This window comes from Rhizobium grahamii CCGE 502, assembly GCF_000298315.2.
Lineage (GTDB): Bacteria > Pseudomonadota > Alphaproteobacteria > Rhizobiales > Rhizobiaceae > Rhizobium > Rhizobium grahamii.
The window spans coordinates 1-55,868 of record NZ_AEYE02000028.1 but is presented as its reverse complement, the minus strand read 5'-3'; the positions used below and the strand labels follow the sequence as shown (position 1 = coordinate 55,868).

Here is a 55,868-nt window from a genome sequence, read left to right as displayed (position 1 = left end):
CCGATCCTCGCCGAATGCATACCCAAAAGCGTTTACGGAGGATCTGCAAAACGGTTCATCGAACTTCAGCGTTTCATGAAATTTGTTTGGAGCGAGCCCGGGAAGCCGAGGGCGGCGCAGAATCGGCACGAAGACCATTGGCTCCAGGCCGAGCGCGAGAAACTGCACGAATTCGACATCCTCCAGGGTGACGACATCGCTAGCCTGGCGGCGCTACGAGAAGTCGCTCGCGAGCACACGGACGCGTTCTTGGTGGCGGCCGACCTCATCGACGCCGATCAGCGCGAGGCGATGCCAGGTATGCGCGAGCAACCATAGCGGCGAGTGCTTCGGCAAGTGGGTCTCTTGGAGGAAACCGACGCGCGCGATAGGGTGCCGACAAACTCGGCAGGGGAACCTCATGGACGCGCTCAATATAGCTGCGATCACCTTTTTCATACTGGTCTGGATTGCGATCGAGCCGTTGATGGCACTGGGCTGGCCTCGGCCGAACGACAGCCTTTCAGTCGATATGGTTCGCGTGCGATCTGCGTGGATGCGGGAGACCTTAACCCGCGACAACAACTTCATTGGCGACGCCGCCATCCTGGGGCACACGATCAACTCGGCGTCCTTCTTCGGATCCGCGAACCTGATCGTCATCGTTGGTCTCAGTGGTGCACTGTTCATGGAACCGAACTACGGCAACGGCAACGGCCTCATCGCGATGTTCGCGGCCAAGGATCCAGCGTGGCTGTTCCAGACAAAAGTCCTGCTGATAATCGCCACCCTTCTACGGGGGCTGTCCGATTTCATTTGGGCCGTGCGGCAGCTGAACTATTGCCTGGCCGCAATCGGCGCCAGTCCGTCTCGACAGGAGGAGCGAGATATCACTGCGTGGACAGAAGCGCTCACGATGGTCTTGAACCCGGCACTCCGATCGTTCAGCGTCGGTGTCCGCTCCTATTACTTCACCGTGGCGGCAGCCTTTTGGTTCCTTGGCCCAATCCCATTGACCCTGGCGACGGTGCTCGGCGTCGGCTTGCTGATTTGGCGCCAGTCCTGGTCAGACACCGCCAAAGGCATCTTGGCGATACGGAGGTTGTTGGACTGACCGCGGGACGACATCTCTGGAGCCGAGCGAACATATGCCATGATTTCACGTCACGGTTTTGAAATTGGGGGCGGGGCCGGGCGTGGCTTTCGCGACGACTGGCGACTTGCCGCAAACCCCTTCCATTTAGGCGACCAAAACGGGATCAGGCCTGGAGTCAAAGCCGCTCCAATTGGGGCGACTTCTTGGTTTTTGGACTTCGAATTTTCCTTCTCGGAATCCATGGGGATCTCCTCCTGCGCCTCAACGTGCAGGAGGGTCGAAGGTTCGGATGCCTTAGAGATTCTGATCCCTGAGCGCAGGCGGCAGAATTCCGGCTGGAAAATCCTGGTAGCAGACAGGTCGCAGGAAGCGGTAGATGGCGAGCGTGCCCACCGAAGTGGATCTGCCATCTGCGGTGGCCGGGTAGGGGCCGCCGTGGACCATTGCCGGAGAAACTTCGACCCCGGTTCCGAAGCCGTTTACCAGGAGGCGGCCAGCGAGCATCTCCAGTTTTGGAATGAAACGGCGAGCATCGGCTTCGTCGTCGTTGTCGATGATAAGCGCGACTGTCAGCTGTCCTTCGAGTTCATTGATGACCGCCTCGAGTTCGGCAAGATCGCGGCAGCGAACTATAATGCCCGCGGCGCCAAACACCTCGTTCTGAAGCTCCTCGTGAGCGAGTAAGGCTTCCGCTGTCGTCTCGAACAGCGCGGCCGTTCCTTCGAATTCGGAACCCGGCTTTCCCGACGCGATGGCGCGCACTTCCGGATGGACACGAAGCCGCGCTACTCCCTCGCAGAAGTTCCTTGCGATCGACGGGGTCAGCATCGCCTGGGGCGCCACGTCGGGGAGAAGCTCCGTGGTTCTTGCGATGAAGGCATCGAGAGCTTCCCCATCGACGGCAAGGAGAAGGCCTGGGTTCGTACAGAACTGCCCGGCGCCGAGGATCAGCGACGAAACGAACGCCGAGGCTATGCCATCGACGTTTCGGGTGAGCGCGTTCGGGAACAGGATAACGGGATTGATGCTGCTCATCTCGGCGTACACGGGGATCGGCTGCCGCCGCTTAGATGCGATGTCCATCAGGGCCGTCCCGCCGCGGCGCGACCCGGTGAAGCCGACGGCACGAATTCGATGATCGGCGACGAGCTGCTGGCCGACCTCGAAGCCTGTGTCGAAAAGTAGGGAGAAGGTGCCGGGATGAAGTCGGCAGGCCGCGACAGCCCGCTGCACGGCCCGTCCCACCAGCTCTGAGGTGCCCGGATGCGCCGAATGCGCCTTCACGACGACGGGGCAGCCAGCAGCGAGGGCCGATGCCGTGTCTCCTCCAGCGACCGAGAAGGCGAGCGGGAAATTCGACGCACCGAATACAGCGACGGGGCCAACCGAGATATTGCGAAGCCGCAGATCAAGCTTGGGAGCAGGCTTGCGCGAAGGATCGCCCTCATCGAAGCGCAGCTCCTGGAAGCGACCCGCGCGGACTTCCTTTGCAAAGAGGCGGAGCTGGCCCGTCGTGCGATTTCGCTCGCCTTCCAGTCTTCCGCGGGGAAGGCCCGTCTCCGACATGGCGCGTACGATCAACTCGTCGCCAATCGCCTCGATCTCCGCAGCAATTGTCTCAAGGAAGGACGCTCGGCTCCCAAGATCGGTTTCGCGGTACGATGCAAGGGCTTCCCAGGCTTGTGCCGCAGCGGCGTCGACATCCTCGCGTGACGCACCACCAAACGAGACGGGAAGGACCTTTCCGGTCGCTGCCTCGATCCCATGGAACTCACCGTTCGTCCCGCGTTTCTCCGTACCTGCAACAAGCAGGCTTCCGTTCAGTGTCATGACCACGTCCTTTCAGATTGCTGGTTCCGATATAGGGATTGGGCTGCTCGTTTCAGCCTAGGCGGCCTTCGCTATCGGCAACAGTCGCCCTCGCGACCAAGCTCCTCAAGCAAAGTCAGCACGGCGATATTGTCAGTCGAATACCAGAGCGTCTGCGCTTCGCGCCGAACCGTAACAAGCTTTAGATGCCGAACCTTCGCCAGGTGCTGCGACGTCGCCGATTGGCTAAGACCCACCACGGTAGCAAGGTTGCCAGCCGTGACCTCGTCGTCCAGGAGCACCGAGAGGATTTTCAGCCGACTCTCGTTGCAGATCGCGGTCAGCAAGGCTGATTGGCGTGCTGTGTTTCGATTGTCGATCATTGAGGGCCCCGCGATATGAGACCGCCCGCCTACGTGCCACCCCTGGTCCGGACAATACGCCAAAGTTGGGGTATCAGGGTCTCACTGCAGCCGCGCGCAGCATCGAAACGGCAACTCCGCAACCAGTTTCCCCTCGCAATCCGTAATCTCGAAAGTCATATCCCCGACGGACGTGTCCAGCATGATTGCCTCCGCGACGATGCGCCGGGCAACAGCGATTGCCTCGGCGACGCAGTCTTTCGCCTGAATTTCGATGCCCTCATAGTCCGGATCGACGACTTCCGCGACGCGAATATGAAAGTGAAACCCAGTCATCGAGGACGTCGCCTCCCCATGGGTTGTTGACGACGGCGACCCAGCGGCCATCGGCCTGAAGAGTGAGCATGTCCGCGGTCGTTCCACTCACTTCTTCCGTGGAGGGCGCGCCATCTATGATGTAGCGGGCAGTCCATCGCGCGTGGTGAAGGGCGATATTGCCTGGCTGGATCACGACGCGGTCGTCGACCACCAGGAAGCGAAGGCGCCGCGCGAGTTCAACGAAGCCGTCGCCTATCGCGGCCCGACCGACTGCCTGCCTGTCTGGCTCGACCAGCAGCACGCCGTTCTCTGCGAAGTGAGCGGCAGCCGACGCGACCGCACTTCCACATGTCGCGGATCGCCGACATCGTCTCCGCAGGGGTCATCACGCACTTCGTTCTCAGGGCAACCTCCTTAGCTCGGCATGATGGCCTCACGGCGAATAGTGGCTGAACACGAAGTCTTTCGATGCGTCGAGCTTCACGTGGCAGGCAAAGCAGCTCTTGATCAGCGGCTCGCTTGGGTTAGCGACGCCATTCTCGAACTGACCGTAGCCCCAGCCACCCGTGTCGGCGTATTTCTTCGAATCCTTCACCAAGAACTGCACATTGGTCGGGTCGCCCGCGACGAAGGATTGCGGCGCCGGGAAGACCTTGTCGTTCTCCGGAGACGATTGGTAGACGTAGGCGAGCCTCGCGATGATGGCGCCATCCGGAAACGGCCTCGTTCCTTCTCGAAATGCCTTGATCGCGATGTCGTTGCCGAGGACCGCTCGGATGTCGTTGTTCTTGCCAGCTTCGTGCGCGACTGTGATCAGCCGCCATTCCCTATATTCTTCGGGAATCTTCACTCCGTAGATCGGCGAGGCGTCGCCTGTCAGGCCGCTGGTCGCAGCAGCAGAGGTGCCGAGGATGACAAGTGCTGAGACCGCTAGCTTTGTTTTCGACATCATATTCTCCTTCGAGATCTTGCTTAGCGCCGATCAGTGTCCGCCGGACGGATAGAGGAAGTCGACACATTGCAACGCCAATGCGCCGCCAGCAAACTGCACCGCAATGAAGAGGGCTACTGCCGTCACCGAAGCGCTCGACGGCGACATGAGCAGGCTGATGGCGACGGCGGGGTTGGCGATGGATCCGGTCGGTGTGGCGATGATCGCGCCCAGTAGCCAGAGGCCGACTGCGAAAGGCCCGGTCATCTTGCTGGTGCTACGGCTACTGCAGAACACGACCATCATCAGCCCGAATGTCGACAGTGCCTCGCTTACGACAGCGGCGGCATTCGGAAGCTCCCCAGTCGGTGGGCTTGGTGGAACCGCGAACATGAGATCGACCAAGACGGCGCCTGCTGTCCCTCCAAGGATCTGTGCGGCCACGTACCAGGTCGTGCACTCGAGACCGCGCTGTCCCGCGCGCCACTGAAGAACGGTGATGACCGGGTTGAAGTGGCCGCCCGACACCGAGCCAAGAGCCAGGATCAGTCCGATCAACGTTTCGGATATAGCCATGGCCGACGAAATCGGCGTAGCTTTTCCGCCGATCCCGGCGCCCAGCACGGCGACCATCAGCAACATCGTGCCAACGGCTTCGGCGAGCGACCGTCTGACCAGCGGCGCGCTGACGTCGTCCTCGACGAAGCAGCGGGACGCGCGCGGGGGCACGAGCTTCAGGAGTGAGCTCTCCATCGGTCCTCCACGTCCGACATCTGTCTGGCCAGCTCCTCTGGTGTGATCAGACGCTTCTGAAACGCGATGTTCGCGAAGGCTGCGATCCAGCGCTCATAGTAGGTGAGCTTGCCGACCATCTCCGACCCCAGGGCTTCGACGCCGCGGCGCTTCTCCTCGGTGTTGATGATCTTGTGGAAGTCGAGCACGTCGGCGAGCGCGTGGCACCGTTTCTCCCAGGGGAGGAGTTCGTGATCGGTCTGTTCGATTTTAGGTGCTTCGAGGCCTCCGATGTCGTTAGGCAGTCGCTTGAGAAGTTGTTCGCTTCCGGTCATGCCGCTATTCCTTCGGTCGGACAATTGACGGGTATCACGCCGATCATCGCATCACGGGTGACGAGCGCGGCGAGTTGCTCCTCGCTATATCCTTTAGTTCCAGGAGGGCGCATCGGAAGCACGAGGTAGCGTTGGATCGCCGTAGAGTCGCTGACTCTGACCTCCACGTCGTCGGGGATGATCGTCCCAAACTCCGCCAGTACCTTTCTCGGCTCGTAGACCGCGCGGGCACGGTAGGGCTTCGCTTTGTACCAGTCGGGTGGCAGCCCGAGGACTGGGCGCGGGTAGCAGGAACAGAGGGTGCAGACGATGAGATTGTGGACCTTCGGGGTGTTCTCGAGAACGATGAGTTCCGTCAGATCATAGAAGGTGATGCCGAGTTCCTCGCAAGCGGTGCGGCCGTTCTCGAGCAGGCGTGATTTGAACTCCGGGTCCGTCCACGCGCGGGCGACGACCTTGGCGCCCAGAGCAGGGTTCCGGGAGTCCAGAACCTCGATCTGGTGTCTAATCTCGTCGGCGCCGATGTAGCCCTTCTCGATCATCAGTTCTTGGAATGCTTGCTCCATGATATCGTAGTAGCCCGGCTTCTCGGTCGTTTCGATCGGCGCGTGCGGGTGCCCGTGCTCGGTGCCATGATCGTGGTCGTGGTCAGGTTCTTCATGGACGGTCATCGTCGACCTCCTCCAGCCAGTTTTCGAATACTTCGATGCGGAGATTGTCGCCGGGCGATCCGGCGTAGTCCTTCCAGATTTCGGTCATCGGGACGGCGATCCTGTAGTAGACGCCAAGCGATCCGGCGTTCCGTCCGAACCCTTCCGCTTCGTTGTTGACGGCCCTCGGAGACATGATCGCCTCGAGCACCGCTTCCTTGCCACGAAGGTAAGTGGGGACGCGGTAGTGACCGACTGGAGTCAGGTTACCGACCCGAACACGCTGTCCAACGCGGAGCCGGGGCAAGTCGGCGGCGGCGGGCACAACGCCTTCTATCTTCCTTTGTATGGGAATGGGGTTCATCGCTACCTCCTGCGTTATCGAAGAGGGTACGAACCAGACAGGCATCGATCTTTCGTATTCGTGCGATGGCGGAGTTTCGAACTTGCGGCGGGCATCGAACGAATACGAAAGATCGCGTTCGGGATCCTGCTCATGATGTGACCGTCACAATCCTTCAGGAGACTTGCCATGACGCACATCATCACTCACCCGGCGCCTGCCGTGCCGCTAACCGCAGGCGAATTGCTTCCATGGGTCCTCTTCGTCGGGCTTCTCTCGCTCATGACCCTTTATTTCGTCGGGGCCGAGCAGGGCGCAACTTCACTCGTCCAGGGGAACGCCGTCCACGAGTTCGTGCACGACGGCCGTCACCTCCTCGGCTTTCCCTGCCACTGAGGATGCCGCTATGCTTCAGCGACTTCTCCGTGCCGGGATGCTGTCCGGTTTGATCGTGGCACTCCTATCCTTCGGCTTTGCGCGGGCGTTTTCCGAACCGACCGTCGAACGGGCCATCGTTCTCGAAGAACGGAGCGCTGCCGATCACAGCCATGCGGAAGAGGAAACCATCGGCCGGGCCACTCAGCGCAATCTCGGTCTGCTGACGGGGATCGCAAGCTACAGCGTCGCGCTCGGCGGCATTCTGGCAATCGGCCTCGGATGCCTGCACGGGCGGCTCGGCCTCGGGCCACGATCGACTGTGTGGACGCTGGCATCATTGGCATATGTCTCGCTTGTTCTCGTCCCGCAGCTGAAATATCCCGCCAATCCTCCTGGAATCGGAAGCGCAGAGACGATCGGCAGTCGCACAGAACTCTACATCCTGCTGATCCTGCTATCCCTTGTTTCGATGGCCCTTTCCTTCTGGATCGGCGTCCGCATCCGGCGCAGTCACGGCGGGATGTTCTCAGTGCCAGTCGCAGCCCTGGCCTTCGCATCGATGGCGATGATCCTCGTGTCTGCCCTTCCGGATACTTCGGAAGTGCCGAGCGACTTCCCGGAAAGCCATCTATTTACATTCCGAGCGCAGTCGGCAATTCTCCAGCTGATCGTCTGGGGAAGCCTTGGCGCAATCTTCGGACAGCTCGCAAAACGTATCCTCGACCCGCGGGTATCGAGGATCTCCGCAAACGCCGAGATTCCGAATGCCTGATTCAGGTGCCCCACGTTACAGCATATTGGCGGACTGGCCCGGCGGAAGAGACATGGAGCTTTGTCGCTGATGGACGAGGGCTCGGGAGCGGTGGAGGCACGCAGGTCGGACGCCCACGACGTCGGCCCATTCATGCGCGCTGCCGTCACGATGTCCGGCGCAAGGCGCGGGTTCCTCATCGTAGGGCGGGGCAATGAGCTCACGGTGGCTGCAATGGGAGACACGTCTTCAGTGGCGTTGTCGTCCGGGAGGCTTGGAACATTCGACATAGACGAAGCGACGGTGCGCGAGGTTGTATCGACGGGGCGGGGCAGGACCAGGCACTCGATCGTCTGCCTCCCGATCGCTCTGCCGGATTCGAATGACGGTGCGATCTATCTCGAAATGCCCGACGGCGCGGCCCCTGCACGGGTCGAAGACCTCGAGTGGCTTGCGACGGCATTCTCGGCCGCGGCAATCGCCAACAATTTCCATGGCCAGATTGGCACCGCCCATGCGGCGGCCAGGGCGGCAGACGACTCCAGACTAGGGTGGGACATGATACCAGCCCTTGCCTGGATCGGGGCGCCGGACGGAGGATTTGAAGACGGCAACAAGCAGTGGTTCGAATACACCGGGCTCACCCGCGAGACTGCCGTCGGTTTCGGCTTCGTATCCGCATTTCACCCTGACGATGTCGACAAGGTCATCAAGGTCTGGACGGATCTGTGCACCTCGGCCAAGCCTGGAGGCGTCGAGGCTCGAATGCTCCGGCATGACGGCGAGGCACGCTGGTTCGTTCTGCGTGCTGTTCCTCTGCTGGATGACGATGGCAACGTCATTAGATGGTACGGGGTCAATACCGATATTGACGAGCTCAAGCGCATAGAGTTCGAGCTTGCACAGAGCCAGCTGGTGATGGCCGTCGCCCAGCGTATCATCGAGACGGGCACCTGGTCCTGGGACATGGCGACGGACGTGTTCACATGTTCGCCCGAATGCGCCAGCATCGTCGGTCTCGATGCGAACGAGATCACGTTCGAGACGCTCAGCGCCCGCGTCCATCCGGACGATAGGGAAATGGTCGCCGAAGCCCATCAGCGGGCCTTGCAGGGCGAGGAGTTGAATGTCGAACATCGGTTCCTGCTTCCGGATGGCACCGTGAAGTTCATACACGCACGTGGGCGGCTCATCCTCGACGAGGTACAGTCTCCTCGCGCCTATATCGGAACGATCGCGGACGTGACCGAGACGCGCCTCGCCGAGGAGAAGATACAGAGCTCCTTGGAAGACGCGCAGCGCGCACAGGCATCGCTCGCAGAAGCCCAAAAGCTTAGCCACGTCGGCAGCTACCGGATCAAGCCGTCGAAGCGTGAGGTCGTCTGGTCTGAGGAGACATACAACATCTACGGTTTCGATACCTCGATCGCGCTGAGTTTCGAGATGATCAGCGAGCGAGTGCATCCGAGTGACCGGGAGATGGTCGCCGCGGTGTCCGACAGGGGCCTTCGCGAGCGCCAGCCCTGGGAGATCGAGCATCGGCTCCTGTTGCCCGACGGGTCGATCCGGTACGTCCACTGCGTTACGCGCGTGGAGACGAACCCGGAGGAGGAACCGGAAGTGTTCGGCGCCATCATCGACATCACGGAACGGGTGAAGAGTGAGGAGGCGCTCCAAAAGGCGCAGGCAGACATCGTGCGCATGAACAGGCTGACGGCGATGGGCGCGGTTACCGTCTCCATCGCTCACGAGATGAACCAACCTCTTATGGCCATTGTCACGAACGCCGCGACCTGTCTGAGCTGGCTCGACCGCGACGTTCCCGACGTTGCGGAAGCCAAGCTTGCGGCCGAGCGCCTTGTCGAGGAAGGAAAGAGAGCGGGCGACGTGCTGCTGAACGTCAGAAGCATGGCCCGGAACTCAGGGCCATCGATGGACATGGTCGATATCGGGGAAGTGATCTCCCATGTGCTGAGGATGCTCCGCACCGAATTCAGGATCCGCCAGATCGATGTTTTCGTCTCCGTTTCTACTGGTATTCCGGCAATCCGAGGCGACAAGGTTCAGCTCCAGCAGGTGCTTCTTAACCTCATGCTGAATGCGGCCGAGGCTATCGGAGCCAACGACGGCGCGCGAAGGATCGACCTCACCGCCGAAGCGGACGGTTCGCGATCTGTCGTGGTGAGGGTCGAGGACACAGGAGAGGGGATCGACCCCATTGCGTCGGAACGGATCTTCGAAGCATTCTTCTCCACCAAGCAGCAGGGTACTGGGATGGGTCTGGCCATTTCCAAGTCGATCATCAGTGCCCACAGCGGCACGCTGTCTGCCCGGCCTAGAGCAGGAGGCGGCGCCGTGTTCGAATTCTCGATACCGTTTGCAGGGGAAAGCAGATGAACCAGAAGCCAAGCGACGACGGCGCCTGCCATATCGTGGTGATCGAGGACGACATCGGTGTACGGGAGTCTCTGGTCGGCCTGCTACGCTCTATGAAGTTCAACGTGACGGCCTTCTCCTCGGCCGCCGACTTCATGGCCAAGGCAAAGTTGACGAGCGTGGGATGCATGATCCTCGACGTCCGGCTTCCCGGCCAGAGCGGTATCGAGTTCTTCGAGGAGGTCAGGGCAGGCGGCTTCCAACGGCCCGTTATCTTCATGAGCGGCCATGCCGACGTTCCGATCGCGGTGCGGGCGATGAAGGCAGGAGCGGCTGAGTTCCTGACGAAGCCCGTCCGCGAGCAGGACCTTCTCGACGCCGTGAACAAGGCGGTGAAGCTGGACAACCGCACCACATTGAAGCAGCAAGCTGCTAGCAATGCACGAGCCGACTTCGCATCCCTGACGAAGCGGGAACAGGAAGTGCTGGCCCGCGTTGTCGAAGGTCAGAAGAACAAGCAGATCTCGGCCGCCCTCGGCATCACCGAGGCTACCGTGAAGCTCCATCGGGGGAACGTGATGCAGAAGATGCACGTGCTGACGCTGCCGGAGCTGGTGCGGCACTACGACTTGCTGGAATTGAACGAGACTTCCGGGCACGCCAAGGATTGAGACTATGATTGCGATGACAAAGCCTTCGCTGGTGGTCTGTGTCGAGGACGACGAACCCGTGCGGGACGCCTTGAGAGGACTGCTGCGGGCATCGGGCATAAACGCGGCATCGTTTGCTTCGGCCGAGGAGTTTCTTGACTCCGACGAATTGCAGACGGCGACTTGCCTCGTGACGGATATACAGCTTGGAGGCATTTCGGGCCTCGATCTCCTGGATCGGCTTGCCGGGATGTCCGTCGTCATTCCCTCCATCCTCATAACCGCGCATACCGACGTTGCGGCGGGCGACCGCGCACGAAGCTCGGGTGCCATGAAGGTCTTCCTGAAGCCTGTCAGCCCGAGCGAACTGCTGCAGGCGGTTCGGACTGCGCTGGCAAACGCCTCCTAACGGCACCTCACCGCATCTTGCTCGACTCTGGGCAATCACAGACGCAATCTCGTAGCCACTTAAGGGCCGCAGCACGAACAAGTCGCAATCACAGGTCCGGAGATTTCGGAGACCGCCATGGCCGACGCCAGTCTGAAGCTTTGCGTGCCCGAGACGTCAAAGGCCCGTCGCCCTTGATCGCGATTGAGAATGAAGCGGCACCGCGGCACACGGGCGCGTGTTCATCCAGTACCGGACGAAGAACATTCGCGTCGTTCCCGGTATTTGGCGTGGGTGCCCTCGATGTCTCGCCGAGGATAGGCCATTTTCACATCACGGTCGACCATCTGCCATGGCACTTCGTCGACGCCAGCGGCCAGACGCTCATCGTGGTCGGGCTGAAGCCCGGCCGACATCGGATTCTCATCGCGCTTGCGGATCCAATGAATCGGTCATTACCTCGGAGACGATCGAGTTCGTCGTCCCGAACGCAGATTGAAGAACTTCATAACTCCCAAGGCGATCGCAGCGTTCAACTCAGCCCCTACCGCAAGGCCGTCTCCTCGCTAAGGCCGCGATCACCTCATGAGAGGCCCTCGCTCTTTCCCCGGCGGGGGCCTCTTTCCGCAAATCGAACCGTCGGGAGATCGCCATACCGCAGCAGGACGTTCAGTTGCGAGACCCCGTCGCCGCCGGCGCTCTTCAATCAACGGAAAGCGTGCTCCTGTCGCCCGAGCCGACCGCCGCGGAACTCCACATTAGGAGTGCCAAGCTGGCCGTTGACATCGAGGCTGCGCTGAGGCGCCAGGCTCCTCCGCCGCGCCGCTTCTCAGACGACTAGCATTCCCCGAGACGATCAAGTCACGCAGGTCTCCGTTGTCATCTTGGCATGGATCGCGGCCTTGCGGGTCTCTTCCTCGATCGCCAACTGTGACGACGACGGACGAATACGTCCAAGACTGTTCCCAAAGAACCGATTAGATCGCCAGCAGCGCCCGCGCGCGCCTGCTCGCGCACGAATGGATGGCTATCATGACAGGAAGAACATTGATTGAGATGTCGCCCAGTGAAAGAGCAGACATGATGACGCTCGTGGTGAGCGCCCTGGAAAGCGTCGCCGAGGATGCTGGCGAACGAGGTGACCTGAAATCCGCCCGAAATGCGACCTATCTCGCATGCTCGATCCGAGGATGCGGCATCGAAGCTTCGACGGACATGCTTCGGGCCGCGCAGATCCTGCTAGAGCAGGGCATCAGCTACGTCGCGAGCCTTTCCGAAAGGTTCGAGGGCGTTTCGGACGAATCCGACGAACCTGAGGTGTCTTCAGAGCACCAGTCTCGTATCCTTCATTGAGGCAGCCTAAGGAAACAAATTGGCCTACGAACCAAAGCTCGGCGAGATCTGCATTTTCGAAAACGAGAAGGCTGGACACGAGAACGCACCGGATCACCGCGGCTACTTCGTGGCACATCGCGACATAAAGGCGGGTGAAAAAATTCGAGGCAATAGCGGCACCCGTTTTTCTGGGCGATAGCAAGCGCGATCCGCTCGCGGATCTTCTTGTCCAGCTTGCCCCTGCCGAGCGCGCCGTTAAGTGACGAATAGGCTTAGAGGACTGCCGGACTGTTTGCCATCATTCTGAAGACGTTCGGGACGCCGCCCATTTGCTTCTTGATCGCCTCGAGTGTCGGGCGAGCAGCCTCGGGCGCCGCTTCGATCGAAGGATGCAGGGTTACGCGTGTCATCTCAGGACTGCTCAAGAAAGGGTTGGGTGCCGCTAGTGCAGCTCGTGGGATGGACGATCCGGGTCGATGACCGGAAGATCGATGGTCGTGGCATTGCGTCGACGAAGCCCCGGGACCGAAGGCGTGGGAAGGCCGCGGCGAGCGTTGCGCCATCTGCGCGGGGTGGCGGAGGTCATCTTCTTGAAGACCGTCGTGAAATGGGGTTGGTTCTGGAACCCGCATTGCAGGGCGATGTCCACGAGTGGGAGATCCGTTCCCAGCAGCAGCTTGGCGGCTTCCTGGATGCGGAGCCGCAGTAGGAATTCATGTGCGCTCATCGAGGTGGCCGCCTTGAAGGTGGCGGCGAAGTGCGCGCGCGAGAAGCCCGCTACGTCCGCCAGCTGTTCGAGGGTCAGGCGCTGGTCGAGCCTCGCTTCTGCATGCCGCCGCACTCGGTTCAGCCGCCAGGTGGACAGGGGATGCACGCGGGGCAGGGACTGATAGCGCTCGAATGCCCGTGTCGAGAATTCGCGCGCAAGGTCGCTTCTTCGCGCCGCTGAGCTTTCCGACACGTCATCGATCAGTTCCGAGAGACGCTCGTCACGAATGTTGAAGCGGCCGCCGATGACCGGGCAAGGCCAGGAGTGCCGTTCGCGCAGGAACGTGAGGACGTACAGGCAAGCATCTGACTGGAGCTCCACGGAAATGGGATCGGAGCCTTCGATGAAGGCGATGCTGTCCTCGACCAGAACGCCCTGGTAGAGGACGCAGCCTTTCTGCTCGAGGCGAAGCTCGGAATCCCGGTCCGCAAGAATGAATGTGCCAGCTCCAGCGCTGAGCGAAGTGTTGATCGCGCGGCTTCCATTCTCGCGGGTGAGTTTCGCCAGGAAGATGTTGGGGTCAGCGACTTGGTAGTGCTCGACATGCAGGCAGTCGTCGAACGTTTCGAAGACGTCGCCTGTCATGCCCAGGCTCACCTTGATGGCGATATCGGGGTGCATGTCATGCTCCTGTTTGTAGTTGCTCTGCGGGGACGATGCGTCTAGTCGGCGGCGGCTCGCTCGATCATCGCTGCGACCTTGTCGGGGTGCGAGATCATCACGACGTGGGACGATCCCTTGACCTCGACCGCTTCCTTCGCGTTGGCGCGCTTGGCCATGAAGGCATGCAGTGCGGGAGGAAGGTTCTTGTCCTCGGAGCCGTAGATGAAGTGCGAGGGCAGGGACTTCCATGCGGGTTCTGTCGAGGGCTCTTCGAAGGCTTCTGCCGCGATCGGGCGCTGCTCGGCTCCCATCAGCGCTGCCTTGTCCTTCGGGACGTCGGCGGCGAACTGTTTCCAGAACTTGCTCTGATCGATGTAGAGGTCGTGCTTGCCATCCGGCTGAAGGACGGGCGGTGCAAGCGTGCCGCCCAGAGTGCCGCCGGGGAACTTCTTGCCCAGCTCGCTGACGCTCTCGCCCTTCTCAGGAGCAAGGCCGGACACGAAGACCAGCGACTTGATCCCGGTATCCTTGATCGCGACGTCGCTGATAACCGACCCACCATACGAGTGACCGACGAGGACGATCGGGCCCTTGATCGACTTCACCACCTCGCTGACGTAATCGGAGTCGTATTTCAGGCCACGCAGAGGATTGGCGACAGCCACGACCGGATAGCCCTCCTTAAGTAGTTTTGCAGCCACGCCGTCCCAGCTCGCGGACTCGGCGAAGGCGCCGTGCACAAGGACCACTGTCGGTTTGGAGGCGGCGAGCGCTGATCCGCCTAGCAGGAGTGCTGCCAACATTGCAGAGCCTGAAAGGAACTTCTTCATGGATGTCACCTCTTTGAGCGCCGGGATCCGAACGTCCCTAGGCACTTTCATTGAGGTGACGCTACATCTTGCGGCGCAGAGATAGTGTGAGATGTCGGGAATGGGCGTGAGACGATGTTGGGTTGCGGGAGGATCTCGCTCTGCCGAGCATCACTTCGTCCAAACGCAAGAGAAGGCACTGCAGGTCATCCCCTGCAATGCCGCCGGTATCGTGGCTTCTTTCGAAAATTCGATCAGCGTAACCAACGCGCTCCGGCGCCGTCGACACTTCCGATCATGCGATCCTGAGTTGGGTCTCACCCAATGGCCTGACCAAGCGGATGTCGATCTCCCGTTCCATGAAGCTCCATTCCTTGGTCGATCTGAGCTGGCCCAACATGTCATCGAATGCAGGCTCGTCGGCAGGTGCAAAGTCAAGAAATCCTTGGAAATCAAACGGCGCCGCAGCTTCCAGGTCGCGGCAGTGAAGCAGTCGACGGGCGACAGCAGGAAGGTAGCGTAGGCCGATCGCTATGTGATGTGCTCTTCGAGAACAGCGCGGCGCTCGTCTTGCGTCATGGCCCACCAGTCGGGGGTCTTTTTCAGGAGGATAAGAGCAGCTCGTGTTGCTTCCGGGCGGCCGATCGGAGCCTGCCTTTCGAGTAGTGAAGTCTTTTCGTCACTCATCGTGTATCGATCGTTGGTGGCGACGCCGCGCAGGATCCAGGCGGCGTCGGGTGCTGCGGGGCTATTTCCCGATACCATGGCCACCCGCGAGACCGCAGCAATTGGCGGCCCAAGGAGCATGCGCTGCGAAGTGACAGCCCATTCGCCCTCGCTGCCACCGATGAACGTGGTTGTCCTCGGATTTGGTGCGCCGATCTCCGTCATGGCTGGCTACGTGAAAGCGGTGGGAGAAACTGGGTCAGGCGTTGATCGCCAGATCCACCGCAGACAGCAGATCCTGATGCCGAACCGGCTTCGTCAGGAATTCTACTGCGCCAGCCTTCATGGCGCGAACTGACATCGGAATGTCCGCGTTGCCGCTGATGAAGACGATCCGCTGACGAAGGCCAGACTTCATGAGTTCGGCCTGGAAATCCAGACCGTTTTGTCCCGGAAGCCCCACGTCGAGTATCAGGCAGTCCGCGCGATGCACACTATCGCTCTCTTCATACGCCTTGACCGAGGGGAACGATCCCACGGAGTGGCCGACCGATCTGAGAAGCCCGGTGATAGCGCGTCGGACGCCATCATCGTCGTCGATCAGGACTATGTACGGCTTGTCCTTGTCGACCTTCTCTACGATGTCGATTTTCGACTGCGGTGCGATGCCAAGGGAAGGGGCGACGCCGCCTTCCGGCACTGTATCATCCCGAACGAGCATGTATCCGCGGCGAACGATAGTCTTGATTATATCCCCGTGGTCGTCCAGCGCCCTACGAAGCGAGCCGATCTGGAAACGGAGGTTGCACTCCTCTACGACCATCGACGGCCAGACCTCGTCAAAGATCTCTTCCTTGCTCACGATGCCACCGTTAGAGCGGAGGAGAACCATGAGTAGATCGAACGCGCGTCCACCGATCTCGCGGGGTCTGCCGTCCATGAGGAGCTGTCTCGAGTGGGGGACGGCGCAGAAGCGGCCGAAGTGGATGGTGTCGTCGCCTGCTTCGCGCGGGGTCTCATGGTGCGGTGGTTGTACGTCCCGAGACGTCGGACGGTTCGTCGAATTCGCGAACGGACCTTGCATGGCTGACTCCCCAGTCGGCTGCGGATGTCGCCGCATGACGGGGATGCGAAGTTCGCATCGTCCTTTCCCCGGCGGAGGCATCGACATGAATATGATCGCGTGGGGACCGTAGCTCCGCCGGCAGTCACGAACAATCCGACTCTTGTCGGTGGAACACGGCCAAGGTCGATCTGGACTCGACCATAGTCTAGGTTTTCGGGAGGTCTTTCGGGCATCTCACGGGATCTCACCGGGCTTCACGACAACTACCTCGTGATCGTCGGCGGGTGGGAGTATTGGTCAACCGATCAGCTTCCCTCGATCAAAGCTCGGCCGGATTTGGATCGAGGTCGCCACCACGCTTCCTCCCAGCGTGGTGGCACTTCTTCAGGCACGCAGTCGACCAATGGAGCGGGTGATGACCAAGCACGACTACGCATTATCAAGACGCGGTTTCTGCCTTTGCTGCCTTGGCGGCGCGACGATTGCTGCCACAGGTGCTTGGCTGACGCCTCGCGAAGCCTTTGCCGCCGCCAAGAGCCAGGTCCTGATCATCCGCGAGGCTGCGGCCAAGGCCGAAATCGCGACCACCAAGCTGCGCGGTGGCGTGAACGTCCTCGGGGGATCGGGCGGCAACGTGGCCGTCGTAACTGGCAAGGACGGCAAGCTCCTGGTTGATGCCGGGATAACCGCCACGCGGCCACGTCTGGAAAAGGCTCTGGCCGATATCGGGCCGGAACCGATCACGCATCTGATAGATACCCATTGGCACTTCGACCATACCGACGGCAACGAGTGGCTCAACTCGGAAGGCGCCGCCATCATGGCGCATCCGAACACCCTTAAGCGTCTCGAAGCAGCCACCCGCGTCGAAGACTGGAACTTCGACTTCCCGCCGTCCCCGAAGGGCGCGCTGCCGACCCGTCTCATGAAGGGCGACGAGGAAACGCTGAAGCTGGATGGCAAGACCATCAGGCTCAGATACTACGGCCCCGCCCACACCGACAGCGACATCTCGGTCTTCTTCGAGGAGGACAACGTAATCCACGTCGGCGACACGCTCTGGACCGGGCTGTACCCCTTCATCGACTCTTCGACGGGCGGCAGCATCGACGGCCAGATTGCCGCGGCCGAAGCGAACATCAAGATGATCGACAAAAAGACCATCGTCATCCCCGGTCACGGCGACATCGCGAACCGCGAAGACATCAAGGTCTGGCTCGACATGCTCGTCGGCGCCAGGGAGAATGTGGCCAAGATGAAAAAGGCTGGCCGCTCCGTCGAGGAAACCATCGCTGCCAACCCGACCAAGCAATGGGACGCCAAATTCGGCCAGTGGGTGATCCCTCCGGCGCTCTTCACGCGTGTTGTGTACGAAGGCGTCTGAAGGCATTCTCGCCAAAAGGCTGCCGGAGGAGGGCGACGATGGACACCGCGCACCAGGTTTCGAGCGACATCGCCTTCACGACAAGCGTGAAGGCGATCCAGGAGCGAAAGGGATCTCGACGCTCGTATTCGAGGATGGAAGAGCGCGGTGGATGGGCGACAACCATCACCCCGGAACTCAAGGGCTACATCGAGAAGCAGATCAGCATCTTCCTCGCCACCGTGAATTCCCAGGGCCAGCCGTACGTCCAGCACCGCGGCGGCCCGCCGGGCTTTCTGCGTGTCATCGACGAGACGACGGTCGGCTTCGTCGACTTTGTGGGAAATCGGCAGTTCATCTCGCAAGGCAATCTGGTCGAAAACGACAAGGCGCACCTGTTCCTCATCGACTACGGCAGCCGATCGCGGGTGAAGATCTGGGGCACCGCGAAAGTCGTCGAATGCGATGACGAGCTGATCAAGCGACTGATGCCCGAAGGCTACGCCGCTAGACCGGAGCAGGTCATGCTCTTCAAGGTGACGGCATGGGATGCGAACTGCCCGCAGCATATTCCGCTGCGGTTCGAGGCCGACGAGGTGCTCAAGGCAATCGAGACCAGAGACGCTCGCATCAGGGAACTGGAAGCCGAAGTCGCCGCACTCAAAGCGGCTGCCAACAATCATGGATAGGGACGACAAATGACCCGCCCACCACTGCCACCATTCACCCTTCAGTCCGCGACCGAGAAGGTCCGGCTTGCCGAGGACGGCTGGAACACGCGCGATCCTGCGAAGGTCGCGCTCGCCTATACGGTAGACAGCCGCTGGCGAAACCGCGCGGAGTTCGTGGTCGGTCGTCCGGCTATCGAGGCATTCCTGGCTCGCAAATGGGCGAGGGAACTCGACTATCGGCTGATCAAGGAGCTTTGGGCGTTTTCCGGAAACCGCATCGCCGTCCGCTTCGCCTACGAGCACCACGACGACAGCGGAACCTGGTTCAGAGCCTACGGCAACGAGAATTGGGAATTCGATGCCGATGGACTGATGAAATACCGTCACGCCAGCATCAATGAACATCCGATCAAGGACGAGGACCGCACCTTCAAGTGGCCGCTCGGTCGCCGCCCGGACGGCCATTGGGGGCTGAGCCACTACGGGTTCTAGCGCCCGCAAGCCGAGATATGGAGGGAACGATGTCCAAGCGTCTGCATGACGACACACTCACGAACGACAACTACCCTCCGCTCTCGCCTATACAGACAGGCGTTCGCGGCCTTTGTCCCCGATGCGGCAAGGGGCATCTATTCAAGGGGTTCCTGACGCTCCGCCCAAGCTGCGAAATCTGCGGCCTCGACTATTCCTTCGCCGATCCGGCCGATGGCCCGGCCTTCTTCGTCATTTGCTTCGCCTGCATTCCGACTGTCCTCCTGTCGGTATGGCTCGAAGTCGCGCACCACGCGTCGATCTGGACCCAGATCTTTGTAACCGGACCATTCCTGCTCGCGACCTGTATCCCGCCGCTTCGGCCGCTGAAGGGATGGCTGGTCGCCTCCCAGTATTTCTACAAGGCCCAGGAAGGCGTGCTGTCCAAGGGTGACGACATCAACGCCGACTAGAGGAGGTCTTTCATGAAGCCGATCGAACACCGTTCGACGCATACTTTCGACGAGGCGCTGGAGGCGATCAAGATTGCCATCGGAAAAGCCGGATTGACCATCTTCGCGGAAATCGATCATGCGGATGCGGCTCGCGAAAACGGGCTGTCGATGCCGGAGACGCGCGTTCTGATCTACGGCAGCCCGAAGGTCGGCACACCAGTGATGACGGACGCGCCCTTGACGGCTCTTGACCTACCACTGCGCCTTCTCATCAGGGAGCTTCCCGGAGACCGTGCCGCGATTGCATACCACCCCCTGGCGGAGATGTTCGAAGCCCTCGGCGTGAAAGGCCCGGACGCGGCACGCTTCGACAGCGCCCAACGGACGATAGCCGAGGCGGGCTGCATTTCGAGCTGCCGCTGATCTGACGATTAGGAAAGACCGCGACGTACCAAAGCGGAATACTCCAAATCAAGAGGCAACATTGGCTTCTTCAATATTGGAGACCGGAATGCAGCTCTTCTACCATCCGCTATCCGGCCACTCGCATCGGGTCAGGCTCTTCCTTACGCTCGTGAACGAGACGTTCGAACTCGTCGAGGTGGACATCCTCCGAGGCGAGCAAAAGACGAACGAGTTCCTGAAGATGAACAGGTTCGGCCAGGTGCCAGTTCTCAAGGACGGCGACACCGTTCTCGCGGACTCGAACGCGATCCTGATCTATCTCGCCAAGAAACTCGCACGCGACGACTGGCTTCCTGAAGATCCCTTGGGAGCCGCGGCCGTTCAGCGCTGGCTCTCGGTCGCAGCAGGCGAGGTGGCATACGGCGTCGCCACAGCGCGAAGGATTCGGATTTCTGGGCCGAAGGCTGTTCCCGAGGAAGTGCTGTCGAGATCCTATGCGCTCCTGAAGGTTCTGGACGATGAGCTGGAGACCAGGAACTGGCTCGCAGCGTCCTCTCCATCGCTCGCGGATCTGGCCGTGTACGGTTACGTGGCGCGGGCGCCCGAAGGAGGGATCGATCTGACCATCTATCCGAATGTCCAGTCATGGCTGTGCCGGGTCGAGTCTCTCCCTGGCTTCGTGCCTTTCGCCAAGACCGCAGTCGGCGTAGCTGCGCCCGCTTGAGGAAATAGACACCCGCAATTCGGAGGTTCAGCGCATGACATTCAAGCCGGATGTTTCGATTACCAGACGGGACGCGATGATCGCCGGATCGGCAGTTGTGCTCGCCCTTGCACTGCCAACGACGGCCGTCGAAGCAGCCACGAAACAGAAACCATCACCCGCAACGGAGCACAAGTTCATGGGTACTGTGAAAGTGAAGGACGGAACCGAAATCTTCTACAAGGACTGGGGCCCGAAGGATGCGCAGGTCATCGTGTTCCACCATGGTTGGCCACTCAGCAGCGACGACTGGGACAATCAAATGTTGTTCTTCATCGCCCAAGGTTACCGGGTCATCGCACACGACCGACGCGGTCACGGGCGGTCCTCCCACAGCCGCAGCGGTCACGAGATGGACACCTACGCCGCGGACGTCGCCGAGGTGGTCGAAGCGCTCGATCTGAAGAACGCGATCCACGTCGGTCATTCGACCGGGGGCGGGGAGGTCGTGCACTACGTTGCCCGCGCCAAACCCGGCCGCGTCAAGAAGGCGGTGATCGTCGCTGCCGTGCCTCCGGTCATGGTCAAATCGGACAAGAACCCCGGAGGTCTCCCGATCGAGGTTTTCGACGGCCTCCGGAAGGCGCTCGCCGACAACAGGGCGCAGTTCTATATCGACGTGCCGACCGGGCCGTTCTACGGCTTCAACAGACCCAATGCGAAAGTCTCGCAGGGTTTGATCAACAACTGGTGGCACCAGGGCATGATGGGCGCCGCAAACGCGCACTACGAATGCATCAAGGCCTGGTCGGAGACCGACTTCACCGAAGACCTGAAGAAAATCGAGATTCCGTTCCTCGTTATGCACGGCACCGATGACCAGGTCGTGCCCTACGCCGACGCCGGGCCGCTGTCGGCAAAGCTTCTGAAGAACGCGACGCTGAAGACGTACGAGGGCTATCCGCACGGGATGCTTTCGACGAACCCGGACGTCCTGAACCCCGACATCCTTGCCTTCATCAAGGCGTAGCCGGAAGCAAGTTGCGAGGCCGGATGTCAGGCCGGCCTTCTCGATGACCGTCGAACCGACCACGATGGCGCCCCTGTAAAAATAGTTTAGGATCACGAGCGGCCTCAGCCGTTGGCATACGGAGCTTCGTGATGGACCTGTCCCGTTACCAGATGCATTTGCTTCGCGAGGACGCTGTCAGCGCGCTTTATCGGGGCACGTCCAGCGACGGCGGCGCTCCGCTCCTACTGGTCACGGCCGCTTCTCCGGACACTGTCAGCGAATGCCATCCACGCTTCGAATACATGCTGTCTCTCGCCGGCCGCCTCGATGAAAAGTGGGCGGCAACTCCTCTGTCACTCGAACGTCACGATGGCCGGGAGTTCCTGGTGCTGCAGGATCAGGGCGGGCTGCCGCTGACTGCCGAACTGGGACGTCCATTCGAGCTGGGCCGATTTCTCGCCGTTGCCACGAACGCGGCCGCAGCGGTGAGACAGGTTCACGAACGGGGCCTGATCCACAAGGATCTTCGCCCAGACCGCTTTCTTGCAGACGACTTGGGAGCGGTTCGGCTGCTCGGCTTCGGAAAGGCGGGCTCCCAGACGAGAGTGCCCGAGCTGCCCGCCACAGCGCGTGGCATGGCGGACTCGCTGCCATATGTGTCCCCCGAACAGACAGGGCGAATGAAGGAGCCCGTCGACGAGCGGAGCGATCTCTATTCCCTTGGCATCGTCTTCTATCAGATGCTCACGGGCGAACTTCCGTTCATGGCGGTGGACGCAATGGAATGGATCCATTCCCACGTCGCCCGCCGACCAATACCTCCGAGGGAGCGGCACGATGCCATTCCGCCTGTCGTCCAGTCGATCGTACTCAAGCTCCTCAGCAAGAACCCCGACGACCGCTATCAGACGGCTGCGGGCCTCGAAAGCGATCTCAGGCGGTGTCTCGGCAGTTTTGCCTCGACGGGACGCGTCGAGGAGTTCGACGTGGCAACAGCAGACGCCCTGCGGCACCTCCAGGTTCCGGACAAGCTCTATGGGCGCTCTCTGGAAATACGCACTCTTCTCGAGTCGTTCGAGGTCGCCAGATCGCCGGGTGGAAAGGCTGTAGCTCTCGTCTCCGGTCCCGCAGGCGTCGGGAAGTCGTCGCTTATTCGAGAACTGCGCAAGTCGATCCCGTTCAGCGGATGCTTGTTTGCAGCCGGGAAGTTCGACCAGTACACGCGCGACATCCCCTACGCCACGATAGCGCAGGCATTCCGCGGACTTGTACGTCAGATCCTCGGTGCGGGCGAGGCGGAACTGGGGCGCTGGCGGTTGGCGCTGAGCGAGGCCCTCGGTCCGAACGCGCAATTGACGATCAACCTCATTCCGGAACTTGCGCTGGTGATCGGCGAGCAGCCTCCGGCTCCCGACATGCCGCCCCACGAAGCGAAGTCCCGCTTCAATCTCGTCTTCAGCCGTTTTATTCAGGTATTTGCGCGGCCGGACAATCCGCTCGTCCTGTTCATAGATGACGTGCAATGGCTGGACATCCCCACGCTTGATCTGCTCGCAAGGATCACCGTGGACGAGGACGTCGCAAATCTCATGCTCATTTGCGCCTACCGCGACGACGAGGTGCCTCGTGGGCATCCGCTGAACAATGCGCGCGATGCCTTCAAGGCCGGAAGCTGCCGTTATGACGAACTGCGGCTTGGCCCGCTGGACGAGGGCGAAATCAGACACCTTCTGGCCGACATGCTTGGGAACGACGTCCCGTCGGTCGCGCGGCTGGCGAAGCTCGTGCAACAGAAGACGGGCGGAAACCCGTTCTTTGTTCTTCATTTCATAGAAGCCCTCGATCTCGAAGGAGCGCTCTCCTACGACCACGAGACCACGAAATGGAGATGGGACGAGAACAGGATCCGCGCGACGAAGATCACTGACAACGTCGCAGATCTCGTGGTCTCCAAGCTGGGCAGGCTTCCGCTCCGTGCTCTCGAGATGGTCAAGCTGATGGCATGTCTCGGGAACGGCACTTCCGCGACTATCCTTTCGCTGATCACAGCCAAGCCGAGGCAGGAGGTCGTCGGCATTCTGTGGGAGGCCGTCGAAGGGGGACTGCTGCTGCGCTCCGACGACGACTTCGTGCTTGTGCACGACCGGGTCCAGGAAGCCGCGTACCGCATGGTGCCGGAGGCCGAGAGGCCGGAGATTCATTTTCGGATCGGCTCCGCGCTGATGGAAAAGCTGCCGCCGGGCGCGCTGAAGAAGCATATCTTCGAGGTGGCTGACCAGCTCGGGCGGGGCCTCGACCAGGCGGTCGATCCCCACAGACTCGAGAGGATCGCCGAACTTTTCCTCGAAGCAGGCAGGCGCGCCAAGGCATCTGTCGCATACCGTTCCGCCCTCAAATATCTCAAGACGGGCCTGAGCCTGATCGAGAAGGCTGGATGGGAGCGTTACTCAATCAGATTTCCACTCGAGCTCGAGAGCGCCGAGTGCGAGTATCTGTCAGGCGAGAACGAGGTTGCGGAAGCCCATTTAGTCCACCTTGCCGCCAAGGCGGAGAATGCAGTCGACCGCGGTGCGGTGGTTGGCCTCCGGTCGTCCCTCTATCTGACGCTCGGAGACCAGGACAAGGCGGTGGAGGTGGCGCTCGAGTACCTGCGCGACTTCGGGATCGAGTGGTCCGCGCATCCAAGCGACGCCGAGGTCCGCGCGGGCATCGACCATCTCTACGAACGGCTGGCGGGGCGATCCATTGATCAGCTAGTCCACCTTCCGCGGATGGAGGACCGCGACTGGCTCGCCGCGATGGAAGTGCTCGCGTACACTATCCTCCCTGCCATCGTCACGGACGGAAACCTGGAGGAGCTGATCTACCTGCAGATGGTGTCGCTCAGCCTCCGCCACGGCAACTGCGACGCTTCCTGCTATGCCTACGTCTCGGTCATCATTCCGCTTGGTCTGAGATCGGGCGACTACGCGTCCGGCGGACAGTTCGGCAGGCTGGGGCTGGAGCTGGTGGAGCGCCATGCAATGGATCGCTTCAAGGCTCGCGTCTACGCTTGCTACGGTTGCTTTTGCGTGCCCTGGACCCGGCATCTATCGATCTCGGAGAAGTATTCCCGTCAGGCAATGGCGACAGCGGTCGCCGGGGCAGATCTGGTCTTCAGCGTTGCGCCAGGAGAAGCGCTAGTTGCGCATCTTCTTATCCGCGGTGTCGATCTGGAAGCCGCCCAACGGGACGCGCAGCAGTTCCTGGAAGCTGCCAGCAAGACGGGATTTTCGCTGGCGGCCGACGCGGCTGCAGGACAGCTCCTTCATATCCGGGAACTCCGTGGCATCGAACAGCCTGATCCCGCCCTTCCGGTCCCCGCGGCGTTCGAGGCCTATCTGGTCGAAGCAGGGGAGCGCCTGAAACTGGTCCATGCGTGGTACTGGATCCAGCGGATCGTGGCGCGCTATCTGGCGGGAGACTACGTCGGAGCACTGGCGGCATCGCGGGAAGCCGCTTCCAACAGAAGTGCGAAGTCGTTCGTCGAAATCGCAGAGTTCCACTTCTACAGCGCTCTCGCACACGCGGCGGCCGCTTCTCGATCCGACGACAGGGGTCGTGACGCGCACGTCGAGGCATTGCGGCTTCACCAGCTCCATGTCGACATCTGGGCCAAGAGCAGTCCCGAGAACTTCGGCAATCGGGCCTTCCTGCTTTCGGCGGAGATGGCACGGCTGGAAAACAGGTCGATCGACGCCCTCGAACTCTACGAGAAGGCGATCGCTTCCGCCCGGCAGCACGGCTTTGTCCAGAACGAGGGGATCGCAAGCGAACTGGCGGGTCGCTTCTCAAGCTCGCTCGGGCTGAAATCGACTGCCGAAAGCTTCCTGAAGAACGCCAGATCATGCTTCTCGGCATGGGGTGCGACTGCGATCGTCAGGAGGCTGGACGACGAGAATCCGGGCATAGGGAGCGAGTCCAACGGGATAGCTAAGCCCGAAGATCATCCTCTGGAAATGGCGGCGGTCGTTGCGATGTCTCAGGCGGTGTCCGGAGAGATCGTTCTGGATCGCCTAATAGAACGCCTGATGGTGACCGTCGTGGAGCATTCCGGCGCAGTCAGGGGATTGCTGCTGCTGCCGAAGGACGGCGAAATGCAGATCGTCTCCGAGGCCGTGACCTATGACGACGGCATATCGGTAAAGCTCAACACGTTTGAGCGAAGGCTGCCGGAGACGGTTCTGGCCTACGTGACCAGGACGCAGGATGTCGTGATCCTGGATGGCGTCGGCAACGAGCATCCGTTCGCCGAAGACCCTTACGTGCATGATGTACCATCGACATCCATCCTCTGCCTTCCGATTGTCAAGCAGAAGCAGCTTGTCGGCGTCCTCTATCTCGAGAACGGCTTGTCCACCAACCTGTTCAAGCAGGCTCAGGTTGCGGTCCTCCAGTTGCTGGCCTCACAGGCGGCGATCTCCCTGGAGAACGCCGCCCTCTATCAGGCCGCCAAGGACACCCAGGAAAAGGCCCGGCGAGCCGCCGAGGAGCTTCGGCTCGCCTATGACATGATCCCGGCGCTGGCCTGGAACAGCGACATCGACGGCACGCTTCTGAGCTTCAACAAGCGTTGGCACGACTTCACCGGGCTTACGCTTGAAGAATCCCTCGGTAACGGATGGATGCGTGCAATTCATCCAGACGACCTCGACAAGGTCGTTGCGAAATGGATCGAGGTACTCGGTGTGGGCGAGGCGGGCGAGGTCGAGGCGCGGATGATCCGCATGGATGGCGTCGCCCGTTCGTTCCTGATACGCGCGACACCAATGCGTGACCAGCAGGGAGCGATCATCAAATGGTACGGCACCAACATCGATATCGACGACCTGAAACGGATGGAGGAAGCACAGCAGCATCTCTCGCGTGCCGCAAGGCTGACCGCGCTCGGCGAGTTGACGGCTTCCATCGCGCATGAAGTCAACCAGCCGCTGATGGCCATCGTGATGAACGCGGCGACCTGCCTCAAATGGCTGAGCGAAGGCCAGCTGGAAATCGAGGAGGCCCGCCAGGCGGCCGAACGCATCATTCGCGACAGCCACCGCGCCGGAGACGTCATCGCCAGTATCCGGGCGCTCGCGCGGAAGGCGCCGCTCTCGATGGAGGCCGTCGAGATAAACGGCATGATCGACGGCGTAATCGTGCTGACGCGAGGAGAATTGCAGCGGCACGGCATATCGCTGGCGACGGATCTCGATCCCAATGCGGGTTCTGTGGTGGGAGACCGCATCCAGCTGCAGCAGGTAGTTCTCAACCTTATCCTCAATGCGGCCGAGGCGATGGGATCGGCGACGGATGGGCCGCGCAGCCTGCATCTTCGAAGCGAACGGCTGGAGGACGGCAAGATCATGGTATCGGTGACGGACAGCGGTCCGGGTGTCGACCCGTCACGTCGAGACGAGATTTTCGACGCCTTCTTCACGACGAAGACAGCGGGCCTCGGAATGGGTCTGTCGATCTGCCGCTCGATCGTCGAGGCCCATGGCGGCACGCTGTGGGTAAGGGCGAACGAGCCGACAGGAAGCGTCTTCTCCTTCACCTTGAAAGGAGGAGCTGTCGTCAGAACGGCTCCGTAGGGTCTATTGAACGGGCGGTGTCGGTTCTGCGGGATGTATAAGTCCCGCGAACTGGACCACAAATACGACAACGCTCCCTTTAGCGGAATATTTGGACGGAGCGAAAGCACGGGAGGGATCGCATCCAAATTTGACGTCTGACGAGCGTTTGACGCGCGATTTTCCTGCGTTGTCACCTAAGATCGGCCACACAGGCTCGCCTTCCCAATGCGCGATGCATGGTTGAATATTACAGCTAGTGTCTGGCGAGAACGCCCCGCAACTCACAGGAACACACTCGCCAACGCGTCGGTGCGGAAACACACTGTCATCGCCGCGGCCAGTAGTCCGACGGCGGCGAGGAGCCTTTGATGAATCCGGACCGTGCACACCTTCCGTCGTTATCGCAGGGCTTTCACACGCTCCGTCATGGCCGGTTCGACATCACTGTGCTGAGCGACGGCTACATCACGCTTCCGTGGGACATCCTGATGCCGGAAGCGTCACCCGACGAGCGTGGAACGATCCTCGGGCGGCTCGGAGGCGATGCGGACAGCGCGCCGCTTCAGACCAACGTCCCGCTGATCCGCCACGGCGTCGATGTCATGCTCGTGGACACGGGCGCGGGATCGAACTTTCAGCCGAGCGATGGACGCCTTGCGGAAAACTTGGCGTCTATTGGCGTCGACTTCGAATCCGTCACCAAGGTGATCTTTACCCACGCTCATCCCGATCATTCGGGTGGGACGACGAGACCCGACGGCTCGCTGATGTTTCCCAACGCCCACTACTACGTCAGTGAGGCCGAATGGTCGTTTTGGACCAATCCCGACTACGAGACGGCGATGCCAAAGCCCCTGCATGAGTTCGCCCGAGGGGCGCAGCGGGATCTGTTCGCCGTTAAGGACAGGCTCACTCTGGTCAAGCCGGGAGACGAGATCGTGCCGGGCATGAGCGTGGTGAGCACTCGGGGACATACGCCCGGACACATTTCGCTGGAACTGGCAGGCGATGGAAATCTCCTCATTTCTGGCGATGTCATTCCGAACAACGTCGTTTCCTTCGAGAACCCGAGATGGCACTTCGGCTTCGATACCGAGCCGGACATCGCCCTAAAGAACAGGGCTTCGCTGCTCGACAAGGCGTCGAACGAGAAACTTCGGATGCTCGGATACCACTGGAAATATCCGGGCGTGGGATATGTCGAGCGGAATGGCAGCGCCTACAGGTTCGCGGAGGGCTAGGCCATGCAAGGACGTGTTCATCCCCATTTTCCAAGGGTGCCTGCTGGCATGTACGGAATGGTCCTGGGTCTCGCCGGACTTGGCGGCGACTGGCGGCTGGCGCACGAACTCTGGAATTCTCCCGCGATAATCGGCGAGGCGATCAACGTCGTCGCGATCGTCGTCTGGGTGACGATCAGCGTCTTCTACGCCGCCAAATGGATCTTTGCTAGAGGGGAGGCCCTTGAAGAGGCCGGGCACCCGATCCACTGCTGCTTCATCGGCCTTGCAGGTGTTGCGACGATGCTCGTGGCCCGCGCCCTCCTACCATATTCGCATCCGGTGGCGCTCGTCCTTCTATTTCTTGGCATGGCCTTCTCGATTCTCTTCGCAACATGGCGGACCGGGATAATGTGGCGCGGCGGCCGCGACCACGAGGCGACGACGGCCATCCTCTATCTTCCGACCGTGGCAGGATCTCTCGTGTCGGCACTTGTCCTCGGTTCGTTCGGATACACGGGCCTCGCCCAGTTGCTTTTCGGCGCCGGGATGTTCACTTGGGCCGCTACCGAGTCCGTCCTGCTGCAGCGACTGCTGACTGCGCCCGAAATGGCTCCAGCACTTCGGCCGACGCTCGGCATCGTTCTGGCTCCGCCTGCGGTCGCGTGTGCCGCCTACTTGAGCATGACGTCCGGCCCGCCCGACCTCTTCGCAAACGGGCTGCTGGGCTACTGCCTTCTGCAAGTGGCGCTTCTTGTTCGCGTCGTGCCTTGGATCATGAAGCAGCCGTTCGCCCCTTCATATTGGGCGGCAACGCTCGGCACTACTGCATTGGCTTCTGCGTCCATGAGGATGGCATCACGCGGAGGAGACGGCATCGGAGGCCAGCTGGCGCCTTACCTTTTCTTCTTTGCGAACGGCGTTGTCGGGGCAATCGCAATAGGCACGATAGCGCTGCTGATCCAGGGCAGGCTTTTGACCGTCTCGCACCCACGGGCGGCGGAGTGATCCGACCTAGCCGGTCAACGTCAGTTGATGCTGCCGTGTGGAAGTCTGAAAAGATGTCTTATCTTGGCTGCCAATGAAACCGGATGAGCCTCCGCACCAGCGTTCCCGTCGGCCCTTAGGTGCTCCTCGGTCTCGACACGCTTCGCCAGGAGCTGGCTGAGTTCCTCGACAAGGGCAGGGCGCTCATGCATGACGCTCGCGAGATGGTCCTTCGAAATCTCGTAGACTACAATGAAGGTGAGGGCGCGCATCGTTGCTGGCTCCGGCGCGCCCATCAGAACGCCGCGCTCCCCGAACAGGTCGCCGGGCGCCAGCCGTGTCAGTTCCTCGCTCCTTCCATCTTCCTCGTCCCGCTCGACCGATACGACACCGCTCCGGACAATCATCAGAGACGTCATCGAAGCATTCTGCGGAGCCATGACCACGCCCTTCTTGAAGGTGCAACGCTTCATGCTGTTCGCCACCGTCTCCATCTCGTCTTCGGTGAGAGCCGAGAACAGCGGGATCGATGTCAGCAGGCGCCACGGCGTTCCGGGATGCTTGGAGTTTTCAGCAGGCGACGCCTCTGTCAGTGCGTTCGCCGCGGACGACAGTTGAATCCCAGCCGCCTTCGCGTGCCTAAAAACGAGGTCGAAGATCTCGTTCTTGGCGATCCCAGTCTGGCCGAGGCTGGCGACCTTGAAGGAGAGTTCGACCTCGACCGCAGAACCGTCGAGGCCTGTGATGGAGACCGACGGCGTCGGGAATTTGAGGATCGTGTTCGCGCTGAGGATGACCGTCTTCATCGTCTCCTCGATGACCGCCGGCGACCGTGTCGGCAATGCTCTGATGACGACCTTCGAGCCATGGACGGAGTCGGTGCCAGTAAGGTTCGTCAACGTGGCTTTGGCCAAGGTGCTGTTGGGCACGATCACCAGGTCGTTGGTATCGTTGAGCAGGTGTGTCGACCTCAAGTTCGTCTCGACCACTTGTCCACGGGCGCCTCCCTCGACCTCGATCCAATCCCCGACGGTATACGGCCGACCAAGGTTCAGCGCGATCCCTGAAAAGACGTCGTTGAGGGTGCTCTGGAGCGCGAGACCAAGGACGATGGCGAAGACGCCGGAGGTCGCGACCAGGGTTCGTACCGGAAGATCGAATACGAACGCAATGATCGAGAGAGCCGCGCCGAGATAGATGAAGGCCACGAGCAAATCCTGGATCAGGCGGCCCTCCCGAGGTTTTCGCTCGAAGATCAGGAAGACCCGAACCGAACTCGCGAGCACCATCGCGCCGCCTGCCCACCAGGTGGCCTTGGCGACGCCGATGAACATCTTGTGGGTGAGGTCCTCGTCGCCAGTGACCGTCGTCCATGGAGCGACTTCGTGACCCACGAGCAAGATGGTGAGGATGGCGAAGAAAGCAATGTGGACGATGAAGCGGTGCGTCGGGCGGCCCCGGACAAGGGTTCTCGCTACGAAGAGTGCAACGACTGTGTGATCGGATCGAGCAGCAGGCGCAGGACGTCGTCCAGGTTCATAGGGTCACTTCATGTGGTTAGTTTCGACCCGCGCAATTGACAGGGCAAGCGCCGCCCTCGTCAAGAAGGAGACATGACGAGCGAGGAAGGGGCGGCCGAAAGTCGACTGCCCCTTGGAAGCTCAGACCTGAGCCTTGCCGCCGTCGGCGAAGAGTTCGACGCCGTTCACGAAGCTGGAATCGTCGGAAGCCAGGAAAAGCGCTGCGTTTGCGATCTCTTCAGGCTCGCCGACGCGGCCCAGCGGGATCGTGGACGCGAGAGCATCGAGGAAGCCCTGTTGCGCGTTCTTGTCGTCGCCCACAAGTTCCACAAGGCCGGGAGTGCGGGTCGGTCCGGGCGACAGCACATTCACGCGAACGCCCTTGCCCTTGAGGTCGAGCGCCCACGAACGGGCAAGGTTGCGTACTGCGGCCTTCGAGGCGGAGTAGACGGAGAACGCTTCCGTTCCTTCGATACTGGTCGTGGAGCCGATCAAGACGACCGAGGAGCCTTTACCGAGAAGAGGAAGCGCCTTCTGTACCGTGAAGATCACGGCCTTCACGTTGCGCCCGAAAGTGTCGTCGACCTGCTCTTCGGTGATCTGACCAAGAGGAAGCACGCTCCCGCCGCCCGCGTTGACGACGATGGCGTCGAGACGTCCGTGGTCGGCCTTCACCTGCGCAAACAGGCGGTCGAGGTCTTCCATCTTGGTGGAGTCGGCATTGACGGCGGTAACGCTGCCACCGATGTCAGCGACTGCGGCGTCGAGCTGTTCCTTGCGGCGTCCAGTGATGTAAACGTGGGCGCCCTCGGCGGCGAACAGCTTTGCGGTGGCGAGACCAATGCCGCTGTTGGCGCCTGTCACGATGGCGACCTTGTTCTCAAGTCTCTTGGTCATGCATTTCTCCTTATGGGGGACGTGCGAAGGCGTTCAGCCAGAACGCGCTCGGGCTGTTGAGGTATGGTGTAGTGGGGAGGAGCTATCTGGGTGCTCTCAACCCTATGGAATATGTTTGCTCGATGGGAATGTAGCTCGCTTGGGGCTGTTGGGCTTTCGATTAAGTCGGATTGATCTATTCACTTGCGGCACAAACAAACGGGCTTCCGCCTCGTGACGGAAGCCCACGTCGAACTCAGGCGGGGGTGGTCGCCCAGGTCGGCCGTGTTCCGAGATTGGTGCTCGGCCGAACAGGCCCAATGCCCCAAATTTGGTGTATGCAGCTGAGCGATGCGCAAGTCGTCTAACGCAATCTCACACCGAGACGGTCCAAATCATGGTAGTGGTGGCAAAGGGTAGGTCATGAGCCATCACGATCGTCACATATGGAACAGGGAGCCCCGTCGCCTGGCGGCCTTCGAGGTCGCGATACGCGACGTCGTGGGGAAGTTCGGGCTGAAATTCTTCCTGGTTTCCGTCTTTCCGGAGGCCGCTCGTGCCGGCCTTCTCGATAACCTAATCACGACCAATTGGCCTGACGATCTCCTGCAAAGCTATCGGTCGACCGACATGTTCACCCAGAGCAACATCGTCGCAAAGCTGAAGGAAAGCGTGCTCCCGGTCTCGTCGGAGCAATTGCTCTTTGCCCGCGCGGAAAGGGGAGGCGTGGCAAGCCAGATTGGCGGGGTGTTTTATGACGACGGCTTCGCGTGCAATGTTGGAATCTCTCCGCATGACGCCAAGGCGCGGCAATATCTCTTCATGCTTTCGGGATCGGACTGCTCGAATGCAGAGCTCGCCGATCTGGTATTCGATTTGATGACCGCCTTGGACGATCTCACGCGCGGCAGCGGCGAGATCAAGCTTCTCTCGCGAAAGGAAATCGAGTGCCTCCGGTGGTCAGCGGCAGGCAAGAGCAGCGACGAGATCGCTGTTATCCTCGGTCTGAGCAGCCACACGGTGACGGCATACTTAAAAACTGCCATCAAGAAGCTAGGCGTGACCACTCGCATTCAAGCTGTCGTCGCGGCCTATCGGCTGAAGCTGCTCTGAGCAGCATGGTCGGCAGTGTGCAGCCCTCATGCTTTTTGTGTCTTCCTCGTGGGCAAATCCGGAAGCGGACATTGTATTCCTCGAACACCATCGACGGCCACACCTCGCTCAGGGTGTTCCTTGCTAACGATCCCGCCATTCGATCTCCGCGGCACCATGAGCAGATCGAGAGCCGGGCCGCTTATCTTCAGCCGCCGTTCGTCCCTCAGGGCTCAGTGGGAGTGCGGCAGGCGCAGAGGCGACCGAAATGTATCAATACCGCGGGGGCTGAATCGTGTCGTCGGGAAAGTCGACGTCTTTGGCTAGCATGCTCGTGCGTATCGATAAACTGGACTCTCATGCCTGCTCCCGCGATTTCACGGTGCCTCACTACAATTAACTGGTCCTCGAAGCTCGTCGGGCGTAGCAATCTTGGCATTCGACCAAGATCAATCAGCTTCGCCGTCAGCTTGGAGGTTCAAATGAACAGATTGATGTTGAGCAGGGCGACGTTTGTCTTGGTGTTCGCGCTCTCCGCGTCCAGCGCCATTCCAACGACATCCTTTGCCGCCAAGAAGTCCGCAGCCGAGCACGAACTCGTCGTGCCGCAGGTCACGTATCATACCGTCGAGATTGACGGCACCAAGGTGTTCTATCGCGAGGCTGGGCCAGTCGACGCTCCGGTCGTGCTCCTCCTGCACGGCTTCCCGACGTCGTCGCACATGTTCAGGAATTTGATTCCGATCCTTGCTGACAAGTACCATGTGATAGCACCCGACTATCCGGGCTTCGGTCAGAGCGACGCGCCCGACCACACCAAGTTCGACTATACGTTTCAGCATTATGCGGACATCATCGACAGCCTGATGGGCAAGCTGGATGTCAAGCAATACGCGATGTACGTCATGGATTACGGCGCCCCCGTCGGCTATCGGCTCGCGTTGAAGCAACCCGATCGCGTGTCTGCGTTGATTGTCCAGAACGGCAATGCCTACGAGGAAGGCCTCAAGGAATTCTGGGACCCGATCAAGGCATACTGGAAGAACGACACGCCCGAAAACCGCAAAGCTCTGATGGTGCTCTTCACGCCTGAAATCACGAAGTTCCAGTACACCGATGGGATGAGCGATATCACGCACATCGACCCCGACAATTGGGGGCACGACCAGGCGCTTCTTGATCGTCCCGGAAACAATGACATTCAGTTGGACCTGTTCCACGACTACGGGACCAATCTCCCCCTGTACCCGAAATTCCAGGAGTTCTTCCGCGAGAAGAAGCCGCCGACCCTTATCGTCTGGGGCAAGAACGACAAGATCTTCCCGGCCGACGGCGCGTCGCCGTATCTACGAGACTTGCCCCATGCCGAGATGCACCTCCTCGACACCGGTCATTTCGCGCTGGAAGACAAGCTGCCCGAGATTGCGCCTCTTATCCACAATTTCCTCGATCGGAAGCTCAGCCGAAACTAGATCGAGGCCTAGCCACCAAGCACGCCTCCCCTGCGTGGTGGCACTCGCTTCAGTGCGACTGGAGCAGCGTTGTGGTTGTTATCCCTCTCCCGGGAGCCCGGATTTCACGGGGCAGACCGACCTGCGCCGGAATCGCGCGACATCTTCGTCCGAGGGCCGATCCATACGAGCGCGCAGACATAACATCGAACACCTACTACGACTGGTTCCTGTTGGATGGAGCGGGTGCCTTTCTGGGGGCTCCTGCTGTGGCAGCGGAATTTCTCGCAACGTTCAAGGACTTCCCACCGAGCAAGCGCGCAGCGAGCTTCAGTATCGACCAAATCGTCGAGAAAATGCAGAAGAGCTTTGAAGCTCAGGCGCAGTAGAGGCCGCGCCGATCCCGTCGAGGCCGGCCAATATTCAGCAACGGGTGCGAGTGCTTCGTTTACCGCGCCCGCGCGGGCCACGACACCACACGGTTCTTAGGTCAATCAAACAGCCAGCAGGTCGATGACCGCAATCGGCGCACTCACAGCGGCACATTGCGGGACGGCCTATCGACCTTGGTCAATGTTCAAGGGAAACACCGCTTACTATTTATCCATCCGTTTCCATCCAACTCCAGGAGATAGTTTGTCAGATGTGTCAGTTGATCTCGCGAGCTATATGATTGGTCAGTCTTCACTCGAGAATCAGACTTTTGCAACGAGAAGAGAAGCTGTGCGAGAACGACAACTATCAGGAAGTCGAGACGGTCCTCCTGTGTCGCTGGCAAGGGACTGGCGGCCGAGGACGAGGAGTGGAATTTCAAAGGCTCTCATGTATCTAAAGTTTTGATGAGATACACGCGTAACAACAGCGGGGTCGTAGGTTCGACCCGCTCAAGACCAGGCTGCTCTGGACAAACGCTCCGACACAGCAAGGAATGCCGTCAGCACGAATAACATCCAAAGTCTCATTCGGCGCTTCAACTATCTTGGAGGCTTCGCATCGGTCGCCAGGGCGCGCGGCTATGATCATCTCGACGCGGACACGCGTTCGTCTGGGGCCGACAATATTGACTGCTTTCTCCCGATCGACACGATCCACTTATGAAACTCTTTACCGTATGGTTTCTCAAATGCTGATCTGTTCCAAGCGAGGTAGTAGCTTTCTGGAAGCGGAAGGCGGACGTCAAACGGCACCACGAGCAGACCTGCCTGAAGCTCCTCTTCGATCATCGACAGTTGCGCAAGCACAAATCCATGACCGTTAACGGCCGCATCAATCGCGTTACTGGAAAGCGCGAAAAAGAGACTAGATCGTCTTTCATTCACCGTTGCACCAAACATCCCCGCCCATTCTTCCCATTGCGGGGGGCGACTATAGTGCGATTCCCATTCGATATTCAGAAGCGGAAACCGGAGTATGTCTGTCGGAGATGCGAGAACCCGCTGCCCCAGAAGCTTAGGAGAGCAGGCCGGGACAACCCAGTCAGTATAGAGGGCTGAGTAGTGGACATGTACTTCCGCCTGCTTTCCATAGGTTATACGGAAATCGCTGTGGCCCTCGGTCAAACTCGGCTCGTCGTCTCTGCCGATTATCCTGACATCGGCGTCCGGTTGTAGATCACGCCATTCGAAGATCCTTCGACCGATCCATTTGTTCACCACGGAGCTTAATGCGGTAAGAACAATGCCGCTATCGCTTCGTGCCCGCTGAAGGGCCCTGACCGAATGGGTGAGTTGGGTGAAGGCCTTCGTGATTTCTTTGTGAAAAAGGATTCCCCAAGACGTCAGTTCGACACGCCGGCCGGTACGCTCGAGCAGCGTCACGCCGAGATGATCCTCAAGCTTACGAACTTGCTGACTGACAGCGCTCGGTGTGACGCCCAATTCCCGTGCGGCACTGCTCATCGTGCCGCAACGTCCCAAGGATTCAAATGCTTGAAGGGCATTCAGAGGGGGCATTATCTGGTGCATTCATATCTCCGCTCCGACTTTTCTTTTAAGTTTTTCTAACAACGATTGCAAGTGAAACTGACTTGTTTGCGCGATCGGCACCGAAAATACTGACGATCATCAAGTTAGGTTAGGAGATAGCGATGTTTCTGAAAAACGCGTGGTATGTCGCGACCTGGGACAGTGAAGTCGGCCGTGAACTCAAGGCGGTCAAGATGCTGGGCGAAGAGATCGTCCTTTACCGCCGTCAGGACGGAAAACTCGCCGCCCTCGAGAATGCCTGTCCCCATCGCAAGCTGCCCTTGTCGATGGGGCGCATAAAAGGTGACGACGTCGAGTGCGGATACCACGGCCTGACGTTCGATACGTCGGGAGCCTGTACCCGCGTGCCGGGCGCGGAGCGGATTCCGCACGTGGCCTGCGTCCGCTCTTACCCCGTCGAGGAGCGCTACGGGCTGGTTTGGGTCTGGATGGGCGACGCCGCAAAGGCGGACCCTTCGGAGATTTTCCACGTCGAGCACTTCGATGACCCGGCATGGGGTATGAACCGTGGAGAGTCCATGACCCTTAACTGCAACTACCTCTACATGACAGACAATCTGCTGGATCCGTCGCATGTCGCCTGGGTGCACCAGAGCTCGTTTGCGAGTTCGGCCTGCGAAGAGACGCCGCTTGAGACGACTGTCAAGGAAGACGGCGTCACCGTTTGGCGTTGGATGATCGATTCCGATCCTGCACCGTTCTATGCGCCTTTTCTGCAGTTCGAAGGGAAGGCGGATCGCAAGCAGCATTACGAGGTACGGTATCCGAGCAATGCGATCATCAAGGCAATTTTCGCACCATCGGGAACTGGTGGGGAGGGAAAGGATCTGCCGGCCAACACCTTCCTCATGGACAGCTACAATTTCATGACCCCCGTCGATGAAAACAGCACGAAGTACTACTGGTTCCAGTTGCGTAACTTCGCGCCCGACGACGCAGAGGTATCCGCTCGTTTCGCGACGTCGGTTCGCGGCGCGTTCGAAGAAGATCGCGTCGTGCTGGAGGCGGTTCACGAAGGAATGGCCAAAAAGCAGACACCAAACCTCGACCTGAAGATCGATGTGGGACCGTTGCGCTTCCGACGCCGCCTCTCCCAACTGATAGACTCCGAGAATACTCAACGCGCACAAGCTGCCGAGTGATCTGCCCCCTACAGCGCTGCCTGTATCCAAACACAGAGACCCCGTCTGACGAGTCTGAGCGCGCCTGCCGCGGGATGGGAATCAGGGAACATATCTAGTGGAAGGCCGAAGGGGCCGGCCTTCCACTAGACAACTGGGAGTTTACCTCATGCGCCACGAGCGGCAGCCTGAGCTGTTTTCCGTCAACTACAATATTCTGCGCCAGCGGTTCCTTGCGTCCGCACGCAGGGCAAACGCGACGCTCTTCGAATTCGAGCATCCGCTGCACGGGCCAGATGGAGAGACCCTCTTCACCGACGTCGCGCATATCGGTTCGCGCGATGCTTCGAAAATGTTGATCGTAATCTCTGGTACGCACGGCGTGGAGGGGCAATTCGGTTCGGCGTGTCAGGCTGAATGGCTTTCAGCAAATCCCGGATGGCAGTTGCCGGTCGATACAGCGGTCCTGATGGTACATCTAATAAACCCATGGGGCACAGCCTGGAGCCGCCGCACCAACGAAGACAACGTTGATCTCAATCGGAACTTCATCGACTGGAATGACCAGCCACCGCAAAACGTAGGCTACAGGGAGTTGCACGCGGCATTCGCCTGTCCTGATAAGGACCGATCGATGCGCGACCAAGCGGACGACGCTCTGGAGCGTGCAAGAGAGAGTCTGGGCCAGGCGGGGCTGGCCGCGGTGATCGAAGCAGGACAATATGAGTTCAGGGACGGAATGTACTATGGCGGTCAGGGACCGGTCTGGTCGAACCGCACACTTCAAGAGATCCTGAGAAAGTTCGCAGCCAAGTCGAAAAATGCGATCATATTTGACCTGCATACTGGCGCCGGCCCGTATGGTTATCCAGGCCTGCTGTCAGTGTCGAACGCGGACCATCCTGGCATCGACTGGGGCAAGCGTCTCTTCGGACCGGCGCTTACCATCGTCCGGACGGGTCCAGGCGCCAAGACCGATACTGGTATAGCGGCGACTGCCACCGGCTATGTTTCCGGCTTTGTCCGCCAAGCGCTCCCGGACACCCGAGTCCTGCCGCTGGTTATCGAATGCGGCACACTCGACAGTCGATCGGTCATGGAGGCGGTGACAGCAGACAATTGGCTTCACCTGTACGGAACGATCGATTCTCCGATCGGCAGGAAGATCAAGGACACGCTGAAGCTTGCGTTCATCCCGACGGACATCGAATGGCAGCGCTCCTGTCTTGCCGCGAGCCTTCGCTACTTCGAGCGGGGATTGAAGGAGTTGAATTCGATAGCTCCGGAGGCGGAGCTCACTCCTATCGCCGTCGGACAAAGCGATATCGCGTGGCCACCCGCGGTGACGATCCCAAGCCGCCGCATCGAGCGGCCTGCCGTGCAGGTGCAAGACCTTCATAAGAGCTATGAAGCGCTGGAGGTTCTCACCGGCGTCGGTCTCACGGCCCATGCTGGGGAAGTCGTATCCATGATCGGTTCTTCCGGATCGGGAAAGAGCACCTTCCTGCGATGCATGAATCTCCTGGAGATACCCAACGCAGGCCGCATCGTCGTTGACGGCGAGGAGATTAGGATGAAGTCGCTCCGGGAAGGGAAATCCGCTCCCGCTGATATGCGTCAGGTTGAACGCATCAGAGCCCGTGTAGGGATGGTCTTTCAGAACTTCAATCTTTGGCCACACATGACGGTGCTTGAGAACATCACCGAAGCGCCGACGCATGTTCTCGGCGAGGACAAGAAAGATGCCATTGAGCACGCGCATCAGCTTCTAAAAAAGGTCGGTCTTTTCGACAAGCACGCCCAGTATCCGGGGCAACTGTCTGGGGGACAGCAGCAGCGCGCTGCGATCGCGCGGACCCTGGCTATGAGACCGAAGGTCATACTCTTCGATGAACCGACGTCGGCACTGGATCCGGAATTGGTGGGCGAGGTCCTCCGCGTGATCCGGCAACTCGCCGAAGAAGGAAATACGATGATCCTCGTGACGCACGAGATGCAATTCGCGCGCGAGGTATCTCACAAGATTCTCTTCCTACACAGAGGAAAGGTGGAGGAAGAGGGTAGTCCAGCAGACGTCTTCACTAACCCGAAATCGGAACGGCTTCGGCAATTCCTATCCAGGACCCTTTGAGGGCTTTTTGCTAACCTTGCGTCGCGAGGCAAACCTCCCGCGACGCGATCTGAACCAGAATATGAAAAGGGGATCGCAATGAAATTCGGTATCTTGACGCTCGGTGCCATTCTGTTGTCGCTCGCAAATTCGGCAATCGCCGCTGAGGGCAAGCTGTCCATTGGTACCGAGGGTGCATATCCTCCCTGGAGCATGGCTGACTCGGCAGGAAACGTCACGGGCTTCGACGCCGATGTCGGCAATCTGCTTTGCAAGAAGCTCAATGTCGAATGTCACTTCGTCGTACAGGCGTTCGATGGACTGATTCCTGCGCTCAAGGCGAAGCGCTTCGATGTAATCATCTCGGGCATGTCGATAACTGCTGATCGCAAGAAGGAGATCAATTTCTCCGTCGGATACGCTGAACTCGCGAACATGTTCGTGGTGCCCAAATCCTCGGACATCGCCGGCCTTCGGGAGGTAGAACCGCTGCTGCGCGACCTTGACAGCAAGACCATCGGTGTTCAGACCGGGACGACGCACGCGCATTTCGTGGAGAAGCGGCTGCCGAACTCCACTTTGAAAACCTACGACACGCTCGACAACATGCAAATTGACCTGGTATCGGGTCGCGTCGATGCCGCGTTTGCGGACGCATCGGCCCTTCAGGACTTCCTTGGGAAGCCCGAAGGCAAGGACTTCCAGTTCGTCGATGTGAAGATCCAGAGCAAGTTCGATGCGTCTCTCGGGGAGGGCATCGGCGTCGGAATATCAAAAGACAACACGGAACTGAAGACGAAAGTCGACAAGGCGCTGTGTGATCTCGTGGCAGACGGTTCCATCGGCAAAGCCAGCATGAAGTGGTTCAAGATGGACATTTCTCGTCCCTGCGAATGACCAGGGCGCCCCGCGCCGTGGCGCGGGGCAATAAGGCCGCTGCTACGCGATTGTGGTCCGATCGACAACTCCTCGGGCCATGAATTTGAACACGAAGGCAAATGTAATGGAAACAGGTTTCATTCAGATATGGCGAGATGGCTGGCTCATCGCCATGATGTACGGAACGATGGTCACCATCACCGTCGGCGCGCTCAGCATAACTGCGGGAGCTATCATCGGCACGGCATGCGGTATCCTAAAATGGGCGCGGGTCTTTCCTCTAACGCTTTTCATCGATGTCTACACGTCCCTTGTTCGAGGCGTGCCCGAACTTCTCATAATCTACCTCCTGTTTTTTTCGTCGATCGAATTTGTGACTCAGGTGGCGACCGCCTTCGGCTATGCTGGCTTGGCCGACAGCGGCTATGCCTTCATCATCGCGGTCATCGCAGTTTCGACCGTATCCGGAGCGTACTCGACTGAAGTCGTGAGAGGTGCGTTGGCGGCGATACCTGCCGGGCATATCGAAGCTGCTCGGGCACTGGGCATTCCGGGGCGTAGGATTTTCTTCAAGATCATCCTACCGCAGATGCTTCGTATTGCCCTTCCGGGCATGAACAACGTTTGGCAGACCACAATTAAGGACACTGCTCTCGTATCCGTCGTCGGCCTTCAGGAGCTCATGCGCGCGGCCTTCGTCGGATCCGGCAACACACGCCAGCCACTGATTTTCTTTCTGATCGCTGCTGTCGTCTATCTGATCATCACCCTTGTCAGTCAGACAGGATTTGATGCTGGAGAGCGCTTACTGCGGTTGAGATCGAGGAAGTAGAACCATGAATACTGAACTGATCCAGCTCGCTCTCCCAGTATTGGCCAAAGGGCTGGTGGCGACGATCTTGATCACCGTGATCTCGGTGGCAATCGGCTTCAACTTCGGCCTCGGTCTCGCGCTGATGCGGCTATCGGAGAACCGGTACCTCGCCGGCTTCGCCAGATGCTATAGTTTGCTTTTCCGCGGAACGCCGCTGCTGGTCCAACTCTTTCTCTTTTACTACGGTCTCGGACAGATCGCATTCATCAAACACAACCCCTTCACCTGGTGGGTCATCAGTGACGGCACGCGATGTGCCGTGATGGGTCTCGCTCTCAACACTGCGGCCTACACGTCCGAAATTCTTCGAGGTGGGCTCATGTCGATACCCGTGGGCCTCAAAGAAGCGGCCAAAGCGGGCGGGATGTCTCCTTTGCTGCGCTTCCGCCGGATCGAGTTTCCGCTCGCGATCAGGCAGGCGCTTCCAGCATACGGCAACGAGCTCATACTGGTCATCAAAGGTACGAGCCTTGCCTCGACGATCACAGTCCTCGAGATCACCGGTTATGCCAAACGCCTAATGAGCCAGACCTTCGCGATCTTCGAAATCTTCGCGATCGCCGGGGCGATTTATCTCGTTGTCAACCTCACTCTGATCATGGCGATCAGTCTGCTCGAACGGCGCCTCATGCGGTACGAAGGTCGCTGACCGGCGATGGCACAGGTGTCGAGCTCGCGAATGTGAAGATGTCTATGAACCCGTTCGACGAGATCTCGGTGGAAGAGGCGCTACGCGGAAGAAAGCCGGCAAGGCGGAGGAAGTGGTGGTCGTCTCGATTGGTCCTGCCAAGGCTGAAGAGACGCAGGCGATCGATGCTGACTCGAACCAGACGGGCCAGATGCTGGCGGCGCTGCTCGGCCCGGCCCGGGCGACCTTCGCCCTGAAGATCGAGATCGGGGACGGCAAGGCAACCGTGACGCGCGAAGTCGACGGCGGCTGCAGACCATCGACGTCAAGCTTCCTGCCGTCGTCACCACAGACGAGCCGTGCTGTGCCTCGCTGCCGAACATCATGAAGGCGAAGAAGAAGCTGCTCGACAGACAAGCTCCTGCCGATTTCGGCGTCTCCACCGCGCCTCGCCTGAAGGTCTTGAGGACCGAAGAGCCGTCCGGCCGCAAGGCGGGCGTCAAGGTCAAATCGGTCGCCGAGCTGTCGAAAAGCTGAAGACTGAAGCCGGCGTCCTAGGGTTCGAGAAAGGGAGATCATATCCATGGCCATTCTTCTTCTGGATGACCACGATGGCAGCCACCTTTCCGACCAGACCGCCAAGACGCTGACGGTGGCAAGCCACATCGCCAAGGGACAGGGAAGCGATATCACCGTGCTTGTCGCCGGCAAGGCGCCAAGGCTGCCGCCAAACTGTCAGGCGTTTCCAAGGTGCTGCTTGCCGAAAGCGACGAGCTTGCCAACAATCTGGCCGAGCCACTGGCCGACCTGATCGTATCGCTGGCCGCAGGCTATGACACGATCATCGCCGCTGCTACCTCGACCGGCAAGAACGTGCTGCCGCGCGTGGCAACGCTCAGACCAGAGCTATTGAATTACTTTATTGGGGTTGAGAATTCGAAGCGAATCCAGTTCCGCCTTGATGACCTTCATCAACGAAAGCTTCACCGGGTCCGTCAGATCGCTGAGCGCACCAATTCTCTTCCGTCCCACCCCGTGTTCTGCGGAAAACGAGCCCCCGAGACGATGGAGACCACGGTATAAAACGGATTCCACCGCCTCCACCGTTTCCCGTGCACAATCGGCTGCGGCGGCGTTCAGAACGATGTGGAGATTACCGTCGGCGATGTGACCGAAGATGTAGGGCGCAAGGTTTGCATCAATCTTCTCCAGTCCTGATGCAATGCGGGTGACGTAACCCTCTATCTCCGATAGGGGGACCGAGACGTCGTAAGACGGTGCGGCCGGATGCTTCCGATAGATCAGGTCCGTATCCTCGCGGAGGCGCCACAATTCTTCTTCCTGCGACTGCGAGGTTGCTACTACTGCAGAAACGTCAGGATACTTGACGGCAAGTGTCTCATAAATCCCCTCGAACGCCTCAAGCAGATCCGGTTCATTTGCACCGGCAAGAGACATTAGGAGATGCAAGGGGCTGCTGTTGTCATAGTCAGAAGCCGTCCAGCCTTGTTCGACTGACGTAAGCTGGAAAAAGGAACGCCACATCGCTTCGGCGGCTCTGAGATTCCCCCGTTGGATACGAATACCCAAATCCGTTGCATCCAACACGGCGCCAAGACCTGGAAGCGCAAACATGGCGGTGGCTGTTGCCAGGGGGACTGGCTCCAACTTGATGACCGCGCGGGTCACTATCCCGAGCGTGCCCTCGGCTCCGATGAAAAGGTGCTTCAGGTCATAGCCCGCAGCGTTTTTGATCACGCGTGTAAGGTCGGAGTAGGTGGAGCCGTCCGGCATGACCGCTTCGATCCCCAGCACTCGGTGACGCATGACACCGTACCGGAACGCTGCAACGCCTCCCGCATTCGTCGATACCATTCCGCCGATCGTGGCCGACCCCCGCGATGCCAAATCGATGCCGGGCTCGAGGCCGTGCTGACGTGCGGCTTCCTGGAGAGTTTGCAATGTCACTCCTGCCGCGACGATCGCCACACGTTCTGTTGGGAAGATTTCAAGCGTTCTATTGAGGCGTGCAGTGGAGATGACAATCTCTTCAGGCGACGACACGCCACCGCCTACCAGTCCGGTGCGGCCGCCGTGAGGAACGACTGAAACGCGGTGGCGGTTTGCACATTTTACGAGGTCCGCGACCTCCTCAGTGGACGAAGGGAGTGCAACCGCGAGCGCCCCAAGATTGTCGGCGGTAACCCCATAGTCCAGATTTCCTACGGCGTCGCCCTCTTTCAGATTCAGTTGACCGACGATCCGGCGAACCTCCGCAAGGAACGCTTCTGGAAGGTTCGAACGGCCGGATTGTTCAACGGCCGTCATCGAAAACTCCCGAAGTTGGGCCTCTCAGCCACCAGTTGCCGCAGGGCGGCGAGGAACCTGTCGTTATCAGCGGGTTTACCGACTGTGACGCGAATGAAGGTAGAATATCCCAGTTCTTTCCAAGGCTTCACGACAATGCCTTGATTGAGGAAGTGTTCGAACGCCTGATTGCTCTCACACCCGACATCGACAAAAAGGAAGTTGGTTCGCGAGTCGGGTGAGAACAAGCCGAGTGATGAAATCTCCCTGGCCATTCGAGCACGTTCAGACACTATTTTGGCGACGGATTCGACCATCCACTCCTCGTCTTGAAGTGCCGCGACTGCTGCAGTTTGTGCCGCAGCATTCACGTTGAATGGGGTCTTCGCTGCGGACATAGCTTTTGCGATCAGGTCATCAGACGTAACTGCATAACCGACGCGCAAGCCAGCCAAACCGTAGGCCTTGGAGAATGTTCGGAGCACAACATAGGAAATGTCGCTCTCCTGAAGCTCCTGGAGACCATCTGGCATGCCTTCACCCCGGAACTCGTAATATGCCTCGTCGAGAACCAGCAGGGTTTCCGCCGGGACTGCGTCGATGATTTGTCTCAGCTCGTCGCGACTCAATGCGGGTCCGACCGGGTTGGACGGCGACGAAATGAAGAATACTGAGGGCTTTTTTTGAAGGGCGGCAACGATGCCCGGCATGTCGAATTGCAGGTCAGCGGTCATTGGCACCTTTGCCACCTTGGCGCCGTTGGCTTTTGGTTCGATTTCGTGGAGGCCGAAACCCGGTGTGACCGTCAGGGTCGTGGAGAAGAAGCGCGACGCGGCTCGACAAACAGCGGCAATCATTTCTTCCGAGCCGTTCCCCACCACGATATGGTTCGAGGAAACACCCAGTTTATCGGCCAGCGCCCCGCGCAAGACGGTGCAAGTTGAGTCCGCATATTTTGACGGGTCGACGCCGCGGAGTGCTGCAGTCACCGTTGGGCTGCAGCCAAATGGATTTTCGTTGCTCGCGAGCCCGACGACGTCCGTGCGCCCCGTCTTCTGTTGAGCGGCGGAAACATTCATGCCGGCATTGTAAGCCGGCAAGCCGGCAACGTTAGGATTGAGCTTGATTGGACTCGCCATCGGTGACTCCTTGGGTTTCAATGGGTGTTACGCGTTCGCCAGATCAAGCACGACCGAGCTTCTCGGTCGTGAGCAGCAGAGAAGAATCTTTCCTTCTGGGACTTCGTCCAGCGGATCTTCGATGTATTCGACCTCTCCAGACACCAACCCCTGGAGACAACCCGAACAAACCCCGACGCGGCACGAGAACGGCGGTTCGACGCCGCGAGCCTCAAGGAAGCTCAAAAGAGATTCGGAGGTGTCATCCCAGATCAGCTCTCTACCCGTTTCCTGCACTTTGACCGTCAGGCCACCGTTAGACGTATCCGCGATCGGCTCTTCAGGGGCTGGCTTTGCGACTTTCGCATCGTTCGCCGCAGCGGGTGCCAGCAGTGAGGCTGGACCAAAGAACTCGTACGCTATCCGCTTGCGGTCAATTCCCAAGCCGGTAAGCAGATCATACATCGCCTGCATAAACGGCGGCGGGCCGCACATGTAGACTTCATAGTCGTCGAGCGGAAGAAGGCCCTGCAACGTTTGACGTGTGACAAATCCGCTTGAGTGGAACCCCCCTCCAGAGACGTCTTGCGCACTGGGGAAGCGATAACAGTAGTGGACTTCGATGCCGCCGCGACTGGCTGCTAGCTGGTCGGTTTCCGCCTTGAGCGCGTGGACGTTGCCGCTGTCGCAAGCATGAATAAACCACACTCGGCGATCGCTTTGGGTAGCGAGTACCTTAAGCATCGACATGGCCGGAGTTAGACCGACGCCCCCGGATAGGAGAATGACAGGCCGGTCGCTGGAGGAGTCCAACTTGAAAGCACCACGCGGGCCATCGATTTGAAGAAGTGCGCCTTCCTCCACGTTGTCATGGAGCCACAAGGAGCCGACGCCGTCTGGCAACTCGGGTTTTAGAGAGGCTTCTCGCTTCACCGTTATGCGGTAGAAGGCAGTCTCTGCCGGCGACGAGGAAACCGTGTAGTTTCGCACGATCGGTGCATCGCCAGACGGATGGGGTATCCGCAACGTCAAGAACTGGCCAGCTTCGAAGACCTGCCAATGGCCGGGATTTAAAGGCTCAAGATAGAACGACGTGATATTGGCGCTTTCCCGAATTTTCTTCACCACTTTGAATGGTCGAAAACGCGGATCACAAATTTTAGACATGTTCCCGAGCACCCCTGCTGCGCGGTGCATTCGGACTGTTGCATTTGTCTGCAGTCAGTCAGGCGAATGCGATTTTCGCTATGAATGTCTCGCCGCGGTTCCGCGGCTGAGACGTTGCTCCGGTGACCGAATATGGACCGTCCCTTCTTCTGATTATTTCGATTGCAGACGTCGGGGACAATCTGGATCCGGGTGTGTTCTTATTAAGATTTTCTAACAAGGGAAGATTGGATGCGCGCTCGGTGGGAGGCGGAGCCAAGGCGCCCCTCCGCGTCACCGCTGTCCATCCTTTTGCGAATGGCCCGTACGACCACGGATCGACGTCGTGCGGTGATTGGCGTCGAAAGACAGCTTCGCCAACGAAATTCCGGTCTTGCGACACATGCTCTTGTCGCTCTTTGCGCTTCGATCTAAACCGCACCACCGAATTCAAAAGCTTCCCTGCGTACTAGCTTAATAACTTCAGTTTCCGGAGAACTTCCTTTGGCGCTGGCCGTCGCCAGATCGTTTGAAAGCACTCGACAACGTTGGACCTGTCGACGGCGACGCCAGGAAGGGCGATCCAAGCAGGTACCAAACGTCCAAGGAGAGAAGTCACGGTCGTGGAGGCGGCTGCTTCGCCCTGCCTTGAAGGCTGTTGTGCCGCGATGGCTACGATTGGGTGGTTGGCAGCAAGCGAGATTGCCGCGTCGCGCCCAAGGTCGACGGTCGACATGGGAATCTTGCGCTTCATCGTTTTCATGGCCTGTGCGACCGCCATTGCCGGTGTATCCCAGACAACAAACATCCCGGCCATGTCCGAATGAGCGGTCATCAAATCGCGCGCAATAGCGCCTACCTCGCTCAGGGAGGCAAACCGTCGGACATGAAGTCTGACATCTGGCCTGTTGATCTGCATCCATTTTACGAACGCAATCTCTCGCTCGTTGGTCGCAAAGAAATCGGCGTCGTAGCCAAGAACTCCGAGGTCAGCGTTATCAGGCAGATGTGAGGCGAGGCCCTCTGATGCAATTTTACCCAGGCCAAAGTTATCTGCTGAAATCAGCGAAACGTAGTCCTTGCCGGGGAGGAGACCCGTCGGGACGTTGTCCAGCAAAATAAGTTTGATACCGGCCTCTGCCACGCGCGCGTGAGCAGCCGCAACCTTGGTATTGGCAACCGGAAGGGAGATGATTGCGTCTGCACGTTCGGCAATCAATCGATCCAGCGCTCTGATCTGGAGCTCAGGGGTAAATCCGCAGTCGACTACGTCGATTACCGCAACGCCGCAGTCGCCCAGTGTTCCCACTAGTCCTGCCAGTTGTTGTTGGGCCCAGTCGCTCTCCAGGGTGTGGAGCACGATGCCGACACGAAAATTTCTGAACCTGGCGCGCGCGAGATCCTCCGGCAGCAAGAGCACACGCTCAGGTGCGGAAGCCCGCTCCCCGTGTGGTCCCAATCCTGATATTGCCATCCACTCCTCCTCAAGTATCTGGCGGCCGCGTTAGCTGTGCTCGCGAGGGGGCGTCGCGGGCAATTCGATCTTTCATCTGCTGCAACAAGTGGTGAGCTTGTGGCTTTCCGGCCATAATCCAATCGCGCAGCATGGCAGGCGCAAAAAGTCCTTCGGTCGCCACGATGGCCGATCCGACGAGGCCCGCCGAACTGCCCATCTGGGACCGTATGATCTGGAGATCACGGCTGACCAGAGGGTGAGACGCGCCGTAGATTGCCTCCCGCGCAGATGCGAGCAGAATATCGTTTGATTGCCCGATCGAGCCCGACAGTACGATGATTTCCGGATTCAGCATATTGGCGATGGTCGCGACGACCTGACCAATCAGGCGGCCACTTTGAGACAGGATATCGATTGCCGCGCCGTCCCCCATATGGGCTGCATTCGCGACGTCGTTAGCAGTCACCTCTCCATTGCGGCGTAGGTGCTCGGCAAGAATTGGACTTGTACCATTGTCAGCGACCGCGCGACCTTCCCTGGCGACTTGATCGGAACCAGCCATTGCCTCGAGGGTACCACTCCGCTCTGAGTTGAAGACGGGAACAGAACCAATCAGACCGACCGCGCCTTGGGCGCCCCTGTAAAGCTCCCCATCCGTGACGAGACCGGCTCCTATGCGTTTGCCGACCTTCACGTAAAGCATCGTTCTATGCCCAATGCCTGCGCCGGCATGAAGTTCGCCCATCGTCATTGTCTCGACGCTTGACCGCATCCAGACAGGCGCATCGAAGACGCTGACCAGATTTTCGACAAACGGGAATTTTTCCCACCCCGGAAGAATGGCCGGAGTCGCGAGCTGGAACGGCGAATCTCCCCTGTCGGGTACAACCCCCGGCACAGAAATTGAAATGGCCCATAGCTCAGAGCCGGCAGCATACCGCTCGAGAATCCATCGGAACAGCGCAATCAGTCGGTCGCAGATTACCCCAATGGGCTGGGTCAGATCGCTGTCCTCATGGTGCTCCATAAGAAGCTTTCCACCAAGATCGGCGATACCGACACCGATTGCCGTCTGGTCGAGCGTGGCGACCAGGATGCACCCACGATCAGAGGCGAAACGGACAAGGCGCGGTGCTCGTCCTCCGGTGGCGGTACCGAGTTCGCTCTCGTCTATGAGGCCGAGATCAGCCAGGGTCCCAAGGCGATCAGCGACAACCGCGCGACCAAGCTCACTTTCTCGCTCGATTTCTTGACGTGTGGTGGCTTCTCCACTTCGTACAAGGTTGAGAATTTCCACGAGACTTGGGGCCGCTGTCTCCGACACCGGAGGCCGCCCTTTACGTTTCTGCCGCATATCAGCCGATCTAGGTGCCACCGATTGCGCCCGCGTCATCCCTCTCCTCCAAGGCCTGTAAAGCGTTGATAAAGGTGACGCTTTACGCAGGCAACAACATTCTTTTGCAGTAAATCAACAAAAGAGTGGCAAGTTACGCCGAAAAATAATTGACATCAGTTTTTTGTGGGCCTAACAATATGGTGCAAAGTGGAACCGGTCCTGTGGGAGGAGCCCTGGTGGGAAACTTTAAGCTTGCCTATCACGCCAATTGCTGGGGAGACCTCGGTGGCAACGCCGTCGGTGTGACATCCATTACTCAGCTCTCGTATCGGACCTTCGGCGATATGAGGCGTGCCGTCGCCGACATTGCCGCGGCCGGTTACCAGGGTGTCGAGCTTTTTGATGGAAATCTTCTAGACCTCCCAGTGGCCGAGATGCGGTCGCTTCTCGATGACCACGGCCTGGCACTTGTCGCCACATATTCTGGTGGCAACTTGATTTTCGATGACATCCTGCCGGAGGAACTCGCGAGAATTGCCCGCGCTGCTGACCGTGCTGCAGAGCTGAAGGCTCCGCACATCGTCATCGGTGGGGGAGCCAAGCGTTTTGATGGGACGCGGGAAACCGACTATCAGAAGCTTGCCGCTGCCCTGGATCGGGTCAAGGAAGTCGCCGAGGCGCGGGGCTTGCGAGCGCACTACCATCCCCACCTGTCTACTATTGTCGAGGGGCCGGCAGAAGTCCGCAAGATCTTCGCTCTGACCAGCATCGACTTCTGCCCGGACACCGCTCATCTGGCGGCTGCCGGTGGCGATCCGGCCGAGATGATCAGGGAACACGCCTCGCGTATCAGCTATGTCCACCTCAAAGGGTTTCAAAAGGAGCCGTTCGCCTTCACGCCGCTAGACAGGGGTGATGTTGGAACGGATGCAATCATTTCTGCCCTGCGCGACATCGGATTCAACGGCTGGGTTTGCGCTGAGCTTGATTCCTGGCCGGACCCGCTTGAGGGGGCAAAAACCACAATGGAATATCTGAAATCAGCCTGACGGCAACACTGGGGCATGGCCCCACTTCTGGGAGGAAGCTATGATTAGACGACGCACACTTCTTTGTTCCGTTGCCTTGGCCACGGCGATCGGCTTTGGCTCACCCGTCCTTGCGGATCCAGATGCTGCACTTGCGAAATTGCAGGAAACGGTTCTCTCCAAGGGGCCGTCGGGTGAGGCGCCAACACCCGCCGCAACTGTCACTCTTTCAGCGGACGAGTTGGTGAAGATCAAAGCAATGAACGCGACGGCTGCAATTGTCATGCACTACGGCGGGAACGATTGGTCCCGTGCTCAGATCAACGGTCTGCAAACACAATTCGCCGCAATGGGTATCAAAGTCATTGCCGTCACCGACGCCGGCTTCAAACCTGAAAAGCAGGTTTCCGACATCGAGACGATCATGGCACAGAAGCCGAACATCATTGTCTCGATCCCAACAGATCCAACTGCCACAGCAGCCGCCTATAAAGCAGCCGCAGCGGCGGGTACCAAACTTGTCTTCATGGACAATGTCCCAACGGGCTTCACAGCGGGACAGGACTACATCTCCGTGGTGTCGGCTGACAATTATGGAAATGGCGTCGCGGCCGCACATCTGATGGCGAAGGCTTTAAATGGTGAGGGCGAGATTGGCCTTGTCTTCCACGCTGCAGACTTTTTCGTCACCAAGCAACGCTACGACGCGTTCAAGGCAACGATTGCTTCAGACTATCCAAAAATCAAGATTGTCGCCGAACAGGGCATTGGCGGCCCCGACTTTTCGGGTGATGCTGAAAAGGCAGCGTCAGCGATCCTGACCTCCAATCCCAACATCAAGGGTATCTGGGCGGTCTGGGATGTCCCCGCGGAGGGGGTCATTTCCGCGGCACGCAATGCGGGCCGTGATGATCTGATCATCACCACCTGCGATCTGGGCGAAAACGTCGCAATCTCCATGGCGCAGGGAAGCTTCGTGAAAGGCCTTGGTGCGCAGCGGCCTTACGATGCCGGTCTGGTTGAGGCAAAGCTTGCTGGCTACGGCCTTCTTGGAAAACAAGCGCCGGCTTTCGTTGCCTTGCCCGCTCTGCCTGTGACGAAGGATACGCTCCTTGCTGGCTGGAAGGCTGTCTACTCGACCGACGCGACTGCCAACATCAAGACGAGCCTAGGTCAATAGTCCAGCGTCGCTTCACGCGAGCAAGCGTGTGCGCAAACGCAAGTCGTCGTCTCCGGCAACGTTTTGCCGGGGGCGATTGCGCTGACCGGGTAGGCACTGCCGCCCAAGAATCAGGAGAAGATCGATGACAAAGATTATGAACGTCGCCATGATCGGCGGCGGCTTCATGGGCAAGGCGCATGCTATGGCTTACGCGTCGATGCCGATGTTTTTCTGGCCGGCACCTGCCATTCCCCATCGCAAAGTTGTGGTTGACGTCACCGATTTCACCGCCGAGGAAGCGCGTCGCCGCTACGGTTTCGAAGAGGCGTCGTCCGACTGGCGTGCGGTCGTCAATCGACCCGATATCGATATCGTCGATATATGCACGCCAAACAGCGTCCATGCCGAGATTGCCATTGAGGCGGCAACCGCCGGCAAGCACATCATTTGCGAAAAGCCGTTGGCACGTACCGTCGAAGAAGCGCGAGCGATGCGTGATGCCGTCAAAGCAGCCGGCGTCATACACATGGTGGCATTCAACTACCGCCGCACGCCAGCTGTGGCGCTTGCCAAGAAATACATCGACGAAGGCCGGATCGGCCGCATTTTGAATTTCCGCGGCACCTATCTTCAGGACTGGTCTGCTGATCCTGACTCTCCGCTCTCCTGGCGCTTTCAGAAGAAGATCGCGGGTTCGGGCAGCGTGGGTGACATCGGCACGCATGTCGTCGACCTGGCTCACTATCTTGTCGGACCGATCGCCGAGGTCACCGCCATTGCAAGTACCTACAACAAGACTCGACCGCTTCAGCAGGGCGGAGTCGACAAACTTGGCGCGGCAGAAAAGTCCAAGGATGCAGAACGTGGAGAGGTGGATGTCGACGACGAAATTGTGTCGATGCTCAAGTTTGCTGATGGAGCGATTGGCAGCCTCGAGGCGACGCGAAACGCGTACGGCCGAAACAACTTCATCACGCTGGAAATCCATGGCACAAAAGGATCAATCCATTTCAACTATGAGCGTCGCGATGAGCTGCAAGTCATGTTTGCAGATGATCCGGGAGACGCGAGGGGCTTCCGCACCATCTACACCGGACCGGCACACCCTTATGGCGACGGCCTATGGCCGATCCCGGGACTTGGTATCGGATATTCGGAAACCAAGATCATTGAATGCTTCGACTTCTTCTCCGCCATTGCCAAGGGACGGCAACCAAGCCCGAATTTCGAGGATGGATTGTTGACCGAGCTGGTAGCCGACGCTCTGTTGCGCTCCAGTCAAACCGGCAAATGGGAGAAAGTGGAATGAACGCAAGTCTCCCGGCCGTTCGCATGACGGGCATTTCCAAGGCATTCGGAGGTGTGAGGGCTTTGGACGATGTTGACTTCGAGGTAATGCCCGGGGAAGTGCACGCGCTGCTTGGCGGCAACGGCGCCGGGAAATCGACCATCCTAAAGATCCTGAACGGCGTACATCGACCCGATCAAGGTGCGATTGAGGTAGGCGGTGTCCCGCTGACTTCGCATACCCCGGAGGCGTCACGCGCTGCTGGTATTGCCATGAACTACCAGGAAATGAGCTTGGTGCCCACGCTTTCAGTCGCCCAGAATGTCTTCCTCACCCGGGAAGCCCAGAGCCGCGTGGGTTTGATTGACGACGACGATTCGGAACGGCGGGCAGCCGCAATTTTCGAAATGCTTGAAGTATCCGTCAATCCGAAAGCGATTGTCGCTGACCTCGGCGCAGGGCAGAAGCAGCTTACGGAGATTGCCAAAGCCATTTCTCAAGATGCGAAAGTCCTCATTCTTGATGAACCCTCAACAGCGTTGTCGGTTTCGGATGTCGACCGGCTCTTTGCTTTCCTGCGAAAGATAAAGGCGAGGGGGGTGGCAATCATCTATGTGAGCCACCGAATGGATGAGATCTCGCGAATTGCCGATCGTGCGACAATTCTGCGTGACGGCAAGCACGTCATCACCGCCCCACTCACCGAGTTGCCGATCGAGACTATGATCGAACACATTGTCGGCAAACGCTCGAAGGGTCTCGCAGATATAGAACGAACCTCCACTGCCACAGGCGATATTCTTCTGGAACTGCAAAATGCGAGCGGCGCTCACAAGCCTCAAGGCATTTCGCTGGAATTACGTCGCGGTGAGGTCCTCGGTCTTGCCGGGTTACTGGGATCGGGGCGGTCGTCCCTTGCCCGCGTCATCGCCGGCATCGAGCCACTCGCCGAGGGCGAGATTCGTGTTGCCGGTGTACCGGCCCGTATCCGCACGCCAAGTGACGCGATTAAGGCAGGGATCGCCTTGGTTCCGGAGGCACGGGCGACGCAAGGGATAATTCCAGCCCATTCTGTCGCAGAGAATATGGTTCTCGCCGTTATCGGTCGGTTGTCCAAGAGAGGTCTCGTCGATACGACCGCGGTAAACGCGCTGACCGATCAACAAATGAAGCGTCTGGCCGTTAAGGCTGCAAGCCGCAGCCACGCCGTTTCCACGCTCTCCGGCGGAAATCAACAGAAAGTGGTGATCGGCAAGTGGTTGGCCAGCAATCCCGACATTCTCATCCTCGACGAGCCGACAGCAGGTATCGATATCGGCTCCAAGTCCGAGATCATTCGCCTGGTGCGCGAGCTTGCCGCTGCCGGCAAGGCCATCATCTTTATTTCATCTGAACTATCCGAGCTTCTGACTGCTTGCGATCGTATCCTCGTGATGTCGGATGGCCGCATCCACAAGGATTTTCCTCGCGATGCTCTTGATGATCCGTCGGCATCCGCCGGAGACCTCGCGCATCGCCTGCAGGCGGCAGAGCAGCGTTTGCAGGTCGAGATCCAGAAAGCCCTATCCAGCCAGGAAGTTTCACATGCTTGATGCAGTCTCCGCGAACTGGCGCCAGTACATCATCTATATCGGATTTATCGTAATCTTTGTCATCTTTGCTGTAGCTTTGAACGACAAGGGCTTTCTAAATCCCAACAATCTCCTGAATATCGTTCGGCAAACTGCCATGATTGCGGTTATGGCGATTGCAATGATCTTTGTTTTGTCATCGGGAGAGATTGATCTTTCCGTCGGGGCCGTTGCAGGTCTCAGCACGGTCACTGTCGCGATGGCCATCGCCGTTGGTGGACCATTTGCAGGAGTAGCAGTGGGTATCGCGACTGGTCTTGTTGTCGGCCTGTTCAATGGCTGGCTCACAACAAGGGTAGGCATACCCTCGTTTCTGACCACGCTTGCCATGATGGGAATCGCCAAGGGGGTGGCCATGTGGATCTCGGCGACTGCCGCCGTCCCGATCCTTTCACCGGCGTATTCCTGGCTCTTCGGTGGTGGTAATCTCGGTCGAATTCCGGTCCTGCTCTTCTGGATGATTATTCTCGGCGTGATCGGCCATATCGTTCTCCGGCGCTCCGGGTTCGGCCGGCGGGTTCTGGCGACGGGCGGCGGCGAGACGGCAGCGCGCTATTCTGGTATCGAGACCCGCAACATCAAGTTCAAGGTGCTTGTCATCTCCTCCTGCGCTGCCGCACTCGCGGGCATGCTTTATGCCGGCCGCTTGCAATCTGGTCGTTTTCAGCTTGGCGAAGGCGACGAACTCTCGGTTATCGCTGCAGCGGTTCTCGGCGGCACTAGCCTGTTTGGGGGAAAAGGGACGGTTGTTGGGACAATTGTGGGCGCGCTCATGATCGGGCTGATTAACAACGGCCTCATTTTAATGGGTTTGGAGTTCAGTCAGCAGCTTATCGCACGCGGCGCCATAATCATCTTCGCGGTTGCACTCAGCCAAAAAAGGAATTGACGTGACTGTCACGATAATAGGAACTGTCACAGCTCGGTCTGGGGCCCAGGTTGAGCTTGCGACGTTGCTCGAAGCCCAGGTTGTGCCAACGCGGGCCGAGCCGGGCTGCATAAATTACGATTTCCATGTCGACGCCGACGATCAATGTGTTTTCGTCTTTTATGAAAATTGGATCAGCCAAGCAGCGCTTGACGCGCATATGGAGATGCCGCACCTTAGGCCGCTGATCGCCCAACTCGATCGACTTTTGTCGAAGCCAATTGAGATTCGATACCTGAGGATGATCAGCGAACGGCGAAGCTAAGCACGAACAACGCAGGGTCTTCAGACTTTGTGAAAGCGGCGCTTGCCGGTAATTCCTTCGCTATTGATCCTCCACTTTCGCTGGAGAGAGAGACACGACATGTGGCCTGGATCATTCCTCCCTCCATTTTCAGGAGGGTCTCGGGTATCCTGGCCTTTCCGTCCGGACCCGGAGTAGTAAAAGGAAATGCGGACGAAGAGGAGCGTCGCATCCAGGCACTCGCACCCTCCGACGTTGGCCACAAGTGACATCAGAGCATGCGTTAGAGATCAGGCAATTATCCGCACGTCGCGTGAACAGATCCCAAGCCTGAACATAGAGAAAGTTCAGGGTTGGCCTTGAAGATCGGGTGTTTCAGAATGAAGGGGATCGCGTCTCCGGCCACACACTGTTTCGCGGTGCCCGACTAAACGCGATTTCGTTCGCAGATCGTGTCC

55 protein-coding genes and 4 pseudogenes (1 of these 59 running past the window's edge) are annotated in these 55,868 nt (G+C 59.4%); 36 read left to right on the top strand and 23 right to left on the bottom strand.

Annotated elements, in window-relative coordinates; all coding sequences use genetic code 11:
- Positions 1-168, bottom strand: partial view of a DUF1295 domain-containing protein gene (locus RGCCGE502_RS21720; protein WP_016556349.1) — the 5' end (the start) only. Its footprint begins 792 nt before the window's first position; the window shows 168 of its 960 coding nt (coding positions 1-168); the start codon lies at positions 166-168; its stop codon lies off the left edge, out of view.
- A gap of 232 nt (positions 169-400) precedes the next feature.
- Here RGCCGE502_RS21720 and RGCCGE502_RS21710 point away from each other — a divergent pair, with 232 nt between their 5' ends.
- Positions 401-1,093, top strand: a complete 693-nt coding sequence (locus RGCCGE502_RS21710) for a DUF599 domain-containing protein (RefSeq protein WP_016556348.1) — start codon at positions 401-403, stop codon at positions 1,091-1,093.
- Positions 1,094-1,369: 276 nt separating this feature from the next.
- Here RGCCGE502_RS21710 and RGCCGE502_RS21705 read toward each other — a convergent pair whose 3' ends face one another.
- The 3 genes from RGCCGE502_RS21705 to RGCCGE502_RS21695 all read right to left on the bottom strand — a co-directional run bounded on the left by RGCCGE502_RS21705 (position 1,370) and on the right by RGCCGE502_RS21695 (position 3,582).
- Positions 1,370-2,905: an aldehyde dehydrogenase (NADP(+)) gene (locus tag RGCCGE502_RS21705; RefSeq protein ID WP_016556347.1), complete on the bottom strand. Its 1,536-nt coding sequence runs from the start codon at positions 2,903-2,905 to the stop codon at positions 1,370-1,372.
- A 71-nt stretch (positions 2,906-2,976) separates the two neighbouring features.
- Entirely contained in the window at positions 2,977-3,267 is a 291-nt protein-coding gene (locus tag RGCCGE502_RS21700) for an ArsR/SmtB family transcription factor (RefSeq protein WP_016556346.1), read from the bottom strand.
- An 81-nt stretch (positions 3,268-3,348) separates the two neighbouring features.
- Positions 3,349-3,582 (bottom strand): DUF6894 family protein, encoded by a 234-nt coding sequence (locus RGCCGE502_RS21695; protein WP_016556345.1) that lies wholly within the window; start codon positions 3,580-3,582, stop codon positions 3,349-3,351.
- 142 nt (positions 3,583-3,724) lie between these two features.
- On the opposite strand from RGCCGE502_RS21695, the gene RGCCGE502_RS38250 reads away from it, so the two are divergent.
- Positions 3,725-3,982, top strand: coding sequence for a hypothetical protein (locus tag RGCCGE502_RS38250; RefSeq protein WP_016556344.1), 258 nt, complete (start codon positions 3,725-3,727; stop codon positions 3,980-3,982).
- A gap of 15 nt (positions 3,983-3,997) precedes the next feature.
- Here the strand turns inward: RGCCGE502_RS38250 and RGCCGE502_RS21685 are convergent, their stop codons facing one another.
- The 5 genes from RGCCGE502_RS21685 to RGCCGE502_RS21665 are packed head-to-tail and all read right to left on the bottom strand — an operon-like array spanning position 3,998 to position 6,576.
- Positions 3,998-4,516 (bottom strand): cytochrome P460 family protein, encoded by a 519-nt coding sequence (locus tag RGCCGE502_RS21685; protein ID WP_016556343.1) that lies wholly within the window; start codon positions 4,514-4,516, stop codon positions 3,998-4,000.
- A 30-nt stretch (positions 4,517-4,546) separates the two neighbouring features.
- The gene (locus RGCCGE502_RS21680; RefSeq protein ID WP_016556342.1) at positions 4,547-5,248 is read right to left on the bottom strand and encodes an aquaporin; all 702 of its coding nucleotides are present in this window, start codon (positions 5,246-5,248) and stop codon (positions 4,547-4,549) included.
- The gene (locus RGCCGE502_RS21675; RefSeq protein WP_016556341.1) at positions 5,230-5,562 is read right to left on the bottom strand and encodes an SH3-like domain-containing protein; all 333 of its coding nucleotides are present in this window, start codon (positions 5,560-5,562) and stop codon (positions 5,230-5,232) included. The genes RGCCGE502_RS21680 and RGCCGE502_RS21675 overlap by 19 nt, the downstream gene beginning before the upstream one ends.
- Complete coding sequence (gene nthA / locus RGCCGE502_RS21670) at positions 5,559-6,233, bottom strand: nitrile hydratase subunit alpha (protein WP_016556340.1); 675 nt, start codon at positions 6,231-6,233, stop codon at positions 5,559-5,561. The genes RGCCGE502_RS21675 and nthA overlap by 4 nt, the downstream gene beginning before the upstream one ends.
- Positions 6,220-6,576, bottom strand: a complete 357-nt coding sequence (locus RGCCGE502_RS21665) for an SH3-like domain-containing protein (protein ID WP_016556339.1) — start codon at positions 6,574-6,576, stop codon at positions 6,220-6,222. Before RGCCGE502_RS21665 ends, nthA begins: the two co-directional genes overlap by 14 nt.
- 168 nt (positions 6,577-6,744) lie before the next feature.
- Here RGCCGE502_RS21665 and RGCCGE502_RS21660 point away from each other — a divergent pair, with 168 nt between their 5' ends.
- The 5 genes from RGCCGE502_RS21660 to RGCCGE502_RS21640 all read left to right on the top strand — a co-directional run bounded on the left by RGCCGE502_RS21660 (position 6,745) and on the right by RGCCGE502_RS21640 (position 11,119).
- A complete protein-coding gene (locus RGCCGE502_RS21660; RefSeq protein ID WP_016556338.1) occupies positions 6,745-6,951 on the top strand; it encodes a CbtB domain-containing protein in 207 nt (68 codons plus the stop codon).
- A 10-nt stretch (positions 6,952-6,961) separates the two neighbouring features.
- On the top strand, positions 6,962-7,705 hold the full coding sequence (locus RGCCGE502_RS21655; protein WP_016556337.1) for a CbtA family protein: 744 nt from the start codon (positions 6,962-6,964) through the stop codon (positions 7,703-7,705).
- 69 nt (positions 7,706-7,774) lie between these two features.
- A complete protein-coding gene (locus tag RGCCGE502_RS21650) occupies positions 7,775-10,081 on the top strand; it encodes a PAS domain-containing sensor histidine kinase (protein ID WP_016556336.1) in 2,307 nt (768 codons plus the stop codon).
- Positions 10,078-10,731, top strand: a complete 654-nt coding sequence (locus tag RGCCGE502_RS21645; RefSeq protein WP_016556335.1) for a response regulator transcription factor — start codon at positions 10,078-10,080, stop codon at positions 10,729-10,731. The genes RGCCGE502_RS21650 and RGCCGE502_RS21645 overlap by 4 nt, the downstream gene beginning before the upstream one ends.
- A gap of 4 nt (positions 10,732-10,735) precedes the next feature.
- Positions 10,736-11,119, top strand: a complete 384-nt coding sequence (locus tag RGCCGE502_RS21640; protein WP_016556334.1) for a response regulator transcription factor — start codon at positions 10,736-10,738, stop codon at positions 11,117-11,119.
- Positions 11,120-11,340: 221 nt separating this feature from the next.
- Here RGCCGE502_RS21640 and RGCCGE502_RS39295 read toward each other — a convergent pair whose 3' ends face one another.
- Entirely contained in the window at positions 11,341-11,514 is a 174-nt protein-coding gene (locus RGCCGE502_RS39295; protein WP_019280267.1) for a hypothetical protein, read from the bottom strand.
- Between RGCCGE502_RS39295 and RGCCGE502_RS38245 the strand changes: the two genes are divergently transcribed.
- The 3 genes from RGCCGE502_RS38245 (at position 11,431) to RGCCGE502_RS39290 (ending at position 12,632) form a co-directional block, all read left to right on the top strand.
- Positions 11,431-11,898, top strand: a complete 468-nt coding sequence (locus RGCCGE502_RS38245) for a DUF6130 family protein (RefSeq protein ID WP_244441782.1) — start codon at positions 11,431-11,433, stop codon at positions 11,896-11,898. The two genes, RGCCGE502_RS39295 and RGCCGE502_RS38245, sit on opposite strands and share 84 nt — an antisense overlap.
- 232 nt (positions 11,899-12,130) lie before the next feature.
- Positions 12,131-12,451, top strand: a complete 321-nt coding sequence (locus RGCCGE502_RS21635; protein ID WP_244441780.1) for a hypothetical protein — start codon at positions 12,131-12,133, stop codon at positions 12,449-12,451.
- A gap of 19 nt (positions 12,452-12,470) precedes the next feature.
- Positions 12,471-12,632, top strand: a complete 162-nt coding sequence (locus RGCCGE502_RS39290) for a hypothetical protein (protein WP_019280264.1) — start codon at positions 12,471-12,473, stop codon at positions 12,630-12,632.
- Here the strand turns inward: RGCCGE502_RS39290 and RGCCGE502_RS39285 are convergent.
- The 5 genes and pseudogenes from RGCCGE502_RS39285 to RGCCGE502_RS21610 all read right to left on the bottom strand — a co-directional run.
- Positions 12,598-12,843 (bottom strand): annotated as a pseudogene (locus RGCCGE502_RS39285) (carboxymuconolactone decarboxylase family protein); the annotation flags it as partial. The gene RGCCGE502_RS39290 and the pseudogene RGCCGE502_RS39285 sit on opposite strands and share 35 nt — an antisense overlap.
- A 32-nt stretch (positions 12,844-12,875) precedes the next feature.
- Entirely contained in the window at positions 12,876-13,823 is a 948-nt protein-coding gene (locus tag RGCCGE502_RS21625; protein WP_016556331.1) for a helix-turn-helix domain-containing protein, read from the bottom strand.
- A gap of 41 nt (positions 13,824-13,864) precedes the next feature.
- Positions 13,865-14,635 (bottom strand): alpha/beta fold hydrolase, encoded by a 771-nt coding sequence (locus RGCCGE502_RS21620; protein WP_016556330.1) that lies wholly within the window; start codon positions 14,633-14,635, stop codon positions 13,865-13,867.
- 510 nt (positions 14,636-15,145) lie between these two features.
- The gene (locus tag RGCCGE502_RS38230) at positions 15,146-15,505 is read right to left on the bottom strand and encodes a hypothetical protein (protein ID WP_016556328.1); all 360 of its coding nucleotides are present in this window, start codon (positions 15,503-15,505) and stop codon (positions 15,146-15,148) included.
- A 34-nt stretch (positions 15,506-15,539) separates the two neighbouring features.
- Positions 15,540-16,364 carry a response regulator gene (locus RGCCGE502_RS21610; protein ID WP_016556327.1) on the bottom strand — a complete coding sequence of 275 codons (825 nt, stop codon included), beginning with the start codon at positions 16,362-16,364 and terminating at the stop codon, positions 15,540-15,542.
- Between the two features lie 397 nt (positions 16,365-16,761).
- Between RGCCGE502_RS21610 and RGCCGE502_RS21605 the strand changes: the two genes are divergently transcribed.
- The 10 genes from RGCCGE502_RS21605 to tehA all read left to right on the top strand — a co-directional run bounded on the left by RGCCGE502_RS21605 (position 16,762) and on the right by tehA (position 29,251).
- Positions 16,762-17,730 (top strand): MBL fold metallo-hydrolase, encoded by a 969-nt coding sequence (locus RGCCGE502_RS21605; RefSeq protein ID WP_019280263.1) that lies wholly within the window; start codon positions 16,762-16,764, stop codon positions 17,728-17,730.
- Positions 17,731-17,768: 38 nt separating this feature from the next.
- Positions 17,769-18,398 (top strand): pyridoxamine 5'-phosphate oxidase family protein, encoded by a 630-nt coding sequence (locus tag RGCCGE502_RS21600; RefSeq protein ID WP_016556325.1) that lies wholly within the window; start codon positions 17,769-17,771, stop codon positions 18,396-18,398.
- Positions 18,399-18,407: 9 nt separating this feature from the next.
- Complete coding sequence (locus tag RGCCGE502_RS21595; protein WP_016556324.1) at positions 18,408-18,872, top strand: nuclear transport factor 2 family protein; 465 nt, start codon at positions 18,408-18,410, stop codon at positions 18,870-18,872.
- Positions 18,873-18,901: 29 nt separating this feature from the next.
- Entirely contained in the window at positions 18,902-19,324 is a 423-nt protein-coding gene (locus tag RGCCGE502_RS21590) for a DUF983 domain-containing protein (protein WP_016556323.1), read from the top strand.
- Positions 19,325-19,336: 12 nt separating this feature from the next.
- Complete coding sequence (locus RGCCGE502_RS21585) at positions 19,337-19,729, top strand: DUF302 domain-containing protein (RefSeq protein ID WP_016556322.1); 393 nt, start codon at positions 19,337-19,339, stop codon at positions 19,727-19,729.
- Positions 19,730-19,817: 88 nt separating this feature from the next.
- Positions 19,818-20,435 carry a glutathione S-transferase family protein gene (locus RGCCGE502_RS21580; protein WP_016556321.1) on the top strand — a complete coding sequence of 206 codons (618 nt, stop codon included), beginning with the start codon at positions 19,818-19,820 and terminating at the stop codon, positions 20,433-20,435.
- A gap of 178 nt (positions 20,436-20,613) precedes the next feature.
- The gene (locus RGCCGE502_RS21575; protein WP_016556320.1) at positions 20,614-21,444 is read left to right on the top strand and encodes an alpha/beta fold hydrolase; all 831 of its coding nucleotides are present in this window, start codon (positions 20,614-20,616) and stop codon (positions 21,442-21,444) included.
- Positions 21,445-21,575: 131 nt separating this feature from the next.
- Complete coding sequence (locus tag RGCCGE502_RS21570) at positions 21,576-27,041, top strand: AAA family ATPase (RefSeq protein ID WP_016556319.1); 5,466 nt, start codon at positions 21,576-21,578, stop codon at positions 27,039-27,041.
- Positions 27,042-27,391: 350 nt separating this feature from the next.
- Positions 27,392-28,264 (top strand): MBL fold metallo-hydrolase, encoded by an 873-nt coding sequence (locus RGCCGE502_RS21565; protein WP_016556318.1) that lies wholly within the window; start codon positions 27,392-27,394, stop codon positions 28,262-28,264.
- A gap of 3 nt (positions 28,265-28,267) precedes the next feature.
- Entirely contained in the window at positions 28,268-29,251 is a 984-nt protein-coding gene (gene tehA, locus RGCCGE502_RS21560; protein ID WP_040675380.1) for a dicarboxylate transporter/tellurite-resistance protein TehA, read from the top strand.
- A gap of 20 nt (positions 29,252-29,271) precedes the next feature.
- Here tehA and RGCCGE502_RS21555 read toward each other — a convergent pair whose 3' ends face one another.
- Both RGCCGE502_RS21555 and RGCCGE502_RS21550 read right to left on the bottom strand, forming a co-directional pair.
- Positions 29,272-30,624 (bottom strand): cyclic nucleotide-binding domain-containing protein, encoded by a 1,353-nt coding sequence (locus RGCCGE502_RS21555; RefSeq protein WP_244441779.1) that lies wholly within the window; start codon positions 30,622-30,624, stop codon positions 29,272-29,274.
- 267 nt (positions 30,625-30,891) lie between these two features.
- Complete coding sequence (locus tag RGCCGE502_RS21550) at positions 30,892-31,647, bottom strand: SDR family NAD(P)-dependent oxidoreductase (protein ID WP_016556315.1); 756 nt, start codon at positions 31,645-31,647, stop codon at positions 30,892-30,894.
- Positions 31,648-32,049: 402 nt separating this feature from the next.
- Between RGCCGE502_RS21550 and RGCCGE502_RS21545 the strand changes: the two genes are divergently transcribed.
- From RGCCGE502_RS21545 to RGCCGE502_RS21535, 3 genes and pseudogenes are all read left to right on the top strand, one after another.
- On the top strand, positions 32,050-32,739 hold the full coding sequence (locus tag RGCCGE502_RS21545) for a helix-turn-helix domain-containing protein (RefSeq protein WP_016556314.1): 690 nt from the start codon (positions 32,050-32,052) through the stop codon (positions 32,737-32,739).
- A 461-nt stretch (positions 32,740-33,200) separates the two neighbouring features.
- Positions 33,201-34,190, top strand: coding sequence for an alpha/beta fold hydrolase (locus RGCCGE502_RS21540; protein WP_016556313.1), 990 nt, complete (start codon positions 33,201-33,203; stop codon positions 34,188-34,190).
- Positions 34,191-34,342: 152 nt separating this feature from the next.
- Positions 34,343-34,558: pseudogene (locus RGCCGE502_RS21535) on the top strand (arylsulfatase); the annotation flags it as partial.
- A 630-nt stretch (positions 34,559-35,188) separates the two neighbouring features.
- Here the strand turns inward: RGCCGE502_RS21535 and RGCCGE502_RS21530 are convergent.
- Positions 35,189-36,133 carry a LysR family transcriptional regulator gene (locus RGCCGE502_RS21530; RefSeq protein ID WP_016556311.1) on the bottom strand — a complete coding sequence of 315 codons (945 nt, stop codon included), beginning with the start codon at positions 36,131-36,133 and terminating at the stop codon, positions 35,189-35,191.
- A 122-nt stretch (positions 36,134-36,255) separates the two neighbouring features.
- Here RGCCGE502_RS21530 and RGCCGE502_RS21525 point away from each other — a divergent pair, with 122 nt between their 5' ends.
- The 7 genes and pseudogenes from RGCCGE502_RS21525 to RGCCGE502_RS21490 form a co-directional block, all read left to right on the top strand.
- A complete protein-coding gene (locus tag RGCCGE502_RS21525; RefSeq protein ID WP_016556310.1) occupies positions 36,256-37,296 on the top strand; it encodes an aromatic ring-hydroxylating dioxygenase subunit alpha in 1,041 nt (346 codons plus the stop codon).
- A gap of 148 nt (positions 37,297-37,444) precedes the next feature.
- Entirely contained in the window at positions 37,445-39,406 is a 1,962-nt protein-coding gene (locus RGCCGE502_RS38805) for a DUF2817 domain-containing protein (protein WP_016556309.1), read from the top strand.
- Positions 39,407-39,484: 78 nt separating this feature from the next.
- Positions 39,485-40,282: a transporter substrate-binding domain-containing protein gene (locus RGCCGE502_RS21510; RefSeq protein WP_016556308.1), complete on the top strand. Its 798-nt coding sequence runs from the start codon at positions 39,485-39,487 to the stop codon at positions 40,280-40,282.
- Between the two features lie 106 nt (positions 40,283-40,388).
- The gene (locus tag RGCCGE502_RS21505) at positions 40,389-41,096 is read left to right on the top strand and encodes an ABC transporter permease (RefSeq protein ID WP_016556307.1); all 708 of its coding nucleotides are present in this window, start codon (positions 40,389-40,391) and stop codon (positions 41,094-41,096) included.
- Between the two features lie 4 nt (positions 41,097-41,100).
- A complete protein-coding gene (locus RGCCGE502_RS21500) occupies positions 41,101-41,787 on the top strand; it encodes an ABC transporter permease (protein WP_016556306.1) in 687 nt (228 codons plus the stop codon).
- Positions 41,784-42,323 (top strand): annotated as a pseudogene (locus RGCCGE502_RS21495) (electron transfer flavoprotein subunit beta/FixA family protein); the annotation flags it as partial. The gene RGCCGE502_RS21500 and the pseudogene RGCCGE502_RS21495, both read left to right, overlap by 4 nt.
- 26 nt (positions 42,324-42,349) lie before the next feature.
- Positions 42,350-42,663: pseudogene (locus RGCCGE502_RS21490) on the top strand (adenine nucleotide alpha hydrolase family protein); the annotation flags it as partial.
- Between the two features lie 9 nt (positions 42,664-42,672).
- Here RGCCGE502_RS21490 and RGCCGE502_RS21485 read toward each other — a convergent pair.
- From RGCCGE502_RS21485 to RGCCGE502_RS21465, 5 genes are all read right to left on the bottom strand, one after another.
- Positions 42,673-44,094, bottom strand: a complete 1,422-nt coding sequence (locus RGCCGE502_RS21485; RefSeq protein WP_016556301.1) for an FAD-binding oxidoreductase — start codon at positions 44,092-44,094, stop codon at positions 42,673-42,675.
- Positions 44,091-45,212, bottom strand: a complete 1,122-nt coding sequence (gene hisC / locus RGCCGE502_RS21480; protein WP_016556300.1) for a histidinol-phosphate transaminase — start codon at positions 45,210-45,212, stop codon at positions 44,091-44,093. Before hisC ends, RGCCGE502_RS21485 begins: the two co-directional genes overlap by 4 nt.
- A gap of 27 nt (positions 45,213-45,239) precedes the next feature.
- The gene (locus RGCCGE502_RS21475) at positions 45,240-46,388 is read right to left on the bottom strand and encodes an FAD-binding oxidoreductase (RefSeq protein WP_016556299.1); all 1,149 of its coding nucleotides are present in this window, start codon (positions 46,386-46,388) and stop codon (positions 45,240-45,242) included.
- A 418-nt stretch (positions 46,389-46,806) separates the two neighbouring features.
- Entirely contained in the window at positions 46,807-47,811 is a 1,005-nt protein-coding gene (locus tag RGCCGE502_RS21470; RefSeq protein ID WP_019280260.1) for a substrate-binding domain-containing protein, read from the bottom strand.
- Between the two features lie 10 nt (positions 47,812-47,821).
- Entirely contained in the window at positions 47,822-49,117 is a 1,296-nt protein-coding gene (locus tag RGCCGE502_RS21465) for an ROK family protein (RefSeq protein WP_244441777.1), read from the bottom strand.
- 248 nt (positions 49,118-49,365) lie between these two features.
- Here RGCCGE502_RS21465 and RGCCGE502_RS21460 point away from each other — a divergent pair, with 248 nt between their 5' ends.
- The 6 genes from RGCCGE502_RS21460 (at position 49,366) to RGCCGE502_RS21435 (ending at position 55,431) form a co-directional block, all read left to right on the top strand.
- Complete coding sequence (locus RGCCGE502_RS21460; protein ID WP_016556296.1) at positions 49,366-50,178, top strand: sugar phosphate isomerase/epimerase family protein; 813 nt, start codon at positions 49,366-49,368, stop codon at positions 50,176-50,178.
- 40 nt (positions 50,179-50,218) lie between these two features.
- A complete protein-coding gene (locus tag RGCCGE502_RS21455; RefSeq protein ID WP_016556295.1) occupies positions 50,219-51,337 on the top strand; it encodes a substrate-binding domain-containing protein in 1,119 nt (372 codons plus the stop codon).
- Positions 51,338-51,461: 124 nt separating this feature from the next.
- The gene (locus RGCCGE502_RS21450; RefSeq protein ID WP_016556294.1) at positions 51,462-52,628 is read left to right on the top strand and encodes a levoglucosan dehydrogenase; all 1,167 of its coding nucleotides are present in this window, start codon (positions 51,462-51,464) and stop codon (positions 52,626-52,628) included.
- Entirely contained in the window at positions 52,625-54,199 is a 1,575-nt protein-coding gene (locus tag RGCCGE502_RS21445; protein WP_016556293.1) for a sugar ABC transporter ATP-binding protein, read from the top strand. The genes RGCCGE502_RS21450 and RGCCGE502_RS21445 overlap by 4 nt, the downstream gene beginning before the upstream one ends.
- Positions 54,192-55,127 (top strand): ABC transporter permease, encoded by a 936-nt coding sequence (locus RGCCGE502_RS21440; protein ID WP_016556292.1) that lies wholly within the window; start codon positions 54,192-54,194, stop codon positions 55,125-55,127. The genes RGCCGE502_RS21445 and RGCCGE502_RS21440 overlap by 8 nt, the downstream gene beginning before the upstream one ends.
- Position 55,128: 1 nt before the next feature.
- On the top strand, positions 55,129-55,431 hold the full coding sequence (locus RGCCGE502_RS21435) for a putative quinol monooxygenase (RefSeq protein ID WP_040675378.1): 303 nt from the start codon (positions 55,129-55,131) through the stop codon (positions 55,429-55,431).
- The last annotated feature ends 437 nt before the right edge of the window (positions 55,432-55,868 follow it).

Excerpts from the sequence above, each read along its gene's own strand:
- RGCCGE502_RS21500 (WP_016556306.1), top strand. The coding sequence starts at position 41,101 with ATGAATACTGAACTGATCCAGCTCGCTCTCCCAGTATTGGCCAAAGGG.
- RGCCGE502_RS21545 (WP_016556314.1), top strand. The coding sequence starts at position 32,050 with ATGAGCCATCACGATCGTCACATATGGAACAGGGAGCCCCGTCGCCTG.
- nthA (WP_016556340.1), bottom strand. The coding sequence starts at position 6,233 with ATGACCGTCCATGAAGAACCTGACCACGACCACGATCATGGCACCGAG.
- RGCCGE502_RS21455 (WP_016556295.1), top strand. The coding sequence starts at position 50,219 with ATGATTAGACGACGCACACTTCTTTGTTCCGTTGCCTTGGCCACGGCG.
- RGCCGE502_RS21655 (WP_016556337.1), top strand. The coding sequence starts at position 6,962 with ATGCTTCAGCGACTTCTCCGTGCCGGGATGCTGTCCGGTTTGATCGTG.
- RGCCGE502_RS21475 (WP_016556299.1), bottom strand. The coding sequence starts at position 46,388 with ATGCACCGCGCAGCAGGGGTGCTCGGGAACATGTCTAAAATTTGTGAT.
- RGCCGE502_RS21595 (WP_016556324.1), top strand. The coding sequence starts at position 18,408 with ATGACCCGCCCACCACTGCCACCATTCACCCTTCAGTCCGCGACCGAG.
- RGCCGE502_RS21705 (WP_016556347.1), bottom strand. The coding sequence starts at position 2,905 with ATGACACTGAACGGAAGCCTGCTTGTTGCAGGTACGGAGAAACGCGGG.
- RGCCGE502_RS21640 (WP_016556334.1), top strand. The coding sequence starts at position 10,736 with ATGATTGCGATGACAAAGCCTTCGCTGGTGGTCTGTGTCGAGGACGAC.
- RGCCGE502_RS21600 (WP_016556325.1), top strand. The coding sequence starts at position 17,769 with ATGGACACCGCGCACCAGGTTTCGAGCGACATCGCCTTCACGACAAGC.
- RGCCGE502_RS21525 (WP_016556310.1), top strand. The coding sequence starts at position 36,256 with ATGTTTCTGAAAAACGCGTGGTATGTCGCGACCTGGGACAGTGAAGTC.
- RGCCGE502_RS21680 (WP_016556342.1), bottom strand. The coding sequence starts at position 5,248 with ATGGAGAGCTCACTCCTGAAGCTCGTGCCCCCGCGCGCGTCCCGCTGC.
- tehA (WP_040675380.1), top strand. The coding sequence starts at position 28,268 with ATGCAAGGACGTGTTCATCCCCATTTTCCAAGGGTGCCTGCTGGCATG.
- RGCCGE502_RS21685 (WP_016556343.1), bottom strand. The coding sequence starts at position 4,516 with ATGATGTCGAAAACAAAGCTAGCGGTCTCAGCACTTGTCATCCTCGGC.
- RGCCGE502_RS21645 (WP_016556335.1), top strand. The coding sequence starts at position 10,078 with ATGAACCAGAAGCCAAGCGACGACGGCGCCTGCCATATCGTGGTGATC.
- RGCCGE502_RS21590 (WP_016556323.1), top strand. The coding sequence starts at position 18,902 with ATGTCCAAGCGTCTGCATGACGACACACTCACGAACGACAACTACCCT.
- RGCCGE502_RS21675 (WP_016556341.1), bottom strand. The coding sequence starts at position 5,562 with ATGACCGGAAGCGAACAACTTCTCAAGCGACTGCCTAACGACATCGGA.
- RGCCGE502_RS21550 (WP_016556315.1), bottom strand. The coding sequence starts at position 31,647 with ATGACCAAGAGACTTGAGAACAAGGTCGCCATCGTGACAGGCGCCAAC.
- RGCCGE502_RS21620 (WP_016556330.1), bottom strand. The coding sequence starts at position 14,635 with ATGAAGAAGTTCCTTTCAGGCTCTGCAATGTTGGCAGCACTCCTGCTA.
- RGCCGE502_RS21565 (WP_016556318.1), top strand. The coding sequence starts at position 27,392 with ATGAATCCGGACCGTGCACACCTTCCGTCGTTATCGCAGGGCTTTCAC.
- RGCCGE502_RS21450 (WP_016556294.1), top strand. The coding sequence starts at position 51,462 with ATGACAAAGATTATGAACGTCGCCATGATCGGCGGCGGCTTCATGGGC.
- RGCCGE502_RS21700 (WP_016556346.1), bottom strand. The coding sequence starts at position 3,267 with ATGATCGACAATCGAAACACAGCACGCCAATCAGCCTTGCTGACCGCG.
- RGCCGE502_RS21575 (WP_016556320.1), top strand. The coding sequence starts at position 20,614 with ATGGGTACTGTGAAAGTGAAGGACGGAACCGAAATCTTCTACAAGGAC.
- RGCCGE502_RS39295 (WP_019280267.1), bottom strand. The coding sequence starts at position 11,514 with ATGTCGGCCGGGCTTCAGCCCGACCACGATGAGCGTCTGGCCGCTGGC.
- RGCCGE502_RS21660 (WP_016556338.1), top strand. The coding sequence starts at position 6,745 with ATGACGCACATCATCACTCACCCGGCGCCTGCCGTGCCGCTAACCGCA.
- RGCCGE502_RS21445 (WP_016556293.1), top strand. The coding sequence starts at position 52,625 with ATGAACGCAAGTCTCCCGGCCGTTCGCATGACGGGCATTTCCAAGGCA.
- RGCCGE502_RS21440 (WP_016556292.1), top strand. The coding sequence starts at position 54,192 with ATGCTTGATGCAGTCTCCGCGAACTGGCGCCAGTACATCATCTATATC.
- RGCCGE502_RS21530 (WP_016556311.1), bottom strand. The coding sequence starts at position 36,133 with ATGCACCAGATAATGCCCCCTCTGAATGCCCTTCAAGCATTTGAATCC.
- RGCCGE502_RS21505 (WP_016556307.1), top strand. The coding sequence starts at position 40,389 with ATGGAAACAGGTTTCATTCAGATATGGCGAGATGGCTGGCTCATCGCC.
- RGCCGE502_RS21485 (WP_016556301.1), bottom strand. The coding sequence starts at position 44,094 with ATGACGGCCGTTGAACAATCCGGCCGTTCGAACCTTCCAGAAGCGTTC.
- RGCCGE502_RS21580 (WP_016556321.1), top strand. The coding sequence starts at position 19,818 with ATGCAGCTCTTCTACCATCCGCTATCCGGCCACTCGCATCGGGTCAGG.
- RGCCGE502_RS21510 (WP_016556308.1), top strand. The coding sequence starts at position 39,485 with ATGAAATTCGGTATCTTGACGCTCGGTGCCATTCTGTTGTCGCTCGCA.
- RGCCGE502_RS38230 (WP_016556328.1), bottom strand. The coding sequence starts at position 15,505 with ATGACGGAGATCGGCGCACCAAATCCGAGGACAACCACGTTCATCGGT.
- RGCCGE502_RS21605 (WP_019280263.1), top strand. The coding sequence starts at position 16,762 with ATGACCAAGCACGACTACGCATTATCAAGACGCGGTTTCTGCCTTTGC.
- RGCCGE502_RS21570 (WP_016556319.1), top strand. The coding sequence starts at position 21,576 with ATGGACCTGTCCCGTTACCAGATGCATTTGCTTCGCGAGGACGCTGTC.
- RGCCGE502_RS21540 (WP_016556313.1), top strand. The coding sequence starts at position 33,201 with ATGAACAGATTGATGTTGAGCAGGGCGACGTTTGTCTTGGTGTTCGCG.
- RGCCGE502_RS21625 (WP_016556331.1), bottom strand. The coding sequence starts at position 13,823 with ATGCACCCCGATATCGCCATCAAGGTGAGCCTGGGCATGACAGGCGAC.
- RGCCGE502_RS38805 (WP_016556309.1), top strand. The coding sequence starts at position 37,445 with ATGCGCCACGAGCGGCAGCCTGAGCTGTTTTCCGTCAACTACAATATT.
- RGCCGE502_RS21470 (WP_019280260.1), bottom strand. The coding sequence starts at position 47,811 with ATGGCAATATCAGGATTGGGACCACACGGGGAGCGGGCTTCCGCACCT.
- RGCCGE502_RS21585 (WP_016556322.1), top strand. The coding sequence starts at position 19,337 with ATGAAGCCGATCGAACACCGTTCGACGCATACTTTCGACGAGGCGCTG.
- RGCCGE502_RS21610 (WP_016556327.1), bottom strand. The coding sequence starts at position 16,364 with ATGCAAGGTCCGTTCGCGAATTCGACGAACCGTCCGACGTCTCGGGAC.
- RGCCGE502_RS21695 (WP_016556345.1), bottom strand. The coding sequence starts at position 3,582 with ATGACTGGGTTTCACTTTCATATTCGCGTCGCGGAAGTCGTCGATCCG.
- RGCCGE502_RS21635 (WP_244441780.1), top strand. The coding sequence starts at position 12,131 with ATGACAGGAAGAACATTGATTGAGATGTCGCCCAGTGAAAGAGCAGAC.
- RGCCGE502_RS21710 (WP_016556348.1), top strand. The coding sequence starts at position 401 with ATGGACGCGCTCAATATAGCTGCGATCACCTTTTTCATACTGGTCTGG.
- hisC (WP_016556300.1), bottom strand. The coding sequence starts at position 45,212 with ATGGCGAGTCCAATCAAGCTCAATCCTAACGTTGCCGGCTTGCCGGCT.
- RGCCGE502_RS21650 (WP_016556336.1), top strand. The coding sequence starts at position 7,775 with ATGGACGAGGGCTCGGGAGCGGTGGAGGCACGCAGGTCGGACGCCCAC.
- RGCCGE502_RS21665 (WP_016556339.1), bottom strand. The coding sequence starts at position 6,576 with ATGAACCCCATTCCCATACAAAGGAAGATAGAAGGCGTTGTGCCCGCC.